Here is a 57671-nt window from a genome sequence, read left to right as displayed (position 1 = left end):
AGCCGACTATTCACTCGACAAGTCAAATGCCCGCCAGGGGCACCGGCTGCTCGACGACCAGTTTCCGCCCTTCACCTACCCCGTTCTCGGCGATGTCTTCGACACGCGCGCCGGGCTGGACGTGATCGAACAGCGCGTGGAAGCCTATGGCGGTTCGCTGGTCGCCGAATTCGACGTGAATGATCAGTGGACAATCAAGAATATCCTCGCCTACCGCGAAGACGAGAGCACCTCGCCGATCGATTTCGACTCGCTTCCCGAAGCCGATTTGGACGTTCCGGCGATTTACGAGAATGATCAGTTCTCGGAAGAACTTCAATTCCTCTATTCCGGCGACCGGCTCGAAGGCCTCATTGGCTTTTACTATCTCGACGCCAATGCATCGACCGTGTTCGACGTGCTGCTAGCCACGACGGGCGACCTGCTGAACCTGCCCGGCCTCAACGCCCAGACATTCGGTGATGTTGGGACCGAAACATGGTCGATCTTCGGCGACTTCACATACGATCTGACGGACAAGGTTTCCCTGTCTCTCGGGGGCCGCTACACTGAAGACACCCGTAAGTCTCAGGTCCTGCGGCGCACCTATATCGGTGGTTTCTCGGAATTCTTCGGTGGCGATCCGATCCTCATCGCGACGACGTCCGACTTTAATGGCGAAGCCGATTTCGACGATTTCAGCCCGCGCATTTCCGTGAGCTATCACCCCACGCCTGACATGAACCTTTATGCGACTTACTCGCAGGGTTTCAAAGGCGGCTCCTTCGACCCGCGCGGTCAGACCTCGGCTGCCCCTGACCTCGACCAGGACGGCACCGTTTCCGAACAGGAAATATTCACCTTCATGCAGTTCGACCCGGAAGAGGTCGACTCATACGAGGTCGGCTACAAGGCCAGCCAGCTTGACGGACGCGTGAACTACAGCCTGGCAGCCTTCTATTCGGACTATAAGGACGTTCAGGTTCCCGGCTCGATCGGTGTGGATACCGATGACGACGGTATCAACGACTCCTTCAGCGGCGTGACGACCAATGCCGGCGCCGCAACCATCTGGGGTGTCGAGTTCGAAGGCACCGCCACGGTTGCCGAAGACATGGCAAGGTCGGGCGACCTGCTGAACCTTGGCTGGTCGGTCGGCTATCTAGACGCCCAGTATGACGAGTTCATCGATGCTTTCGGCAACAACGTCGCCGATCAGCGCGTCATTCAGAACACGCCGGACTGGACCGCCAACGGCCGCATCTCCTACGACACACCATTTGCTGGCGGCAACTTGCTGCTCAACACGCAGCTCTCCTATCGCGGCGACTCCAGTCAGTTCGAAGTGCCCGGACCGCTCGACCAGGAAGCCTTCACGCTGTGGGATGCCAGCATCCGCTGGGAAACCGGTGATGGCCGCTGGGGCTTCAACCTGACTGGCAAGAACCTGACCGACGAGGAATACATCGTGGCGGGCTACGACTTCGTGACCATCGGCTCACCGCTTGGCCTTGAGGGCACGCTGACGGCCTTCTACGGCGATCCGCGTACAGTGACGGCAGGCGTCGATTACAAGTTCTAGGCTGCCTTTCCTCCCAAGGACATGTGCGGCATCGAAAGGTGCCGTGCATGTCCAAACCTGTGACGAATGGGCAGGACAATGAGCGACATCTTCTACAAATCGACTGATGGACTGGATCTGTATGCCAGGTCCTACGGCCCAGAGGACGCGCCGCTGACAGCCTTGTGCATGCATGGGCTGACCCGGAACCACAAGGATTTCGAGCCGATGATCGCGGCGCTGGGCGGGACTTACCGCTTCATCGCAGTCGATGTGCGCGGGCGCGGACAGTCAGATCGCACCATGGACGCAGAGACCTACACGCCCATGGTCTATGCGAGGGACATGCTGACCCTTCTCGACCATCTCAAGCTGTCGCGCGTGGCGCTCATCGGCACGTCCATGGGCGGGCTGATGGCGATGCTGATGGCCAAGTCCGCGCCGGACCGGTTCAGCGGTATCGTCCTCAACGATGTCGGTCCGGTTGTCGAGCGCGCGGGCCTTGAACGGATCGCGGCCTATGCAAGCGATCCCAAGCCGGTCGAAAGCTGGTGCGATGCGATTTCAAAGACAAAAGCGTCGCAGGGCGCCGCCTTCCCTGACTATGGCGATGAAGACTGGTCGGCCTTCGCAAAGCGGACCTGGAAAAAGCAGCCGGATGGCAGGCTCGAGCTCGACTACGATCCGGAGATCACAAATTCGCTCGCGGAGTCGAAGCCCGGCCTGCTGACGCGTGTCGTCATGTGGCGGGTCTTCTCATCCCTGAAGAAGATACCGCTACTCGTCGTGCGCGGCGGCGAGTCCGACATCCTTTCCCAAAAGATCGCCGCGCGCATGATAAGGCGCCACAAGGATGCGGAGCTGGCCGTCGTTCCTGGGCGGGGACACGCTCCGATGCTGGACGAACCGGCAGCCGTCAGCGCCATCAGCGCCTTCCTCAAACGGATAGAGACCCAGTCATGAATACAACATCGACGAAGGATCAGGGCGTCTTGGCCGGCCGGACCTGGGTGCTGATCGTCCTGACACTGGTGTACACCTTCAACCATGTTGACCGGCAAATCCTGATCACGGTGATCGAACCGATCAAGGCCGAGTTCGGGCTGTCTGACGAGCAGATCGGCTTGCTGACAGGTCTCGCCTTCGCAGCGCTCTACGCAACGCTCGGCATTCCGGTCGCAATGTGGGCCGACCGCGGCAACCGGCGCAACATCATCACGCTGGCCCTGACGATCTGGTCGGGTATGACGGCGCTGACAGGGCTGGCAAACAATTTCTGGCACCTCTTCCTCGCGCGGATGGGTGTCGGCATCGGCGAGTCCGGTGGCACGCCGCCAGCCACCAGCATGATCGCCGATCTCTATCCGCCGCAGCAGCGCGCCTTTGCCCTTGGCGTTTACACGACCGGCATCGGCTTCGGGATCATGGTCGGCTACATTCTCGGCGCCTTCGTCTACGCCCAGTTCGGCTGGCGCGCCGCCTTCTTCGCGGCTGGCATACCCGGCCTGTTGCTGGCGCTTCTCGTCCGGTTCACGGTCACCGAGCCGGTGCGCGGGTCTTCCGATGCCTACCAGTCGACCGAAGACGCGCCGGGTTTCCTCGAGACGCTGAAATTCATGCTGTCCCAGCAATCCTATATGCTGATCCTGGCCGGCTGCCTGATGATCTGTATTTCTGCCAACGCCTTCGTGGCGTTCACGTCGAGCTATCTGCAGCGAACGTTCGACGTCACCGTCTCGCAGGTCTCGCTGCCGCTTGGCCTGCTGATTGGCGGCGTGGGCGGCGCGGGCGCCATGATCCTCGGCGCGGTCTGCGACCGGCTCTCGGCGAAGGACCTGCGCTGGCGGCCGTGGATGATCGCGGTGTGCAGCGCCGCTGCCCTGCCCTTTGCCTGGATGATGCTCAGCGCGCACAGCGTCGAAATGGCCTATGTCTGGAATATCATCCCGAGCTTTGTCGGCCTGATCTACGCCTCGATCGCTTACACAGCGACGCAGGAACTCGTGAAAGTCCGCATGCGCTCGGTGGCGGCGGCCTTCACCCTGTTCAGCTTGACCCTGATCGGGATTGGCGGCGGGCCATGGATTGCCGGGCGGATCAGCGACATGTTCCTTGATGCCGGAAACGCAGCCCCGCTGGCCTCGGCGCTGAAGGTAATTCTTGCCTTCAACGCCGCGAGCATAGTTTGCCTCCTGCTCGCCGGCCGCACTTATCGCAAGGATGTCGAGCGGGCCGCCGGAACGCCTTCCCCGCGGCCGGAGCATGTCGCGGTGCACGAAACCGAGGCAGTTGGCTGAGCTGAGACCGGGCTCTCCAATACAGGCCGCGCGGTAGCCCCGCCGCACTTCACCGCGCCGCGGACAATCCCGGAGTCTATTGTGCTGGTATGAGGATCGCCACACGTCGAACGGACAGGAAATGCGGGGCGTTATGCGCCGGAAACAGTCAGATCGTGTCAGAAATACGACACCTGTAATTCGAATGGCCACAAAAAGTACAAATTTATGTTGACGCGCAGTTTTGGACGCTGAACGGTGCGTGACAGGCGTCAATCAGGGTTAATTCAACTCAATAAAACTCGGGCAGCCGTCCGGATTCCGTATCCGACGGCGATAGTTAGAGGGGTAAAACATGTTCACCAAGAAGTTTGGAGTGCGTCTGATGCACTCGTCCGCACTGTGCCTGGCCTTGGTGGCCGGATATGCAAGTGCGCAGGAAGCTGACGAGAGCGTCGTCGTGGTTCCCGCAGACGAAGAACCAGCGGCAGACGAAGCGCGCCAGGATAAAGTTGTCGTCACCGGTTCCCGCATTGCGCGCGACGAATTCTCCAGCGCTGCACCGATCGACGTCCTCACAGCCGACGAAGCAAAGATTGAAGGCATCGCCGACGTCGCCCAACTGCTTCAGTCTTCGACCGCTGCATCCGGCTCGGCCCAGATCAACGGTGCCGTTTCGAGTGCATTCGTCAGCAATGGCGGTACCGGCGCAGAAACCCTGTCTTTGCGCGGTCTTGGCGCCAACCGGACGCTCTTCCTGCTCGATGGCCGCCGCGCCGGTCCTTCGGGGACGCGCGGCTCGGTTTCCGCCTTCGACCTCAACTCCATTCCTCTGGCCGCTGTTGAGCGTGTTGAAATCCTCAAGGACGGCGCATCGGCCGTTTACGGGTCTGACGCCATCGCTGGCGTCGTGAACATCATCACGCGCAAGGATGATGGTGGTGTCATCGATGGCTACATCTCCGCCCCCGAAAAAGGCGGCGGCGAAGAGTTTCGTTTGAGCGGAAGCTACGGCAAGTCGTTCGAACGAGGTTCTGTCCGAGCCACCGTGGACTATTACGAGCGCCGCGAACTGTCGCGTGGTGACCGCGATTATCTGGATTGCGGCGAAGCGTATGCCTTCAACGAGACCGGCGGCGGTCGGGCCGACGTCATCGATCCGCGCACCGGCGAGTTCCAGTGCCGCGACCTTCTCTGGGGTCAAGTCTGGATCTACGATTATGCAGGCGACACCAATGTGCCGACGACTTTCCCCTTCCTGGCCCAGTATGATTACGACGGGTTTCTGGCGGCAAACGGCCTTCCAGGGTATCCCAACACGGGCGATCCGGAGCAACTTTCGGTTCCGCAGGGCTTTTTCCCAATCTACTATGACCAGAATGACATCGACGGCTTGCCTGCCTGGAATGGCATAACTGTTGGTGACGAAGCGCGCGGCCTGGTCGACTATGATCACCCGTTCCAAAATGCCGAGACGCTGCAGCCGAAAGTCGAACGGTTCACATTCCTGTTGTCCGGTGACTTCGAGCTGACACCCAATATCACTGCTTATGGTGAGGCGCTGTACAACCGGCGTGAAACCTTCAACGACAGCTACTCGCAATTCTGGTCCTATCACTATGGTGAGGACAGCCTCGGCCTTTTCGGTGGTACGGGCATGAACCCGGAACCATCAGCACAGGGCTGGACCGGCCTGCAGTGGTTCTCACCAACAGCAATCTCCGATCGTAACGACGAAGAAGTGGTCGTCGAATACCAGCGCTATGTCGCTGGCCTGCGCGGTGATTTCACAGGTTTTCTCGATGGCTTCAGCTGGGATCTGGCCTACCAGTATTCAGACTCTCAGGGCGATTACACCGAGGACTTCATCTACGGCGACTCGATCTACGACTATAACTTCCAGACCTCGCTTTGTAGCGACTACAATGGCGGCGTAACCTCCATCACAAACCGTCCTTGTGTGGATGTCCCGTGGTTCGATCCGGAACTGCTTCGCGGTAATTACAGCCAGGAGGTCGAAGACTTCCTGTTCACCAAGGAAACCGGCAATACCGAGTACATCCAGTCCTCGATCGAGGGCTACATAACCGGTCCCATCTTTGAGCTCCCCGCTGGCACGGTCAACGCGGCTATCGGCTTCCTCTATCAGGAAGACGAGATCACAGATACGCCATCCGATATCGTCCTTGCTGGCAACGCTTGGGGCTCCTCATCGGCCGGCATCACCACCGGCTCTCAGGAACAGACGGCCTATTACGGTGAAATCGAAGTGCCGCTGCTAGCCGATCTTCCGTTCGTGGAAAGCCTTCTTTTCACGGCTTCGGGCCGGATTACCGATATCAGTACGGTTGATGAAACCGGCGACAATTACAGGCTCGCCCTGAACTGGACGGTCACTCCAGAGATACGACTCAGGGCAACTCAAGGCACGTCATTCCGGGCACCTGGTCTCTTCGAACTGTACCTGGCTGATGAAACAAGTTTCGTCCGCCAAGGCGTGATCGACCCATGTATCAACTGGGGCGACCCTGATACTGCAGCGATTATCCAGACCAACTGTGCGGCAGCCGGCATTCCCGACGACTATGTCGGCGGGGCGATCACGGCCGACCTGTTCCGCGGGGGCGGTCTCGGTCTTCTGGAGCCGGAAACCTCCGACAACTTCAGCGCTGGTTTCGTCTACACGCCACAATGGGCCGATCTGTCGCTCGCCGTCGATTACTTCGATATCGAGATCAACGACGAGATCACGACTCTCACAGCCCAGGCCATCGTGTTCGGCTGCTATGAGTCGCAGAGCTTCCCGAATGATCCGCTGTGTAGCCGATTTGACCGAAACGCTCCGGATGCAACGGATGCCAACCGCATCACGGACGTCCGGGCGCAGTTCATCAATGTGAACTCACAGAAGAATGAAGGCATCGACTTCACGGCTCGTTATGGCCACGACACAAGATGGGGCCGCCTGACCGTCGAGGGACAAGTGACCCACCAGCTGGAATCCTTCACCAAGCTGCTTGCTGAAGACGACATTGAAGACCTCAATGGCGAGTATGGGGAGCCCCAAACCACGGGTTACCTGAACTTCAATCTCGACACTGAAACACCGTGGAGCTTCTTCTGGGGCGTGGATTACATCGGTGAGACTGACCAGACAGAGCGCAGCCAGCGGGAAGTCGGCACAACGCTGTACGGAACCCCGGTCCGCTATAAGTACTACACGGAAGAGACGATCTACCACACCTTCTCGACTCAATATGAGGCCGATACGTGGACCTTCCGCGTTGGTGTCGCGAACGTCTTCGACGAGCATCCGCCGGCTGTCTCCGACGCCGATGCGGGCAACTCGCTCATCGTGTCGCAGTACGACTATCTCGGCCGCCGGGCCTTCGTTAACATCACGAAGCGCTTCTAGGTCGCCAATAGTACCAATCAGGGGCGGCGGGCATATGTCCGCCGCCTTTCTTTTTGACGGGGCGCATCGCGGCTAATCTGCCGTGTTGACACCCGCAGGCAGGATGGGTGTCCTGCGGGAGATCACAGGGAGCCGGGGCGAATGCCGCACATCAAGGTCAAGCCAGACAATCTGAATGAGCGTAATCGTGAGTTCACTCAGACGCCGTTGAAAACGCCGGTCTTCCTCAACTCAGTCCCGAAGAGCGGCACGCATTTGATGCGCAACATCATGCGCATGTTCGTGCCAGTCGAACAGCAATATCACGACACCTTCATCCAGATTCCCGTGCTGCGTCAGCATCTTGAGGCCTTCTATCCGCACGCACCACGCTTGAGCTGGGGACATCTTCTGTTCTCTGACGATGCGGCCATCGTGTTGCGCAAGGTCAACCATGTCCTGCTGGTGCGAGATCCGTATGACTGGGTCCTGGCGCGGGCGCGCTTCTTCCTGTCGGACAATTTCGAGGCCAATCTGGAGCACCTGAAGGGCGGCAATGCTGATACGCTCGATGTCCTGAACATGATGATTTTCGGCATTCACAACAAGGTGCCCTCGATGCGCGAGATCTACACGCACAATGCCGCAAGCTGGCTTGGCTCCAGCGCCCATCTGGTGCGCTACGAAGACCTCGTCACCCATGTGAAAGCGCTCGACACCCCCGAAGCGGAAGCCTTCTTTTCCAAGCTGTTTGCCAAGTGCGGTATGGCCATGCCCGCCGACTGGCGCGAGCGCGTACGGATCGGCTCGGACCGCAAGATGAGCAGTACGGCCCGCGAAAACCTGACAACTCGCGATGAGGTGCCGGACCAGTTGCCGGAGACACAGAAACAGCTCGTCGATTACTACGTGCCCGGACTACGCGCCCTTCTGGGCTACGCATGAGCATCATTAATTATAGGCAGGTAACCGCAGAATGAGACGTGTGCTGATTGTAGGCGGAGGGTCGGCCGGCTGGATGACAGCAGCCTACCTCAATGGCGCCCTTAACGATCGCGGCAATGCGCCCACCGTAAAAATCAGCCTGATCGAATCCCCAGACATCCCGCGCATTTCTGTTGGCGAGGCGACCGTCCCCTCGATCCAGCATGTCCTGTCCGTCGCCGGCCTCGATGAGACGGAATTCATGAAGGCGGCGGATGCGACCTTCAAGCAGTCGATCCGCTATCAGAACTGGCTCCACAATGACCAGAGCTTCTACCATCACCCCTTCAGCCGCTACCGGATTCAGCCAATCGACAGGACCGGACGGGCCTGGCTGAATTCCGACCGTTCGGTTCCCTTCATGGAGACGGTTTCGGCCCAGCCTGTCATCTGTGACATGGCGCGCGCCCCGAAGATGCTTGGGCGCTGGGATATGGGCGCCCCGCTGGCTTACGCCTACCATATGAACGCCCAGAAATTCGCCGACTATCTAAGAGATTTCTCTACCGCGCGCGGCGTCTCCCACTACCTCGAGAACGTGACCGACGTTGAAATGCGCGAGAACGGACTGATCAAATCGGTCAGGACCGATCGCGGCAATGTGCACGAGGCGGACATTTTCGTCGATTGCACGGGCTTTCGCGCGCGGCTCATCGGAGAGACCCTTGGCGTCGGCTATGAGGACTATTCCCAGTGGCTGATGTGTGACCAGGCCGTGGTTGGCCGCATACCCTATGACGAGTTCTATCCGGGCCTCATCCGCCCTTACACAACGGCCACGGCGCTTTCGTCGGGCTGGGCGTGGGATATCCCGATGCAGGATCAGCGCTCCGTCGGCTATGTTCATTCCAGTCACTTCATTTCGGCAGAAGAGGCAGAACGCGAATGGCGGGCCTATGAAGGGCCTCACGCGAAGGACATCGAAACGCGGCTGATCAAGTTCCATGTCGGCCAGAGGCAGAAGGCCTGGCAGGGCAACTGCCTCGCAATCGGGCTGGCGGGCGGGTTCATCGAACCGCTGGAATCGACCGGCCTCTACCTGTCGGACCTCGGTGCCGTGATGCTGGCAGAGCATTTTCCTTATACTGATGATATGCTGGAGGCGATGGCCTTCCGGGTGAACCGGGTGATCTCCAACCGGTATTTCGAGATCCTCGATTTCATCAACATGCACTACTGCCTGTCGCGCCGGACCGACACGGCTTTCTGGCAGGAGGTGCAGAAACCAGAGCGGATCACCGACCGGCTGAAAGCCAAGTTCGAATACTGGAAACTCAAGCCGCCGAGCGCTTCGGACTTCCAGGACCAGTCCTTCCCGGGCGGAGCTGGGCAGATTGACCGGGTCGTTCCGGGCTGCGACCCGCGATCGCCCGTCGATACGGCCGGTCTCTGGAACCATGAGAGCTATGAGGCGATCATGTACGGCATGCATTTCTGTGGCGAGCCCCTGGCACCCCCGTCGCCGGACGCCCCCAAGACGCGGGTCATGCCTGCGATCATCGAGCGTCTTCGCGCCGCCCAGGTAAAACTCCCGCCGCATGACATGTGGTTGCAACGCGCGCTCGGCGCGCCGAGCTTCACCAGTGCTGGCTACGAACCTCCGGGCTGGGCGCCAGGACGGGCGCGGCCGTACTGATCAGCCAAGCCCTGCTGCGAAATCATCTATTCGCGCCTGCATTGAGGTGAGCTGCGGCAGTAGCGGCGCGATCTCCGCTTCGAAGCGTCGCCACTTGTCCGGACTTGGCTGCGACACCGTCGAACGCGACAGCGGCATTGGCCCAATATTCAGGCCAGCTGGCGCACCATCGATCCCCAACGCTTTGCAGACACCAAGGAGCGTCTTGCCCGGATCGGCCATGAAGTCCGCATAACTCAGCACGGTCAGCCGTTCGGCCGGCAGGCCTGACAGGCCGGACAGGATCGCCTCATTGCAGGCCAGCCACTGGAAGGCCGCAATTTCCGCAAGCGATCGGCCACGCATCTTTTCCCAGCCTGGCGGCAAGACAAAGCACCAGCCCGGCAGCGGCCAGTCCGGCAGGTCCCGAAAGGTTATGAACCGCCCCTTGTTGAGACCGACTGCCCAGGCCTCAATCAGGCTGGCAACATTCTGGCGCGGATCGCGATGCAGGAAAACGAAGCGGGCCCTTGGAAATACTTTCAGCAGGAAGGGAATGTTGAGTGCGTTTCGCGGCGTCTTTTCGACAAGCGTCACACGCCCTGGACGGGCCTGCGGCGGATACTCAAGGTATCGGCGGCCCCGTTCGTCTCGCATCAGCAGGACAAATAGGCGACGGAACATGTCAGCGGTCTGAGGATCGGCGTGGCGCTCGTCCAGGGCCATCGAACTCAACGCCGCATCGCTGGCTCTTAAATGCGGAAACTCCCGGAAGACCGCATGGCTCTCACCACCGATACTCCAGAAGGGCGGGATACGGCAAATCTGTTCGAACATCAGTGTACTGCCGGCACGTGGCGCGGACAGGATGATGACGGGGTCTGGCATCAGCGCATCGATCGCCGCATCTCCCAGGCCCGCCGTCTCCTGGGTGGCGATCGGTTTGAGGTCGGGCGCCCGCTGCATGCTCTAGACCGGAAGCGGCACGTCGGCTTCTTCCGGATGGCAATCGCAAGGGATCCGCAACACGACGGAGTCCGCGCAGGCCTTGGGCGTGCAGGGCTCGCCCGGATGCACCTTGTCCGCGCAGCAGCACGGCTCCCATGGGAAGACCCAGTCGAGGATCAGGTGCACGCGGTCCTCATCGCCGTGATTGGCAACATAGTGCATCCGCCGATTATTGATCTCCCAGATCTCGCCCTCCTTCATGTTCATCCGTTCCTTGCCAACATAGAACCAGCAATCGGGATTGGTCACGATCGGCAAGTGCACCCGATGGGAATGGGTCAGAGAGAAGTTCTTGTCCTGGTGGATGGAGATCTTGCCACCCGCCACGAGCTTGGCGAGGCTGATCCGGATGAAATAGCCGCGAACCGGCTTCTGGAACTTCGCGAAGGTTTCCGGGTGGGTTTCGTAAAATTCTGCGATCTGCGCGAGCAGCGACTGGATGGCCGGTCCGAACAGGTCGAGCGCTGGTCGACGCGTCGGATGCGTATGCCGGAAGTCTTCATCATAGGCGAGCCCGATAAACTGCGTATCCTTGTGCACCTCATAGCGCTTCTGGCGCGTATCGTCGGCCAGCCAGTGCTCCTGCGTCAGCCCGAGCACGAGCCGTTTCAACTCGCTGGTATCGAAGCTGCCGACGCGCTTGAAATTACCCTGGAAGTTCATGTCACCCATCCCGGAACATTCGACGTTCAGAGTAGGCAGCCCGCCCTTCCAAGGCAACCGGCACCATGCGGCGTACGGGATCGCAGGTTTCAGAAAAAGGGTTGGGTGGCAAGCCTGAGCCGCCACCCAACTACGAAGTCAGTCTTAGAAGGACGTTGGTAGCGCTACCACCAAGTTGACTGAAACTCAACGACTATTCAGGCGGGCGTGCCACACTGTCGCGCCCGATGACCTCGTAGTCGAACCGGACCGTCTCGGCCTCCCTGTCTTCCGGACGTCCGCGAACGGCACTGGCCGCGAGCTTCACGGCCAGCGCTGCCATGTCTGCAACGGGCTGGCGGACCGTGGTCAGGTTCGGCCAGACCGTCGATGCGATCGGCGAGTCGTCGAATCCGGCGACAGACAGGTCCCGCGGCACCGACAGACCATGGCGGGCAGCTGAAGCCAGTACACCCGCCGCCATATCGTCATTGGCTGCGAAGATGGCGGTTGGCGGCTCATCGAGGCCGAGCAGCTCATCGGCGGCGTCAAGGCCGGACCGATAGGTGAAATAGCCCTGCTTCACGAGCGTTTCGTCGAGGCTGAGCCCAGCTTCCCGCAAGGCGGCCTTGTAACCGTCAAACCGTCCCGCCGCCGCTGTGTGGTCGGGGTGGCCCTTGATGAAAGCTATACGCCGGTGCCCTCGCGAGATCAGCGTCGCTGTCAGGTCATGCGCCGCCGCATATTCATCGATATTGATCTCGGTTGCGAGGCCCGGTTTGATGGCACTCGAAAGGAAGACGGCCGGAAAGCGGTGCTCCTCGACCAGCCGCCAGATGCCAGGATTGTCGCTGATCGGTGCAGGCACAATCATCGCGTCCCAGTCACGGTTCATCTGCGCAGCGAGGTCGTCCAAATTCAGAGCGTCGGCCTGCGTGCGCTCCACGACGACATGCGCCCCAATTTCGCGAGCCGATTCCAGGACCCCCATCAACAGTTCACCGAGATACGCCGATGAAGGGTTCCCATAAAGCAGGCAGATGCGAAGTGACCTGGCACCGGCCAGGTTACGGGCGGAGATATTGGGCGAATAATTGAGACGCTCAATCGAGGCGCGTACGCGTTCGCGCGTTTGCTTCCTGACGTTCGTTTCGCCATTGATGACCCGCGAAACGGTCATCGGCGAAACGCCCGCATCCTTTGCCACGTCGGACAAGGTGACAGATCGTGATTTTCTCGATGGAGGCATTCACCCGTCCAGACCTGCTGATTCCTGCGCGGCGCAGCATGCTGCGCGCTCCCCAGCCCGTCAATTCGGCCTGCTGACAGAAACGCGAACTGACCGGTTAAGCCGATCAGAAGTCCACCGGCCGCCCTATCCGGCTTTCTTCATGGTCTCGGAGAGTTCAATCAGCTGCCGCAGCTGCGATTCCGTTTCCACAATGGCGCGAATGGCCTCCGGGGCCGCCTTCAGTACATTCTGCGCCGGTTCCGCCGCGCCCAGGACAAAGCCCTGGATTTCATCGCACCCCGTCTTGGCCAGCGCTGCCAGCTCGATTTCGGTTTCCACGCCTTCGGCAACGACCGTCATGTCGAGCGAGCGGCCGAGACGGATAATCGTCTCGACAATGGACAGGCTGTTGTCGTCGGTGGCGATGTTCTGGACGAAAGAGCGATCGATCTTGATTGTGTCGAATGGCAACCGGCTGAGATAGCCGAGCGAGGAATAGCCGGTTCCGAAATCGTCGAGCGCAATTTGCACACCCAGTGCCTTGAGCGCCCGGAAAACGCGCAGCGCCCGTTGGTCGTCTGAGATCAGAACATTCTCTGTGATCTCGATTTCCAGGCGGCTTGCATCAAGCCCGGACTCGGCGAGCGCGGCGCGTACAGCCTCGACAAAGGTATGGTCGCGGAATTGCAGCGGACTGGCATTGACGCTGACACGCCGCTTACCGTCCTGCCGCGCTGCCGTCATACAGGCCTGGCGCAGGACCCATTCACCGATCTTGACGATCAGCCCACAGCCTTCGGCAACAGGTATGAACTCGCTCGGGCTGACCTGTCCACGACGCGGATGATTCCAGCGAACCAGCGCTTCGTAGCTCACAATTTCACCAGTCTCGAGGTTCATGCGTGGCTGGTAATGCACCTCAAGCTCTTCGCCCTCCAGCGCATTGACGAGGTCGAGCTCCAGCAGCTGACGCAGCCGGACATGTTCGTCCATGCCAGTCTCGAAGAGCGCATAGCAGTTCCGGCCATTATTCTTGGCATGATAAAGCGCCGTATCGGCCCGCGTGACCAGCCCGACAGACTGGATACCGTCACGCGGACAGAAGGCGACGCCGACAGACGCCCCGATCCGCACACGCTGGCCATCAGACAGCTCTATCGGCCGGCTGAGCGTCTCCACGAGGCGCATGGCGAGCTCTTCAGTCTGGCTGACGAAGTCGATCCTTGGCTGCAGCACGGCAAATTCGTCACCGCCCAGCCTGGCGACCGTATCGCGGCTGCGCACGAGGTCACGGATCCGCTCGGCGGTCGCCTTGAGCACTTCGTCGCCCGCGGCATGACCATGCAGGTCATTGACATCCTTGAACTTGTCGAGGTCGATGAGCACCACCGCAGACATGGTCTGCTCGGTCATTGTCTCGTCGATCATGGCAGACAGTCGATCATTGAACAGCGCGCGGTTTGGCAGCCGGGTCAGCGGGTCATGCAAGGCCATGTGGCGGATACGCGCCTCAGCCTTCTTGCGCTCTCGCAGGTCGACAATAGCGAGCACACGCATGTCGGTTCCCCTGAACGTCACGTCGCGGCTGCGGACTTCGACCGGGATCGCCTCACCCTTGGAATCGATGACTGACAATTCCTCGATTGGCGCATCCGGCGAGCGTGACAGTTTGTCGAGTTTGTCGATGTCGGCGCTGGACAGAAGGTTGTACAGAGGCCGCCCGCGCAGGTCTTTCAGGCTGGCGCCGACAAGCTGGCTAAGCGCGGCATTGCCATCGACGATTTCGCCATTGACGACCAGGCAAAGCGCTTCAAACGTCGCATTTGCCAAGGCAGACAGGCGCTCAGCCTCCTCGAAGCTTCGCCGGTCGCTTTCGAATTCGGCGCGCTCCTCCTCCCGCGACTGCATGGTCTCCATGAGGGCGTTGAACGTGCGCGTCAGGCGCTCGGCATCGTCGCCCTGCTCTATCGGCAGGCGCAGGTTCAGATCGACCGTTCCACGTGCAAGGTCGCCCATCGCATCTTCGATATGCCCGATACCGATACGGGTCGAATGTTCATTTTCATTGAGGCCGCGCTCTTCTGCTTCGCGGGAAACGCGGATCCCCGATACGGCCCTGAGCGTGATGTAAAAGGTGAGCCCGACGCCGAATGCCCAGCCGAAATTGATTGCGCACCCGAGCAGCTGCACAAGCGCCTGCTCGAAACGGCCACCGGCGGGCAGCACGGCAACCGGCGCCAGGACTGGCAGCAGCAGCACGCCGACAGCACCGGCGAACCCGTGAACACCCACGGCCCCTACCGCATCGTCGATGCGAAAGCGCGTCTCGAGCCATTCATTGAACCACAGGGCTGCGACGGCACCGCAGGCGCCGATCAGCATGGATGTACCGGGATTGAGGATATGGCACCCGGCCGTCACAGCGACCAGGCCCGCGATCAGCCCGTTGATCACCTTTTCCGGCAGCACCGACCGGTCGCGCGCCATCGTCCAAGAATAGCCTGCCAGGCAGCCGGCTGCGCCGGCCAGGATTGTGTTGAGAACAATCGCACCGATCTCGGCCGTCGCCGCCCCGGTGGAGCCGCCATTGAAGCCGATCCAGCCGATGTAGAGCATCAGCGTCCCGGCACCGGCCAGCACCGGGCTGTGCCCGGAAAACCGGACCGGCCGGCCATCTGCCGTGAACCGACCGCTTCTGGCGCCAAGCACGATACAGGCAGCGAGCGCCAGCCAGCCCCCGAGCGCATGAACGACGGTCGACCCCGCAAAGTCGATATAGCCGAGATTGCCAAGGAAGGCGCCAGGGTTCTCCTGCAAGGCGCCGCCCCAGGTCCAGTGAACAAAGACCGGATAGATAAACGCCCCGATGACCAGCGAACCGATGACATAGGCTGAGAGGCGCATGCGCTCGGCAACTGCGCCGGACACAATGGTTGCGGCGGTACCGCAAAACATGACCTGGAAGACAAAGAAAATCTGCTCGGATGCGCTGAGCTGACCAAGCCCGACAAATGACACCTGGAAGCCTGCCGGAAGGATGGATGTGGCGCCGAACGCGATCATGAACCCGACCGCAGCAAAGGCGATGGCAGACGCCGTGAAGTCCATCACGTTCTTCATCGTCACATTGATGGAATTCTTGGACCGTACCATGCCCGCTTCCAGCAGCAGGAAGCCAATCTGCATCAACATGACGAGTCCCGCCGCAACGAGGACCCAGACGTAATCCAGAAGCTGCGCAGTATGGGCAATCGGCGAGACGTGAGAGGCGGAAGCCGAGGCCTCAGAAGGCGATGGCAGGACAGCCAGGCCGAGAAGGCAGGCGGCAATTCGACAGACGCTCATGAGACTCGCCAAGCCAGCATCTCCTGTTCAAGGAATATGAAGAGACGATGCTGTCTTTAGCGGAGCTTCGTAAAATCCACGTAAACTGTTGCAAATACTATTATTCGTGGCGGACGCGAGATCTTTTGAGTGACGCGTCGAGCCTACTCGTTGCCGATGTAACCGAGAACGGTTGCCCGCTGGATCGCACGCGCCTTGCCGGCCACTCCCAGCTTCTTCGCACTGTTGGTGATATGAAAGCGGACCGTTGGAACCGAAATGTCGATGATGGTTGCAATCTCCGAGTCTGTCTTTCCCGCAGCCGCCCATTTCAGGCACTGGATCTCACGGCGGGTCAGATAGACTGCCGGGCTTTTGGGACCGATGGCCCGGGCGTCGTAATAAGTCGCGATGAACTTAAGCGCGAGGGCGTGCAGGTGCTCGGCATGCGCATCGAACAGGGGGCGCACGTCGATCTCCTCGTCGCTCGCCCAGACCACCGCACCGATGGTTCCGCCCGGAAGGTAGACCGGCGCGACAATAGCGGACGCAATGTGTCCTTCCTTGTACTGCTTGGGATCGTGGCTGGCCTGCAGGGCCTCGTTCGCACGCCAGCTGCCAAGCTCACCCTTGCCGAAATAGAAAGGTTCCGCACAGGTACGCGTCGCGTGAACCATCGCTGAACGAAGCGCAAAGGCGCGGTCCTTCCAGTACTGGAGCTCTGGATCAATCCAGCGAAACAGCGTCTCCGCAAAGGGGCGGCCATCCGCATCGACCATCGGCTCAGGACTGCCGATGTCGGCGCTCACGGCATTATAGGGTAAACCGAGGTCCTGGCCCGTCCGGCTGACCTCATGCGCAAGTGCAACAACCTGTTTTTCAAGCATGTTCAAAGGTGCCGAGTGTGTCGTGGACGTCCAACTTCAGAACCCTATTACAACTAGCAGCTTGTCGATTGCCACCCGTCACTGCAAGTTTAACTCAAGGGCAGCTGAGCCCAAAAAAAGATAAGCAGGGAGGGCGGGTCATGAAACTCACGCTTGATCAGAAGCACGAAGATTTTCGCCGTGAAGTCAGAATGTTTCTTGAGGAAAACCTGACGCCGGAGCTGGCGCAGGCCGGCCGACTGTCCACGAGCGTTTTCAGCGAGCCGCAGCACAGCAAGCCCTGGCTGAAAATCCTGAACGAAAAGGGATGGGCCGCACCACACTGGCCGGAAAAGTATGGCGGTCCCGGCTGGGACGAGATGGAAAAGTACATTTTCGCCTCGGAATGCGCGCGCGCGGGGACGCCTTCTCTCTCTCCCATGGGCCTGCACATGGTTGGCCCATGCATCATGGGATACGGTACAGAAGAGCAGAAAGCCTATTACCTGCCCCGCATCCTTTCAGGCGAGGACTATTGGTGCCAGGGCTACTCAGAGCCGGGGGCCGGCTCCGACCTTGCAAGTCTTCAAATGCGCGCCGTCTCTGATGGTGACGACTATATCCTCAACGGCTCAAAGATCTGGACGACACAGGCCCATCATGCCAACAAGATGTTCTGTCTGGTGCGCACCTCCACCGAGGGCAAGCCACAGCAGGGTATCACATTCCTCCTTCTGGACATGAACCTTCCTGGTATTCGCGTGGAACCCATCATCACGCTGGCTGGCGAACACGAGGTCAACCAGGTCTTCTTCGACGATGTCCGCGTGCCGAAATCCGGTCGCCTCGGTGAGGAAAATGATGGCTGGACGGTCGCGAAGTATCTACTCGAATTCGAACGCGGTGGCGGCAACTCCGCTGGTCTCGAAGCGGCTCTTGAGCGCATCCGGATCATGGCCCACGCAGAACCGGCCGGCGGTGGCCGGCCACTTGCCAGCGATCCGGCTTTCCAGCGGCGTTTTACCGACACGAAGATAGCCCTGGAAGGGATCGTCATAACGGAAAAACGCGTCACGGCGGCACTTGCCGGGGGCGGCAATCCGGGGCCGGCCTCATCGATGCTGAAGACCGCCCGGACCGAAACCATGCAGCGGATTGACGAACTGGCCATCGAAGCGGCGGGCCTCTACGGCAATGTCGATCAGATGGCCGCGCGTCAGCCCGGCTCAAATATCGAACCAATCGGCCCCCAGCACAGCCTCACGGCCATGCCGCGCTATCTCAATAACCGCGCAGGGTCGATTTATGGCGGGTCGAACGAGGTGCAGCGAAATGTGATGGCGAAGCTGCTCCTCAAACTCTGAACCTGTAATAAATATCGGCCCCTGTCATTTCCGATAGCTTGTAAGACTCCCCGTCTGCGTGAACCATCGCGCCTTGATAACCGACAACCGGGAAAACCCGGACAGGGAGGAAAATATGGTTCTCAGAGTTTCACTACGCCACAGTCTTGTCACGACCACGTCGCTGGCGCTTCTGGCGGGCTTCGGTCCGGCCGCTGTCGCGCAGGATAATGACACCGGCGCGGCAGCCGCATCCGAAGAGGCCGCAGCAGAAGCCGAAGTCGACAGCGATCGCCGTCTGACCTCGATCCAGGTGACCGCCCAGCGCAAGGAAGAATCGGTGCTCGACGTTCCGATGTCTATCCAGGCGTTTGGCGAAGACCAGCTTGATGACCTGCGCGTCAACAGCGTCGATGACCTCCAATCAGTCATCCCGTCCTTCACCGTGTCGCAGTCCTATCAGGGCGTGCCGACCTACACGCTGCGCGGTATCGGCTTCAATACGATCAACGTTTCCGCGACATCGACCGTCGGCACCTATGTTGACGAGGTCGCCTATCCATTCCCGTTCATGAACTCCGGCCCGGTTTTCGACGTGAACCGTGTCGAAGTCCTGAAAGGTCCGCAGGGCACCCTCTTCGGCCGCAATACCACGGCCGGCCTGATCAACGTCGTCACCAACAAGCCTGGCGATGAATTCGAAGGCAGTCTCGGCCTCGATGTCGGCAATTACGACACCATCAATTATGAAGGCATGATCAACGTGCCGCTGGCCGACAATGTCCAGGCCCGCTTTGCCGCCCGTCACGAGAGCAGCGAAGAAGGCTGGCAGGTTTCCGACCTCACCGGCCAAGACCGCGGCACGATCGACAAGACCGGTTTCCGCGCCGCCTTCGCCTGGCAGCCAACCAGCAACATCGACGTCGACCTTTCCTGGAATGGCTGGACCAATAACTCTGACACGATCGGCGGTCAGGCCATTGGCCTTACCCCGGCCACCAACCCGCTCAGCCCGTTTGCTGGCGGCGCCGCCGCCTTCAACGCGCCAGGCGTTGTGGACTATGTGCTGAACAACAATCCGACAGATGCTGAAACCGCTGAATGGGCGCCGACCTCGGCCCGCGCCAGCACGCAGTTCGGCATTTCGGGCTTTGATGGTCCGCTTGAGGAAGACTCCAGCTTCAACGCCTACAAGCTTGGCGTCGACTGGCGGTTCGACAATGGCATGCAGCTGTCCTCGCTGACCGGCTACAACGACCTGCAGCGTGAAGCCCTGCTCGACTGGTCGGGAGCCCCGGCGGCTATCCTGCTTCAGGACATTGATGCCGAAATCGAATCCTTCAGCCAGGAATTCCGCCTTGAAGGCTCAACCGGCATCGCGGACTGGATGGTCGGCGTCTATTATTCCAAGGACGAGATCACGGACTCGAACCAGACGCTTCTGCGTGACAATGCCAACAGCAATTTCATCAGCACGATCGCAACAGGTCTGGCTTACGATACCGAGAACACGCTGAGACTGCTGAACCCGGCGCTGGTGCAGCTCGAGCAGGCGAACCCGGCAGCCTATGCGGCGGCGATTGCGCAGCAGACGGCCTTCATCAACTCGCTGAATGTCGATCCGGAGTCCGGCCTGCCCTATTCACCGGCTGAAATCCTCGGATCGTTCCAGAAGTACCGGGACATCGGCGAATTCGAGTCTACAAGCGCCAGCATCTTCGCCAATGCCAACTGGCGCCTGACGCCGGAGTGGGAGCTGATCACCGGCGTGCGCTACACGCAGGATGAACAGGACTATATCGGGTGCTCCGGCGACATTGACGGCTCAATGCAGCCGAACGTGAACATTTTCAACCGCTTCTTCTTCGTCGGTTTCTATCCTGATGTGACGGCGCCGCCGGCCCCGCTCCTGGAGAATAGCTGCAACACCTACAGCAACGTCAAAAACAGCTTCGGCCCTGTCGAATCGAATGTCGATGAAGACAATCTCTCCTGGCGGGTCGTGGCAAACTACACGCCGACCAACATGGAGAACCTGCTGCTCTTTGGCTCGGTGTCGAAAGGTTACAAATCCGCTGCGACGCCGGTCAATGCCGCCTCCAAGGCAGAGCAGAACTTCCCGGCAACGCAGGAAAGCCTGCTCGCCTATGAGCTTGGCATGAAGGCCGGCCTGCTGGATGGCCGGATGCAGGCCAACGCTTCGCTGTTCTACTATGATTATGAAGACAAGCAAGGCGCGCAATTCTTCCCGGACCCGATCTATACGGCACTGTCACAGTTGCAGAACGCACCGGAGGCCAAAGCCTACGGCCTTGACGCGGAAGTTACCTGGCTGCTGACGGACGAGCTGACGGCGATTGGCGGTCTCACGCTCCTCAATATGGAGTATGGCAGCTTCGATACGTTCGACTTTGCCGGCCAGCCGACCAATGTCGAAGGCGATCCGTTCCTCTACAGCCCGGAAACGGCTGCCAGCCTGACGCTGCTCTATGACAAGCCGATTTCGCCGACGCTCGGCCTGCAGGCCACGCTGAACGGCCGCTGGCAGAGCGACTCGACGGCCGGCGACCCAGACAACCCGCTCTATGACATCGACTCCTACGGCATTCTCAACGGTTCGATCGGGCTCTATTCGCTCGAAAGCGGCTGGGAAGTCTCACTCTGGGGCCGCAACCTGACCGATGAGTACTATTGGCAGCAGATCACTTCCAACGCGAACGTGATCATGCGGTTCGCCGGAAAGCCACGTACTTACGGCGCTTCACTGACCTACCGCTTCTAGCAGCGTACAAAAATTCCTCCCGACATAGCTGGCGCCGGTTTCAAACCGGCGCCTTTTTTTGTTTGGAATCTGCGTACTGAGCCGGTGTCCGCACCTTCTTATCCGGCCTTGGACACGCCATCAAAGCAGGCGCAGGCTCACAACACTTGACATTATTGTAAATTGTAAACATTTGAACTGGGAATGAGGATTCAGCATGCCCGACGCAAACGACATTGCCACTGACGCGCCCTCGCAACTGCCCAGCGCAAAGATCGGATCGCGTGCGCCGGACTTCGAGGCGCGCACAACGGAAGGCCTCGTCCGCCTGTCGGATTTTCATGGCCGCTGGCTCGTCTTTTTCTCGCATCCAGCAGATTTCACGCCTGTCTGCACCTCGGAGTTCATCACTTTCCAGAACCAGATCGACCGTTTCAGGGCGATGGATTGCGAACTGCTCGGCCTGTCAGTGGACAGCCTGTATGCGCATCTGGCCTGGGTGCAGGATATCGAGGCGCGTTTCGGCGTGCGGATCACCTTCCCGATTGTCGAAGACATCTCCATGTCTGTCGCCCGTGCTTATGGCATGGTCCACGACTCCTCGGATTCCACCGCCGCGGTCCGCTCCGTCTTCTTCATCGATCCGAACGGCATCATCCGGGCAATGATTCATTACCCCCTTGCGATTGGCCGCTCGGTGGAGGAAATCCTGCGCGTACTGGCCGCATTGCAGACCTCTGACCGGGAAGGCGTTTCAACCCCTGAGGGTTGGACACCCGGCGAGGCCGCCGTCCTGCCTGCACCGGCCGATATTCGCGAAGCCGACGCCCGCGCCGCGATGAATGGCGGCGCCTGGTACTATACCCACAAGGAGGCCGGACAATGAGCCTCGACATGGACAAGATGCAACCGCTGGCCGGAGAAGCCACCGCCTTGCTCAAGGCGCTCGCCCATCCGGCCCGTTTGATGATCTGCTGCCAACTGCGCGACAAAGAACTCTCCGTCAGCGAGATCGAGCAGACCCTTGGCATCCAGCAGCCGCGCCTCTCACGTGAGCTCGCCAAGCTTCGCGACGAAGGCCTTGTCGAGACCCGGCGGGATGCCAAGTCGATTTTCTATCGCTTGTCGGACAGCTCCCGCGCCGGTGCCATGGTCGATGCGCTTTGCGCGGTGATGCTCGACAAGCCAGCACCTGCTTCCAAGCCACCTGCGCCCCCCGGGTCCAGCTCACCTCAATCCAGCGGTTCAGGGCATTTCGCCCGGATCGTCAGCTAACGAAAAAGGAAACAGACCCATGACCAAACCAATGGTTCAAGGGTTCTTCGACGACGCCACCAATACGATCAGCTACGTCGTCTGGGACCCGTCCACCGACAAGGCTGCGATCGTCGACTCGCTCCTCGATTTCGATCAGGCCTCGGGGCGCACCAGCACGCAATCGGCCGATCAGCTGATCGCCTTCGTGCGAGACAAGGGCCTGACGGTCGAGTGGATCATCGATACGCACGTCCACGCCGACCATCTCACTGCTGCGCCTTACATCAAGAGCCAGCTCGGCGGACGCACAGGCATCGGCGAACACATTTCGACGGTTCAAAAAGTCTTCGCCAGGATCTTCAACGAAGGTCAGAGCTTCCACACCGATGGCAGCCAGTTCGATCACCTCTTCAAGGATGGCGAAACCTACCGGATCGGCACGATAGAGGCCAAGGCGATCCATACGCCCGGCCACACGCCTGCCTGCATGAGCCACCTGATCGGCGATGCGCTCTTCGTCGGCGACACAATCTTCATGCCGGATTTCGGAACCGCGCGCTGCGACTTTCCCGGCGGCGATGCCGGCACGCTCTTCGACTCCATCCAGAAGCTGTTTTCACTGCCCGATGAGACGCGCGTCTTCCTGTGCCACGACTACAAGGCGCCGGGCCGCGACGAATTCGTATGGGAAACCACGATCGGCGAAGAGAAGGCGCACAATATCCATGTGAAGACCGGCACGACACGCGAGGCATTCATCAAGATGCGCACCGAACGCGATGCGACACTGGCCATGCCGAAGTTGATCCTGCCTTCAGTCCAGATCAACATGCGCGCGGGCAACCTGCCCGAGCCTGAGGACAATGGACAGCGCTACATGAAACTGCCGATCAACGCGCTGTAAACGAGGGGGCAAACCAGCATGCCATTCCGGCTGTCGAGATACTTCCCCATCCTGGAATGGGGGCGCGAGTACCGCCGAGAAACGCTGGTCAACGACCTGATCGCGGCGGTCATCGTGACCATCATGCTGATCCCGCAGTCACTCGCCTATGCGATGCTGGCAGGCCTGCCGCCGCAGATCGGGCTATACGCGTCGATCCTGCCGCTGATTGCCTACGCCATCTTCGGCACCAGTCGGACGCTTGCGGTCGGCCCTGTCGCCATTCTGTCGTTGATGACGGCCGCGGCCGCCGGAAAGATCGCAGCGCCTGGCTCTGATGCCTATGTGCAGGCCGCGCTGATCCTGGCATTCATGTCGGGCGCAATCCTTTTCGCGCTCGGCCTGCTGCGAATGGGGTTTCTCGCCAACTTCCTGAGCCATCCAGTCGTTTCGGGCTTCATCACAGCCTCGGGCATCATTATCGCCGCCTCGCAGCTGAAGCATATACTCGGCGTCGAGGCAGGCGGCCACAACCTGTTCGAGATCGTCCTCGCGCTCGCCCGCAGCCTGCCTGAAACGAGCCTGCCAACGCTGATCATTGGCGGCGCTTCGCTGGTTTTCCTGTTCGGATCGCGGAAGTTTCTCAAGCCATTGTTGCTGAAGGCCGGCCTGTCGGAGAAAGCGGCGACCATCGCCACTCGCACCGGTCCGGTCTTTGCTGTGATTGTCAGTATTCTCGCCGTCGCACTCCTGAGGCTCGATGAGGATGGCGTACGCATCCTTGGTGACGTGCCTCGCAACCTGCCGGACATCGGCCTGCCCGCCTTTGACAGGGACACCTGGATGCAGCTGGCCGGCTCTGCCGCCCTGATCAGCCTGATCGGCTTTGTCGAATCGGTTTCCGTTGCCCAGACCCTGGCGGCGAAGCGGCGCCAGCGGGTCAGCCCGAACCAGGAGCTGATCGGCCTCGGCGCCGCCAGCATGGCGGCCGGTGTGTCCAGCGGCTATCCTGTGACAGGCGGGCTTGCCCGGTCTGCGGTGAACTTCGACGCGGGCGCCGAGACGCCAGCGGCCGGCGCCTTCACGGCCATCGGCATCGCGCTCGCGACGCTCTACCTGACGCCTTACCTCTTTTACCTGCCCCAAGCCGTGCTGGCCGCAACCATCATCGTTGCGGTGCTATCGCTTGTCGACCTGAAGACGATCTGGCGGGTCTGGTCCTATTCCAAGGCCGACTTTGCAGCCATGGCGGCCACGATCCTTATCACCCTGCTTTCCGGGGTAGAGCTCGGTGTGACGACGGGCGTTGCCTTGTCGCTCTTCCTGCACCTCTACAACACAAGCCGGCCGCACTTTGCCCTAGTCGGCCAGGTACCGGGCACGCACCATTTCCGGAATGTGAACCGCCATGCCGTGGTGATTTCTGACAAGGCGCTGATCATCCGCATCGATGAGAGCCTCTACTTCGCCAACGCGCGCTTCCTGGAAGACACCGTCTATTGCGTGGTCAGCAACCGGCCGGACCTCAAACACCTCGTCCTGATGTGCCCGGCGGTCAATCATATCGACGCCAGCGGTTTGGAGAGCCTTGAAGCGATCAATCATCGCCTGAAAGATGCCGGCGTCACGCTGCACCTGACCGAAGTCAAAGGTCCGGTCATGGACCGGCTGAAGCGGTCCCACTTCCTCGAGGAGCTGACCGGCAAGGTCTACCTCGACACTTATGACGCGATGGTCGACCTCGATCTCGACTGCGTGCAGTCAGCCTTCAGCAAGGATGTGAAGACGACGACGCCCGATGCCATTCCCTGCCCTTCGCTCGCACTGGCAGGTCTGGAACGCATCTGAGATATCAGGCGGGCTGGTCGGCGAACTGGAGTTCGCCTTCGCGCGGTGGCGAGAAGAGGGGTGCCAGCCTGTTCGAGGTGACCCTCGAAAAGCTCGGTGGGTCCCATTCGGGCGCCGTGTTCGGATCGAGCAGCACAGACCGCATTCCTTCCCGAAAGTTGCGCGTGCAGACCAGCCGCGAGAGAACACGATACTCCAGCCGCAGGGCTTCTCGGTGATCTGACAGGATCGCGCCAGTCTGAAGCTGGCGAAGCGCAACACCGGCAGAGAGCGGGCAGGTCTTCGCAATCCGCTTGCCCTGCTCTTTCGCCCAGTCCGATCCAGCCGACAGGGCCGCAATGATCCCGTCGACCGTTTCATGGCTAAAGCAGTGCTCGATTTCCTCACTCGCCGATTCCAGGAATCCGGACTTGACCTCGTGCGGGGGCCCGAGGCTCCCGGGTCCGTCATTGCAGACGTTCTCCTTCAGCGTCTCCAGCTGCTCGGCATCGGCGATGTGCGTGGCAAGGCCGGACCAGACAAGATCGCTGCCCGTCAGCTCCGTACCCGTAAGCACCAGCCAAACGCCAATCCGGTGACGCAAGCGCGAGAGATACCAGGCGCTGCCGGAATCCGGGGCGAGCCCCACGCGGGTTTCCGGAAACTGGAAGCCTGTCTGCGGGGTCACCACCCTGTGGCCGGCCGCCATGGCAAGCCCGATGGCGCCGCCGAGCAGGCGTCCATCAAGGAACGCTACTACCGGCTTGTCATAGCGCCGGATCATGTCGATGAGGCGGTACTGCGCCGCAAAGAAGGATACCGCCTGACGGAAATCCCAGCTCGCACACTTGGCCAGGAAGCGCAGGTCGGTTCCCGAGTAAGTCAGACCGCCGGGATGCGCGAAATCCAGAATGACGTGGTCGACCTCTCTGGCCTCGCGCCATTCACGCAGCGCTTCTGTCATGGCAACAACGACATGCTCGTCGATGGCGTTGGCCGTTTCCGGTCGGGTGAACGACAAGACGCCTGCATGACCGCGGATGGTCCGCACCACATCTCCATCCGGACGCGAGGACCGTTCCGATGACGGAGCGTGACGGTATTTCGACGATGGCAGATCGGACGAACTCATGTCGCGGGGTCTAGGTCCAAATTCTTAAAACTACAATGACGGAAACACTTCAGCTGATGTGGCGCCACTTCGTGTGTAGGTCTGGTGGTCTGCTGGAACAGCATCGATTTCGAATGTCGCACGATTCCGTCCTCCTGAGGGCAAGTGACTCAGCACCTTACGCAAGGGAAGGATGGATAGCAGAATCAGGCCTTGCCGTCACGCATGCTTTGAGCGCTCGCTGCAGTCCACTTGGCCTGGGCCGGCGCCGTCGCGTTCCCCTCGAGCTGCCGGCGCCGCGCAACGACTGAGGAAAACCTGAAACTCATGGCCTGCATGTCGCCATTCGAATTCAGAAGCGCCATACGCTCGGCGGGGCTCAGCAAAGCCGAGAGTTCATAGACGGAGCTTGCCCGCTCCCCCCGGGCGCGCGCCATGGCAAGCGGGGGATGAACATCGTTGGGATCGAGAGGCCAGAACGGGTCGATCAGGGATGCGCGCTCCCTCTGCCGGTCGCGATCGAGCAACAGCGTCTGCAAGCGATCCGGCTCCAGGCTGGCGAAAACGGGCTTGAGTGACCGAGCATCTAAGTAACAGTCCGGCTCATCCAGGCTCGCTGGCGTCACGAGACCGCCATGACGGCCAGCGAAGTCGCCAGCTTCCGGCTTCGAGGTGAAATAAATGATGGGTGCACTGAAGATCAGACCGACCGTGGCCGGCGCAAGCCAGGCGGCATACACGGGTGAAATCGCGATGGCTGCCCCGGTCAGGAAGACACCGAGAAAGGTCGGGAAAATACATTGGGTGAAGGTTGTGGCGAAGGAATACCGCCCATCACTGCGGGCCTGCGGCGACCATCCGGAATCTCGCCCGCTGAACACACTGATCACCGCGCCCGTCTGGGTCGCCATCAGGATTGGCGCCATCAGCACGGAAACGACAAGCTCGCTCGCCACGCCCACGGCGGTCCGCGCCGCGCCGACTTTCCTGCGCCATGTCCGGCTGATCCAGCCATAAAGAAGGCCGTATATCTTCGGTGCAAACAGGATCGCCATGGTCACGACGAAGAGGCTCAGCGCACGTTCTGAGTCGATGACTGGCCAGGTCGGGAAAAGCGACGCCCCATCGCCGAAATAGTCCGGCACCATGAAGCTGTTCTGCAGCGAGAGCAGCATGCCAAGCGTAATGAAGATCAGCCATAAGGGCGATGCGAGATAGGAGAAGATACCGTTCACGAGATGGAACCGGCTGGTCCAGGTGAGCTGACGCGCCCTTGCCAGAACGGCCATGTGCTGCATGTTGCCCTGGCACCAGCGCCGGTCGCGAACGACATGATCAATGATTGTCGGCGGGCCTTCCTCATAGGAACCGCCAAGGTCTGGCCGTATCTCGACATTCCATCCGGCTCGCCTGAGCAGCGCGGCCTCGACGAAGTCATGACTGAGGATCGACCCGCCAAGCGGCGCCTTGCCTGGTATTGAGGGGAGCCCTGCACTCTCGGCCAGCGCGCTAACGCGAATGATCGCATTGTGCCCCCAGAAATTACCTTCCTTCTGCGCCCACCAGGCGATGCCATGGCCGAGCACGGGCCCGTAGAGTGCAGATGCGAATTGCTGGGCGCGGGCAAACAGGGTGCGCGCACCAACGAGTTGAGGGATGGTCTGCACCAGGCCGGTACGGGGTTGGGCGTGAATGGCTTCCACCAGGGCCAGGATCGTCTCTCGCGACATGTGGCTGTCAGCGTCATAGACAATCATGAAATCGTAGCGCCCACCCCAGCGGGTCACGAAATCCCTGATGTTGCCCGCCTTGCGGTGATGATTGATCGTCCGGCGCCTGTACCGGATGGCGACATCAGCGGGTGCCTTCTTCTGCAACTGTCTGACGCCGGCTTCTTCGAGCAGCGCAATGTCAGGATCGGTTGTGTCACTAAGAATGAAACACTCATATCGGCCCGGTGCGCCAGCCATCTGTCTGGCGGTTGCCAGCACGGCCGGAAAGACCTGATCAACAGGCTCATTGTAAACCGGGAAAGCGATGACGGTGCGCGCTGTCGAAATACTGACTGGCACGGCCGATGACGTGACCGCAGACCGCTCGGCCCGAACCGCACAAATGAAGCCGATCGTTGCATTCACGAAGGCAAAGCAGATCCAGCTGATGTTCAGTGCAAATACGGCCAGCAGCATCCATTCGAGGATGGTGAGACTGGAGACAGCGAGCACCTGATACATTTCATGGGTCGCCCAGCCCGTCAGCGCGAGCGACGCGGCCAGGACGAAAAGCTTGCGCCAAAGGCGGGAGCGTGGCCGATGGCGGAACTCCGCCCGGCGTGACCGGAACGCCTGGTCCGGCATATCTACCGGGAACTCGGTCGGCCGCGAACGATAAACCGTCACGACGCCCTCCAGCGATAGACCCATGTCTCGGTGACAGCCTTCCCGCCGCGCGTCAGCAGGGCTCGCAGCTCCACAACTTGCGCACTTCCGGGGTCGAGCTCGAAGCTGAGCCGGGTCAGGCCGGTCTCATGCTGATGCTTGATCGTGACATTGGACACCTCGCCCGCTGACGCCGACACGTTTGCCTCAGCAGCCTCAAGAAGCTCGGCATTTGTCGGTTCAAAGTCGATGACAAAAAGGCGATTGCCGCTGTTGGGCACCTGACCGGAGCGCGTTTGGGAGACGGCGGCAACAGACGGGATTGCCGGCGGGTTCAGTGCCCAGTGCAGTGTATAGGAGAAGTGGTGCTCCGCACCCTTTTCCCACGCCTTACCCGGCTTCCAGAACACAACGATATTATCGTTGTATTCGTTTGATGTTGGGATTTCGACCAGGGTCAGCTCGCCCTTCTCCCAACCCTGACCTGGCTCAACCCAGACGCTGGGGCGCAGATGGTATCCGGCTTCGATATCCGAATAGGCATCGAAATCCCGCTGGCGCTGCATCAGGCCGAACCCCAGCGGAACATCATTCGCCAGGATCGACATCTGCAATTGCTGGGGATTGCTCAGTGGGCGCCATACCCACTCACCATTGCGTAGGCGGAAGGACAGCCCCTGCGAGTCATGGACAGCCGGTCGAAAATCATCCCGCTGCTTCACCGCATCATGCGGCGAAAAATAGTACATGCTGGTCAGCGGAACGATGCCGAAATTTTCTAGTTGGCGACGCGGAATGATGCTCGCCTGGACATGAACCTGTGTATCCGGCCCCGGCTCCACGCGAAACGCGAAAGCCCCGGTGACGCTCTTGCCATCGAGAAGCGCATAGAGCGTGATACCATCGTCTCCCGCCTGAGGTTTCTCGAGCCAGAACTCCCGGAACACCGGAAACTCCTCGCCCTCCGATGAGGCGGTTCCGATGGAAATACCACGGGCTGAGGCGCCATAAAGCGTGCCGGCGCCGAGAGCGCGGAAAAAGCTGGCGCCCCGAAAGCTGATGACTTCGTCGAATTTGCCCGCGCGGTTGAACGCGCTAAGGACGCGAAACCCGGAGTAACCGAGCGCCTGTTTCGCCTCCTCATCGAGCGGAAGGTCGAAAAAGTCGAACTGGCCCGGCGCGTAGGATTTTTCGGTGACCTCACCGTTTTCAACTATGTTCAGCTTGATGCGGTGGCTGAAGAGATAACCGCTGGGATCAAGATGAACGCGATAGCCGGCCAGGTCACCCTCCCAGAGGATCGAACCGTCGAGGTTCTGAATGCGGCGGAACTGGTCATAGTCGAGCTGGGAGGCGGCTTTGGGTGTTGCGGGTGGCGGCTCATAGGGTTTGCTGGCGAGCGATCTTGCGGCAGCTTCGACGCGCGCCATTCCCGTCAGCGAGCTTTCGTCGTCCTGTGGCAATGACATATCGCGCGCAGCATCGGTCGGGTCGACGGCATCCGCCTCGCTGTCCTGTGGGGGGCTCTCTGTGAGGGGTGGCCCGTTTCCGATATCGGGCTCGTGATCCGTAACGATGCCGGGAAAGACGATGCCCGCGGTCTCATCGTGGCCGAATGGCGGCGGCACGGGCTGGTCGCTGGACTCCGGCTCGACAACCGCATTTTCCGGACCCATGTCGCCCTTGGCCGGGCGGTCTTCGCCTCCACAGCCAACGAGACCGAAGACTGCGATTGCAGTGAACAGCTTTCCTGTCCCTGTTACCCCAATCGGCTTCACAGCTCACCTCGATCCTGTCAGCACCCGGCAGGCTCGGCCCGGAAATGCTGCACTGCAACCACCTTTGAGAAGGATCGAATGAATTGTCGCTGAATTGGTTGCGAATTGGGCTGCTTCAGGAACAAAGTTTAATGTTCCGGCGTCGAAATCAGCCAGTGTACAGACCTGGGAAAAGGTTGGAAGTCTAGAGCGTTTCGGAAACGTGGTTGGGCAGACTTGCAGGATTCACCGTGGCGCGCTGCGCCCGATAAGCCGAGAGATGGGCATCGATGAGCGGCGCCCCGGCCGGCGTGGCCGCGCCCTTCAGGATCAGCGCATAACCGATGCCGACCGACGGCGTCAGCTCCTTTGTCGGCAGGCTGCCCATCGCCCAGGACAAAAGTGCTCCGCCAGTCGTGTGCGCCATGGCCTGCAAGACAATGTGCGATGGGATATCCCGTCCCAGAAAGCCGTCATCGCAGGCGGCACGGACCATGCCCAGCCAGATGGCGCGTGTCTGGTCGATCCTTTCCGGAGAGGAGAGGCCCGTCTCGTCTGGCCCTGTCGTATTAAGGAGCGCGCGCCAAAGCGTGCGGTAGAAGTCCGGGTCGCTGGTATAATAGCCGAAGGCCAGGTCGTGGGCGGCGAAGATCCGGTCGATGCTGTTGGACACGGCAAGACGCGGGAAGCGTTTGGCAAAATCACGTACATCCTCAAGCACAGCCAGCACAACCGCGCGCTTCGACCCGAACAGATTGTATGGCGTCGACAGGCTGACTTCAGCCCGCTGGGCGAGCGTGCGCATGGAGAGCTCTGTGTCGCCTGTCTCCCGGATCAGGTCGCGTGCCGCGCGGACGATGCGCAAGCGGCGCTCCGCCTTTGCCTTTTCACGCTTGCCAAGATCGTCAGCCACACCCTCTCCCGTGATCGTGCTACGCGGCTACCGCCGCGTGATCTGCTAGACGCGAGATATCTGCCTGCTCGTCGATTGCAAGACTCCGCAGCATTTCATCGCGGGCCGGGCCGGGATTGGGCGGATAGGCCGCGGCGTTCCGCTTCTTCCCGCGTGACCAGTAGTAGAGCACTTTCATGAGATTGCCCGGCTTTCCGAGCCATTTGTCCGGATGCTCCAGCATGTGAAACCCGCGCATCGCCTGACGGAGAAGCCCCACATCGGAACGTATCGCAATCCGCACGCCATCCTCAAAGAAACTCTCCATCATCCGGGCTTTCCAGCCGGCCCGGTAACCGGGTGTCAGCGCATTCCTGGCGCGCTTTATGGCCGACCGGTCCTGGCGGCGCTGATTGGTGTAGTAGGGCCGCAATTCTTCCTGCAGGGCCGCATGGTAAGCGATCTGCTGTTCGTCCGGATCTGTAGACCCAGCCAGCGACGCTCTCAGTGCTTCGGCGCTAACCGCGGCAAAAGAGCAGCCACGCCCGTATAGCGGATTTGTCCGGACCAGCGTGTCGCCCAGCGGGAAGTAGTTTCGCGTCGCTGGCTTGCTATCGTTGACCATGTAGCGCCAGCGGCTGTGGAGGTCCCCCATGCCATAGACCTTGCCTCTCGGCTTGGACCGGCGGTCATTGGTCCATGGCTCAAGCCCCGGAAGTTCTAGCGTGATTGCATGGAACGTGTCCGGATTGAGGATCGCCTTGCGAAGCTCGATCTCGACTTCCGGCACAGCGATGGTGATCGAAAAACAGCCATTGTCCCCAGGGAACACGCCGAACTTCAGGTAACCAAGATCACCGCTGCCAGGCGGGTTTTCGGTCCGCGACGGCTCCTCCATACCGGGAAGCAGGCGATAGTGGCGGGTGAAATAAAGAATACCGGCCGTCTCGCTCTCTTCGGTAATCGGGGCGCCTTCATCCATCAGCTGCTGGATGGTAAACCCCGACTTGCCGCTCGCATCGACAACGATCTCGGCTGCGAGTTCGCACATCACACCGCCCTCTTCGCCGCGCACTCCCAGAACTTCAACAACGCCGTCTTCGGCCTTTCGGATCATCAGATCACGCACAAAGAAGCCCGGCCTGATGGTCACGTTCTCAAGGCTTTCGACATACCGCCGCATGGTCAGTTCGAGTGTCGTCCGCCGGCTGGTAATAATGGTCAGTTCCGCATCTTCGGGCGCTGGCTCGTAAGTCTCCTGCTGCAGTTCGGTCAGCATCATGTCGAACGTCAGTTCGCGCGCGCCCATGGACAACAACTCGTCCAGCAGACGCGGATGCGATTGCTTGATGATACTCCTGAGACGCGCGAGGAAGGCGTGGCTCTGGCGGACATGCCCGGCGCCCTGGCGGTGCCAATCCAGAAAAGTTACATCTGGATCGTCGCTAGGCGGCGGCTGGTCCCGCTCCAGCAATGTGATCTGCCGGCCGGTCGGCGCGAGTGAAAGCGCTGCGCACAGACCGCCAATCCCCGCACCGATGACCAGGACGTCTTCTCTCATCCATCAATCTCCTTGAGGAAGCGGAGGATGACCTTGTTCGTCTCTTCCGGTGCTTCCTGCTGTGTCCAGTGGCCGATCCCCGGGATCAGCTCATTGATGCGCAGGTCGCGAACATAGGTCGGCATGGCCTGATAGGCTTCGGCCGCCATCATGATGACGCCATCCTTGAGGCCAGCAAGAAAGAAGGCTGGCTGGTCGATATGCTCCGGCGCGCCCTCTGTGAGCTTCCAGGCAAGATCGTGATTGCGATAGTAGTTGAGCGGGCCACGCATGCCGGATCGCTCAAACTCCGCAGTGTAGAAATCGAGATCGTCCTCGCTGAGCCAGGGCGGCAGCGTCTTGGGCTCAGGAAGTCCGGAAAACATGTCGTCATCGGGACCCTTCGCCGGAAGACTGGTAAGATCGGTTTCACCACCGGCCATCACCAGAAATTTCTTCAGGGCGGTTCGGATATCGGCCTCGAATTCAGCCTCGGCGACGCCCGGCTCGAAGAAGTAGAGCTGATAGAAGAATTGCCCCTTGAACATCTCACGCATGGCAGGCATCGGCTGAACGGGCGAGCGCGGCATGAAGGGCACCGACAGGGCCCCAACCGCGCGCACCTTGTCCGGATGGTGCAACGCACAAGCCCAGGCCGTCGGCGCGCCCCAGTCATGGCCGATCACAACAGCTTCGTCATAACCGAGCGTATCGATGAGACCGATGATATCCTTGCGGACTTCGACCTGGTTGTAAGCTTCGATCTCGTGCGGCTTGTCACTCTTGCCATAGCCGCGCATGTCCGGCGCGACGACGTGATAGCCAGCGTCTGCGAGCGGTTTGAACTGATGCCGCCACGAATACCAGGATTCAGGAAAGCCATGCAGAAGCAGGACAAGTGGTCCTTGTCCGGCTTCTGCAATGTTGAGCTCGATCCCGTTTGTCGCGACGCGGCGCTCGCTTACACCCGGCCAGCTCATTCGGCGGCTACCAGTTCAGGCTGGTCATCGCGAGCCCCGGGCAGAATTGCGCCGCGCGCTTCCTGATAGCCATCGCTGGCCGACCAGGCGACGCCGCCACCGACGATGACAGTATCAACGCCGTGGGAGTCGCGAATATAGCGGCTGCCATCGCCCGGGACGTCCTGGACGAATCTCTCGACACCGCGATCAACGGTTTCGGGATCGAAAATGGCAATGTCCGCGATATAGCCCGGCTGCAGCAGCCCACGTTCAGGAATACCCCAGATAGAGGCCGTGTCGGAGGTGATCTTCTTCACCGCATCCTCAAGCCGCATCGTCTTCAGGTCGCGCACGAAGTGGCCGAACAGATAGCCGGTGTCGCCATAGGTCGAGAAGGAGAGAATGTGCGCGCCGCCATCACTCGCGCCGATGTGGACACGCGGATGCTTGAGCAGGCTGACAACCTTGTCGTCGTTGTTGTGCCCCATGTCAGCAGCCAGGAAATGCGCGTCGAGGTCTTCTTCAACGGAAAGATCGATCATCGCCTCGACCGGCGTGACGCCCCGCTCCTTGGCGATCTCGGCCAGCGTCTTGCCGACATATTTCTGGTTCGCGTCGGTCTTCACCTGGCGCAGCACCAGCTTTGGCCAGAGGTCCTTGTATTCAGCAACCTCTTCAGCCCGCGCCTTGCGGTTCTCAGGATCGGCAAAGTGCGCCCTGATCTCTTCCGGGCTGCCGAAGCGCATCACGCGGTACCAGCCGGGGAAGCGAATGAAGAGCAGGCTCGGTACTGCAAAGGAGAAGGAAATGTCGATCGGGCGCGTCTGCACTTGAGGCCAGACACGGGCGCCGCGCGCAAATTGCTCATCGACCCGCTTCATCACCTTGTCGACGGCGTCGACATTGTCCGAATTCACGAACAGCGGCGAAAAGGTCGTCGGTATCTGGTACTTGATGGACAGCTCGGCGAGCTGATCGAGCCGGGCAATTGTCAGGTCCGGATCGTAGAATTCCGGCACGATCTGCAGCATGCGGCCGTATTCGCCGAGGACCGAGGCCAGCGCATCCACTTCGCGAGCGTCGGCATAGCGGCTGGGGACCGGCTGAAGCGTCTCGTCCATGTCGACATAGCTGGTCGACAGGCCCGCCGCTCCGGCATCGAGGCACTCGCGCAGCACATCCTGCATTTCCGCGATTTCCTCATCCGTAGCGGTGCGCTCTGTGGCGGCGTCGTTCATGACCCAGAGGCGGATGACGCTGTGGCCCACAAGCGGCGCAACGTTGATCGCGAGACCTTTACGAATGCGGGTGATGTATTCGGAGAAGGTTTCCCAGTCCCAGACGACACCCTCCCGGAACGCCTTGTAGGGCATCTCCTCGATCTGATTGAACATGCCGACGAGGCGCATGCGGTGATCAGCCTTGAGCGGGGCGAGAGACAGCGAGCAATTGCCCGGAACGATCGTGGTTACGCCATGCGAAAGGGCAGGCTTCGCCGCTCCATCCCAGAGTAGCTGGGCATCGAAGTGCGTATGCGGATCAATGAAGCCGGGCGCGACGACTTTACCCGAAGCGTCGACTTCTTTTCCGGCGGTTTCGGCGATCTTGCCGATCCTGGCGATGCGATTGCCTTTGACGGCGACATCAGCCTGATAGCCAGGCAGGCCGGATCCGTCGACGACGGTGCCGTTGCGGATGATGAGATCATACATGAGGGGTTTCCCTTTGGTCTTGTGTCTGGTCGTTGAGGTAGCGGGCGGAGGAAACAGCCAGCGCATCGCGCACATGCTCCCAGCCCGCACCGGCCAGGTCTTCCGGCTGGTCGGCGCCGGTCAGTTCCATCAGTTTGCGTGTGGCGAATTCATCAAGCGTGACGAGCGAACGCCCCCCATTCTCGAAGGCGAGCGTCACAATCAGCTCGGCGACCCCGTCATGGGCGGCCGCCACCCTGACATGCTGGATGACAGCGCCGCTCATGCAGCGGCGAGTGGCGGTTCGATAAAGATCACATCGCTCGGCAGGATCGGGTTGCCGGCACGCGGGCTTCCCTCAGGCGCAGGCGCGCGCATGAAGACGTGCAGGTTCCAGCTCTGAAGCCCGGATACCGCATCAGCCTCCGCCATGTCCGGCAGCTCACGGGCGGCAATGCTTGCCCAGGTGTCACCGGCTTGCGGCAGCACGGACTTCCTGACTGTTGAAAGTGTTGTCGCCGTCATGTTTCTCCCCTGCGCTCGTTTTTGTTTTTAGAACATGTTCTGATTTTTTGCGCAAGACGGAATTGGGGGGACGCCAGACCTCATTGATAAAGGCCGGACGGCAGCAAGAAAGGCGAACCCACCGGTTCGCCTTTGCCGTTTTGTCGATTGAGATGGGATCAGGCGGCCGCAAGCGCCTTGCTGCGGCGTCCAAGAAGGATCAAGGCTATCATGGCAATGACGGCGCCGCTGGCCATGTAAATCGAGACCGTTTGCAGCCCCTGTCCGGATTCGAACAGATAGCCTGCAATGATCGGCCCGAGGGCTGCACCGCCCCGGCCTATTCCAATCACGAATCCAGTTCCGCCCGCCCTGACATCGGCCGGGAAGTATTTGGCGATCAGCGCATACAGCCCCACCACGCCGGCATTGGTGAAGAAACCCACCATCGCCGACACAACCGACAATGCCCGCAGCGTGTCATGCCCTGCGCCAAAATAGGTGACGAAAACGAACGCCAGCGCGAGGACACTGATTGTCAGCCAGCGAATATCCAGCTTTCGGGAAAGCAGGCCGAGCACAATGCCGCCAGTCGCGCCACCGACATTGGCCCAGACAAGCACGTTGCCTGCCTCGGAGGGGACATAGCCCATGTCGACCACTAGCTTCGGAATCCATTTCAGGATGTAGTAGAAGGTCATGATGTGGGCGAAGTAGGCCAGCGTCAGCAGGAGCGTGACCGCAATCAGCGCAGGCCCCAGCAGGCGACGAAGGCCTCCACCACCGCTCGCCGCAGCACTTTCCTTCAGGTCCGGCAACCGCTCCAGCGCAGAATGGCCGAGGCGTTTCAGCGTCCTGTTGATCTTCTCGAGCGCCCCTGCCGGGCGCCGCGCCGCCAGCGACGACACCGATTCCGGCATGGCAACCAGCACCGCCGGCAGCATGAGAGCAGTCATGACACCGCCGAAGATAAAGACGGCACGCCAGTCGAAATGGGCCAGCAATTGCGAGGCGATCACCCCGCCAATGATTGCACCCAGTGGATAGCCGGTGGCCATGATCGTCACGTTGAGGCTGCGATAGCGATCGTTGGAATATTCGGCGACCATCGCGTTCGTACAGGCAAGCATGCCTCCAATTCCGAGACCCGTGAAAAGGCGATAGCCTGACATGACTGGAACGCTATTCGCCGTCGCTGCGAGGAACATCCCCAAAGTCATGACACACAGGCTCGTAATGATGATTGGACGCCTGCCGATCCTGTCAGCCGCCTGGCCGAGAATGATTGAGCCGACCGACATGCCGATCAGCTCCATGGACAGGACGAGGCCGAGCGCGCCACGGCTGATCCCCCACTCTTCCGCTATACCAGGCGCAGCAAAGCTGATGGAAAGGACATCGAACCCGTCGAGGCCATTGAGCAGTACACACAGAACGATGACGACAATCTGGGCACGCCCCATCCGTTCGCGTGCGAGTATTTCCACGGGCTGATCCGACATTTTTCCTCCCTGTCCATTCTGTTTCTTTCACAAGCTCGCAGCTCGTGGATGGACTTTTTTGACGTGACTTCTGGTCTCCGAATATCCGGGTTGAAGTGTTCCCTCTTCATGCACCCAGCAGGATAAGTGCATCGAGTATATCGAGGCCTTTCCCGGCACCGCGCACCACCACTGGATTAAGATCGACTTCAAGGATTCTCGGCTGCGACATCATCAACGCTCCAAGCTCACTGACCATCTCGCATAGCGCATCAAGATCGACTGGCGCACTGCCGCGAAACCCCGTTAGCAGCTTGGCAGATTTCAGCGTCAGCAATTCATCATGAATTTCAGCGGGCGAAAGATCCGGAGGCAGGAGCCGAAAATCCTTCAGCACTTCGGCCTGAACACCACCGAAGCCGACAAGGGTCACCGGGCCCCAGGCAGCATCGCGCCTTGCCCCGACAATCATTTCGCCCCCCTTGGCGCTCATCTTTTCGACGAGCACGCCATCGAGCGTCAGGCCGGGTGAGTAATTGCCGACATCGGCGTACATCTTGTTGAAGGCCCGGCGCAGGTCCGCTTCAGACTCAAGGCCCAACGCCACACCGCCCGCATCGCTCTTGTGTGACAGTTGAGCGGACTGGGCCTTGAGCACGACGGGATAGCCGATGGCATCGGCAGCCGCAGCAGCCGCGTCTTCGCTCTCAGCGAATTTGCCGTCCGGGAAGGCCAGACCAGCCTCACGCAGGATGGTCTTGCTGAGATATTCCGGCACAACACCCGCACCACTGGGCAGAGTTACGTCAATTTTTCGGGAGGATGGCCGCACAGGCGCCTTGCCCCCTGGGGCCCGGCTTAGCGTTGCGATGGCGCGAATGGCACGCTCGGCGGTCGGGTAGCAGGCTACGCCGAGGGTGCGAAGCTTGCTTATTAACTCGGGCGGCACCTCGGCCCCCTCATCAAGACCGGCATAGATGACTGGCTTTTCCGGCTTCAGCGTCTCGATCGCAGCGATGATGGAGGGCAGCTTCTTTTCTGCTGTGGCAGGGTCGGTCTGGATGATGCCAAGCAGGATCGACCCGACCCGGTCATCACCGACGAGCGCAGCGATGGCGCGCTGATACAGTTCCAGATCGACGAGGGCCTGCGCGGTCAGGTCGACAGGGTTCGAAACAGGCACGAAATCGGGCAGCGCCGCGCGCATGGCAGGCGAATCCGCGTCATGCATCTCCGGCAGGTCGAGGCCGACCTCCTCCGCAAGGTCCAGCGACAGCGCCTTGAAAGCCCCTGACTCTGTGAGGATGGCTGCGCCGCTTTCCCCGGAGAACCGGTTAGATCGCATGGCAAGCTCGGTGAGGTCACCCAGATGCTCCAGTGTCTCGGCCATGAGGACACCATGATGCTCGACCAGGCTGCGCATCAGCGCATAGTCGCCCGCCATCGCACCTGTATGGGTCGCCGCGGACTGCCGCGCCGCCTCGCTCTTGCCCGGGTGCAAAAGGATGATCGGTTTGCCCTTCTCGCGGGCCTTGTCAGCCAGGTCGAGAAAGCGAGCCGGATCACGAAACTGTTCGACGATCATGGAGATCACGCGCGTACGCGGATCGTCGATGAGATACTCGACATAGTCCTGGACACCGGTGGCCGCTTCATTGCCCGTCGAAACAGAAAGCGTTACGCCGAGATCCTTGCTGGCGAGGGTGACCTGCAGGACAGCCGCCATCGCGCCGCTTTGCGAGACGATGGCGACACCGTCTCCGTCGCCGAGATTGGCGGCCGGTGTTTCGACGAAGGTCAGGGCAACACCGTCCTTGTTGTTTACAAAGCCAAGGCAGTTCGGCCCTTCGACCGCCATGCCGCCTTCGCGGGCAATCCGGCCAATCGTTTCCTGCTCGGCCATGCCCTCTTCGCCGCCTTCGGCAAACCCGGCCGAGAAGATCACGGCCCCGCCGGTCTTTTTCTTCGCCAGCTCGCGGAGCGCGCCAATAACACCGGCGCGCGGAATAGCCAGAACGGCAGCGTCAATGCCGTCCGGAAGCTGGTCGATGGAATGGACGCAGGGCCGCCCCGATATGATGTCACGCTGCGGATTGACGAGATGGATCTCGCCCTTGAAGCCGCCGCGTTCCAGGTTGCCAAGCACCGAAGCGCCAAGAGCGCCAGGCGTTGGCGAGGCGCCGACAATGACAACCGAGCGCGGATTGAGAAGGCGTTCGAGATCGATCGTCGCTGCTTCAGCGCCAAGGCTATCCAACGGCGCAGGCATCAGGCCTTGGCCTTCTTCGTCGTTTTCTGCTTCGACTTATCATAGGCGCCGAGGCCCGGCTTGTAGGATTTCTCGTCGATAAACTGCTTGATGCCTTCCTTGCGGCCATCATTGTCGAAGGAGTTGGCAGCTTCCTGAGCGCGCACAAGGTAATCCTCGGCATTGTCATAGGTCATCTCACCGACACGGCGGATCGCATCCTTCGTCGCCTTCAACGCGACCGGGTTCTTCTCAAGCAGCACGCTCGCCACTTCCGTGACACGTGCTTTCAGCTTGTCCGCCGGCAGGCTCTCATTCACCAGACCCCATTGAGCGGCCGTCTTGCCGTCGACATTCTCACCCATCATGGCGTGGTACATCGCATTGCGGAAATTCAGCAGTTCAACTGCGATCTTCGTGGCACCGCCGCCTGGCAGGATGCCCCAATTAATCTCCGACAGGCCGAACTGCGCCTCATCGGCGCAGAAAGCGAGATCGCAAGAGAAAAGCGGACCGTACCCGCCACCGAAACACCAGCCATTGACCATGGCAATGGTTGGCTTCTGATACCAGCGCAAGCGCCGCCACCAGCCATAGGACTCACGTTGCGAGCGGCGCACGGCACCCAGGCCTTCGGCTTCGGTCTCCCGGAAATACTCCTTGAGGTCCATGCCGGCGGTCCAGGCCGTTCCTTCGCCCGTCAGGACCAGGACGCCCACGTCATCGCGAAATTCGAGTTCATCGAGCACACGCATCATCTGGCGGTTGAGCTTCGGGCTCATGCAGTTGCGTTTTTCAGGGCGGTTAAATTTCACCCATGCAATTCGGTTTTCGATTTCATAGGCGACGGTGTCGGCCTCGGCGCGGTCTTTGGTCATACTGGTACCCTTGTAAGTTGGTGCCGGGATGGCTCCCGGATTCTTTGAAAAGCGCTGATCGGTCGATCAGATCGGATAGTGGCCGGGCTGGGTTTCCATGGTGATCCAGCGCAACTCGGTAAAGGCATCGATGCCGGCTCTGCCGCCGAACCGGCCATAGCCGGACGCGCCGACACCGCCGAATGGCATTTGCGGCTCATCGTGAACGGTCGGTCCGTTGACGTGGCAGATTCCGGACTTGATTTGCCGCGCAACCGAAAGGCCGCGGGCCGCATCTTGTGTGAAGACCGACGCCGAAAGGCCGTACTCGCTGTCATTGGCAAGCCGGATCGCCTCGGCTTCGTCTTTCGCACGGATCATGGCGACAACCGGCCCGAAGCTTTCAACGCGATAGAGATTCATGTCGGCGGTCACCTTGTCGACGACCGTGGCAGCCATGATCACGGAGTCCGCGACACCGCCCGAGAGTATGTCGGCGCCTTTGTTCTCCGCATCTTCGATGAGGCTGTTCACGTGAGCCACCGCTTTCCGGTCCACGACAGCGCCGAGCGGTGTATTCCCCTCGCGCGGATCGCCGGCAGGCATGGACTTCGCCTTGGCCGCGAATTTTTCAGCGAATGCCTCGGCCACCGCCTCGACAACGATGATCCGCTCCGTCGACATGCAGATCTGGCCCTGATTCATGAACGCACCGAAGGCAGCGGCCTTGACCGCTTCATCGAGGTCTGCGTCTTCAAGAATGATCATCGGAGCCTTGCCGCCAAGCTCGAGCAGGCAAGGCTTGAGGTGTTCGGCAGCGCGCTTGGCGATGATCCGCCCAACAGCCGTCGAGCCGGTGAAATTGATCCGCTTCACGGCCGGATGATCGATGAGAGCGCCAACCACGTCTGCGGCATCTTCGGGCGCATTGGTCACGACATTGACAACCCCTTCCGGGAATCCTGCTTCCGCGAAGGCTTCAATGATTAGCGCATGAGTGCGGGGACAGACTTCAGACGCCTTCAGGATCACCGAATTCCCACAGGCCAGCGGCACCGCAATCGCACGCACACCGAGAATGATGGGAGCGTTCCACGGGGCGATACCCAGAATGACCCCAACCGGCTCGCGCAGCGCCATGGACAGGCAGCCAGGCTTGTCGGACGGAATCACCTCACCATTGATCTGGGTGGTGATGGACGCGGCTTCGCGAACCATGCCCGCCGCCAGCATCAGGTTGAACATTGCCCATCCGGCGGTCGCGCCAACCTCATTCATCATGGCTGCGACGAAGTCATCTTTGCGCGCCTCAAGCGCGTCAGCAGCTTTCATCAGGACCGCCCGGCGCGCATTTGGGCCCATTGCCGCCCAGTCCGCATGACCGCGGGCCGCTGTCTCGGCGATTGCCGATGCCTGATCAACTGTCATGGCCTCAGCTCTGCTGGCGACGTCCCCCGTAATCGCGTTAACGCGTTCGAATTGCATGGAAACACTCCCTGTCATGCCAATAGGCTTATCAGTTTATTGTTATGACCTATAGCATTACAGACCGCTATATCCAATAGCCTTGTTGAGTTCTGAAGGTCGCACCTTCCACCGGCATACGGTTGGTCATCAATGAGGAGACACCGGGACCTGTGCTCAGGCGCGGACGGGAGAAAGATCGACCAGTGACCGAAAGCCCGCCTCGATCGGCTCCGGCAGGGATTTCGCTCCCTCTTCATTCCGGAAAATGAGTCCGATACTGCGTTCGAGCGTGAAGCCTTCCAGGGGCCGTAGCGCAACACCAGGCGCGTCGTAACTGGCCGGCATGACGGTAATCCCCAGCCCGGATGCCACCATGGCCAGCACACGCTCATCATTGGACGAGCGGAATGAGAAGAACGGACGCACACCCTGCTCGGTAAAGAAACGGCTGGTTTCGGAAAGGGCCTCACAATGGCGCCTGACCATCATGATACTGCCCGCGAGGTCCTCCACCGTCACGGCAATTTGCGACGCGCAAGGGTGATCGGCCATCATCGCGACATGGTAGGGTTCGGTGTAAAGCCGCTCCTCGACGTTCCTCTCGCCGCCGCGCCCGACAATGGTTAGCGCCGTATCCACCCTTCGGCGGGCGAGCGCATTGGTCAGCTCCTTCTCAGAGCCCTCCACGATCTCGACACGCATTTCAGGGTGCGCCGAGAGAACCTCGCCAAAGGCCTGACCAACGAGGCCCGCCGGAATGGTCGACAGGATACCAAGCCGGAAGACTTCAGGTGTCCCCTCCGAGCGAACAGAAACAGCGGCCTGGTTGAACTCGCTTTCGATGCGGCGGGCATGCGGCAGGAAACGGGCCCCGGCGCTGGTCAGGCTGATCCGGCGGGTTGATCTTTCAAACAGGGTTTCACCGAGCAGGGACTCAAGCTTGGCAATCCCGACAGACAGCGTCGGCTGGGCGACATTGGTCTCACGCGCGGCGCGGGAGAACGTGCCCTGGTCAACAACAGCGAGGAAATAGCGAACGAGGTACCGGTCTATCATCTTTAAGCCCGCAGACTTTTCGCGCCTTACAGGTGGCGGTTGATTTATTTATGCTATCTATAACAACGTTCATATTCTTTCAATTTCATCTATTCAACGGTGTCTGGTAAAAGGAGCGCAGACACGCAAGGGAGCCGGACAAGATGAGTGGACTTGAGTTTTCTCTGGGCGAAACAGCCGACATGATCCGCGAGACGACGGCGCGGTTCGCCCGTGACCGCCTCGCCCCCATCGCTGCGGAAATCGACGAGACCGATGAGTGCCCGCGCTGGGTCTGGACGGAGATGGGCGAACTCGGCCTGCACGGTATCACGGTCGGTGAAGAGGATGGCGGGCTCGGCCTTGGCTACCTCCACCATGTGGTCGCGATGGAGGAAATCTCCCGCGCCTCGGCCTCGATCGGCCTATCGTATGGCGCACACTCAAATCTCTGCGTCAACCAGATCCGCCGCTGGGGAACGCCTGACCAGAAGGCGCGCTACCTGCCCAAGCTGATCTCCGGCGAACACGTCGGCGCGCTGGCCATGTCTGAAGCCGGTTCCGGGTCTGACGTGATGAGCATGTCGCTGCGCGCGAGGAAAGTCGACGGCGGATACGAGCTGAATGGTACCAAGTTCTGGATCACCAACGGCCCGATTGCGGACACGCTGGTCATCTATGCCAAGACCGACCCAGAGGCGGGCTCGAAAAGCGTGACGACCTTCCTGGTTGAAAAGGGCTTCAAGGGTTTCTCCTGCTCGCGCAAACTCGACAAGATGGGCATGCGAGGCTCCTACACCGGTGAGCTGGTCTTCCAGGACTGCTTCGTCCCGGACGAGAATGTCATGGGCGTGGAAGGCCAGGGGGCAGCGATCCTGATGAGCGGCCTCGACTATGAGCGCACGGTCCTCTCCGGCGGGCCGCTCGGCATCATGCAGGCCTGCCTCGACACGGTCCTGCCCTATGTCCGCGAGCGCAAGCAGTTCGGCCGCCCGATCGGCGACTTCCAGCTGATGCAGGCCAAGCTCGCCGACATGTATGTCGCGCTGAATTCGTCGCGGGCGTATGTCTACGCCGTTGCCCGTGCATGTGATGACGACCGCACGACCCGGTTCGACGCGGCGGGAGCGATCCTGATGTCGAGCGAAAACGCCGTAAAGATATCGATGGAAGCTGTCCAGGCGCTCGGCGGCGCGGGCTATACCAAGGAATGGCCGGTCGAACGCTTCGTGCGTGATGCCAAGCTCTATGATATCGGCGCAGGGACGAATGAAATCCGGCGTTTCCTGATCGGACGGGAGTTGATGAAGGGATGAGCGGGCCAGTCCTGACAAGCCATGTGAACGCTGGCGATCCGGCCTTCGAGGCCAATCTTGAGCACAACCGGAAGCTCTGCGGCTCGCTGCGCGAGCATATCCAGACCGCCGCGCTCGGCGGTGGCGAAAAGTCGCGCGAACGCCACCTCTCACGCGGCAAGCTGCTTCCTCGCGACCGCGTGCGTCACCTGCTTGATCCGGGCTCACCCTTCCTGGAAATCGCCCAGCTCGCCGCGAATGGCATGTATGGCGAGGATATCCCCGGCGCCGGCATGATTGCGGGCATCGGACAGGTTTCGGGCCGGCAGGTCATGATCGTCGCCAATGACGCGACCGTTAAAGGCGGCACCTACTACCCAATGACGGTGAAGAAGCACCTTCGCGCTCAGGAAATCGCGCTGGAGAACCACCTGCCTTGCATCTACCTGGTCGATTCCGGCGGCGCCAACCTGCCCCACCAGGATGAAGTCTTCCCGGACAGGGAACATTTCGGCCGCATCTTCTACAATCAGGCTAACCTGTCGGCGAAGGGTATCCCGCAGATTGCCTGCGTCATGGGCAGCTGTACCGCGGGCGGAGCCTATGTGCCGGCCATGTCGGACGAGACGATCATCGTTCGCGAGCAGGGAACGATCTTCCTCGCCGGCCCGCCGCTTGTCAAAGCTGCAACCGGGGAAGTCATCTCCGCCGAAGACCTTGGCGGCGGGGACGTGCACAGCCGCCAGTCCGGCGTCACCGACCACCTCGCCGAAAATGATGAGCATGCCCTCACCATCGTCCGTGACATCGTCTCCACGCTGCAGCCAAGCCGCAGCCGCGAGCTGAACTACCAGGACGTCAAAGCCCCTCTATACCCGTCCGAAGACATTTACGGCATCCTGCCGCCGGACCTGCGCACGCCTTTCGACGTCAAGGAGATCATTGCGAGGCTGGTTGATGGATCGGAGTTCCATGAGTTCAAGGCGCTCTATGGCACCACGCTGGTCTGCGGCTTCGCGCATATCTGGGGCATGCCTGTCGCAATCCTCGCCAATAATGGCGTGCTCTATTCCGAGAGCGCCCAGAAAGGCGCACACTTCATCGAGCTGGCCTGCCAGCGGCGCATCCCGCTGCTCTTCCTGCAGAACATTTCGGGCTTCATGGTCGGCGGAAAGTATGAGGCCGAAGGTATCGCCAAGCATGGCGCGAAACTGGTGACAGCGGTCGCCACTGCGCAGGTGCCGAAGATCACCGTGCTGATCGGCGGCAGCTTCGGCGCTGGCAATTACGGCATGTGCGGACGCGCCTACCAGCCGCGCTTCCTGTTCACCTGGCCGAACAGCCGCATCTCCGTCATGGGCGGCGAACAGGCTGCGAGCGTCCTGGCCACCGTCCACCGCGACGCCGACAAGTGGTCGAACGAAGAATCCGAAGCCTTCAAGGCCCCGATCCGCGAAAAATATGAGCGCGAGGGTAATCCCTGGTATGCCACCGCCCGACTCTGGGACGATGGCATCATCGATCCGGCCCAGACCCGCGACGTGCTCGGCCTTGCCTTTGCCGCTACGCTGAATGCCCCGATCCCCGAACGTGCCCAGTTCGGCATCTTCCGGATGTGATGTCATGGATCGCGAGAGAAAACGCCAACTAAAACAAGCGGTTCGAAATCAGGAACGACAACGGTTCCTGGATTCGGCTCCACTTGCGCCTCATCAATTAGACGATCTTCTCAACGAACTTGACGCCCGGATGTCGGAAAGAGCCTGCGATCAGTCTTTGGAACAAACGAAGCGTGTTCTGACTGATCTCGGAATTTCATCTGAAGCAGTGACTCCCTGGCTGAGAGAGAATGGTGGCTACTGTGACTGCGAAGTTCTGGCCAATATCGACGACCCGCTTGAAGACGCAAAGAAGCTGATCGAATGATTAAGTCCCTCCTCATTGCCAATCGCGGCGAGATTGCCTGCCGCGTCATCCGCACCGCGCGGCGCCTCGGTGTGCGCACCGTCGCTGTCTATTCCGATGCCGATGCGAGCGCGCTTCATGTGCGCCTTGCTGACGAGGCCGTGCATATCGGCCCGGCGCAGGCCGCCGAGAGCTATCTCGTTGGCAAGAAGATCATCGAGGCCGCCAAGGCCTCCGGCGCCGAAGCGATCCACCCCGGTTATGGCTTCCTGTCAGAGAATGCCGGCTTCGCCGATGCCGTAAAGAAAGCCGGCCTCATCTGGGTCGGCCCGAACGCGGACAGCATTCGCGCGATGGGCCTGAAGGACGCCGCCAAATCCCTCATGCAGGAAGCCGGCGTTCCGACCACGCCCGGCTATCTGGGTGAGGATCAGTCGCCAAAGCGCCTCAAGGAAGAGGCGGACAAGATCGGCTACCCTGTCCTCATCAAGGCGGTCGCCGGCGGTGGCGGCAAGGGCATGCGCAAAGTCGAGACGGCGAAGGATTTTGCCGACGCGCTCGCCTCCTGCCAACGCGAAGCGAAAGCCTCCTTCGGCGACAACCGGGTGTTGCTGGAAAAGTGGATCACCGATCCGCGCCATATCGAGGTTCAGATCTTCGGCGACAGCCATGGCAATACTGTCCACCTCTTCGAGCGCGACTGCACGCTGCAGCGCCGCCACCAGAAAGTGATCGAGGAGGCCCCCGCTCCCGGCATGGATGAGGAGACACGCGAGGCCGTTTGCGCCGCTGCTGTTCGCGCGGCCGAGGCTGTCGACTATGTCGGTGCCGGCACAGTGGAGTTTATCGCTGACGGCTCAGAAGGCCTGCGCGCCGACAGGATCTGGTTCATGGAAATGAACACCCGCCTGCAGGTGGAGCACCCTGTTACCGAGATGATCACCGGGCAGGACCTCGTTGAATGGCAGCTGAGAGTCGCCTCGGGCGAGCCGCTCCCAAAAGAGCAAGACGAGCTGTCGATCAATGGCTGGGCGATGGAAGCCCGGCTCTATGCTGAAAACCCCGCTACCGGCTTCCTGCCCTCCACCGGCAAACTGGATGTGCTGGCCCTTCCAGATACGATCCGGCTCGAAACCGGCGTTTCGACGGGCGACAGCGTCACGCCCTTCTACGACCCGATGATTGCGAAGCTTGTCGCCTTTGGGGCCAATCGCGATGCGGCTCGTATTTCGCTTGCTCAAGCGTGCGACGGCGTTGCGACCTGGCCCGTGCATAACAATGCGGGCTTCCTGTCGCGGCTCCTGCGCCATGAAAACTTTGCTGATTTCAACGTCACAACCGGCTTCATAGATGCCAATCTCGACGCGCTGGTCACGCCGCCAGAGGCGTGCAAAGCCACGCTGTCCTATGCCGCACTCGAATTGGTTGAGTTGGCCAAGCCGGCCAGTATTTCCCCCTGGACAGAGCTGACAGGTTTCCGGGCTGGCAGTGCGCCCGATCTGGATACGCAACTGCTTCTCGACGGCGAGATCGTTTCCACCAGCCTCACGAAGCAGAAAGTATCCGACGGCACCTATGTCTACCCGCTCGGCAACGGCGCAATTCTCGTCCAGCAGGGCTGGCCATTCCACGTTCAGCCGAGGCGGCACGACGTGCTGGGCGACGCCGCCCTCGCCACCGGTGCGATTACATCTCCAATGCCGGGCCGGGTCGTTTCGGTCAGCGTTTCGGAAGGTGAAAAGGTCGAAAAAGGTCAGACGCTCGTCACGCTGGAAGCCATGAAGATGGAGCACACGCTGACCGCACCCTTTGACGGCACCGTTGAAGGGCTCAACGCGGAAGCTGACAAATCTGTCGCGGAAGGCGTCCTGCTGATGCAGATCGTTGCGGACGAGGCAGAGGACTGAACGATTGAGCGTACGTATCAGCGCTGGCTTGACCGCTAGCGCCGGACCTTACTCACCTTGGGCGCGCCTTTCGACGCGCACGCCCTCCACCAGAGTATCGCTGGGATAAAGGATCACCTCGGTCCCTTCGCCCGGACCATTGGCCAATGCTGCTAGCTGGCCGTTGTTGCGGGCCACGTCGACCGGCACGATCCGGGCGCGCCCCTCCTCCACGATAAAGACAGACCACTCACCGGCTTGCCGGAACAGCGCTGCTGACGGAACGGTCAGCGCATCATCATCTTCCCAGGTGACAATACGAACCTCGACGCGATAGCCATGCCCGAGGGCGCTTCGGTCGGACAGAGGATCGGAGAACCGGATGATGGTGTTGACCCGCTGCTCTTCGACACCGAGCGCCGAGAACTTGGTGAACCCCCATGGCTCGACGCGGTCGACGACACCGCTGAGCGGCTCACCACCGCCCCAATTGTCGATGATGACCTCGTCACCCGGCTCGACCTGGACGGCATCGGACGACAGAAGCTCGGCAAGTACTTCGAGATCATTCGAGACATCACCGATTTCGAGGATGGGCTGGCCGGCAGCGAGCGTGGTCTCGCTTTCCTGCATGACCCTGAGCACCCGCCCGCTGATCGGCGCCGTGATCGGGATGGTCACACCGTCGCGAGAAGAAGACGCGTCGTCACCTGCACCGGCACCTTTCTCAGACTGGAATTCAATCAGTTGGGCACGCGCATTGGCCAGTTCCGCCTCACGCATCGCAATGACAGCCCTTGCCGTGTCGACGGCAGCATCGGCGGCGCGTTTCACACGGCGGGCCTGATCGAGACGCGCCTGCGATTCCGCGCCGCTTTCACTGAGATTAGATACTCGCGCAAATTCGGTTTCGGCAAGATCCTGATCGGCGATGGCGCTGCTCAGGCTGGAACGTGCAACTCGCAGGGCCGCTTCGGCGGCGCTAACACCGGCACGGGCCTGTTCTCGCGTGCGAACATCCAGAGCTGGTGGTGCGGCGGCCAGCATCCGCGCAATCACGCTATCGCCACCTGCAACGGCATCACCGGGCTCAACATCGACACGCAGCAACTGCCCGCCGACAGGCGCGGACACGACATAGGCATCGCGAACGCGGGTACGCGCTTCCTCATCGATCGTCACCTGCATCGGCATGCGCTCGACGACGCCAAGGTCGACCGCCACCGGGCGCGGCCAGAAGGCCCAAGCGAACAGGACCAGCAGCAACAGCACAATGCTGGCAAGAATGATCGGGCGGGATCGCAAATTCCGGGCAGCCATTTCCTACTCTCTCGACTTCAACGCGGAAACAAGTTCAAGCCGGTCAACATCGCGCTTCACCAGCCAGCCAGCGATCAGCGCCGCAATCAGCACTGCAAGGGCTCCGCTCCCGACATTGCTGAACCCTACTTGTGCCGGGATCGTGTAAAGATCGGTTGAAAATCCCGCGGCAATCGCACCAGCAAGCCCCGTGCCGATAAACGCACCCATGGGCAAAGCGGCCAGCGTAATCAGCCCCAGCTCACCAAGCAGGACATAGGACGCTTCGGATTTTGTGAATCCAAGGACCCGCAAGCTGGCCAGGTCATGCGCACGCTCGGCAAAGGCGATACGGGCGGAATTGTAGACAATGCCGAAGGTGATGATGGCCGCGATGATCGCCATGTAATAGCGCGTCGCGCCGGCGCCCTCATCCATCATGCGCTGCAAGGCGTCGCGTGCTTCATCCTTCAAGGAGACGCCTGCGACGGCCGGCATGTTCTTGAGCGCTTCATACACATCCTGCTGCTTTGCCGGGTCGATCCTCAGCCAGGCACCGGACACGCGCCCCGGCTCTTCGAGGCTTTCATTCAGGGCGGACAGCTCAAAATAGGCAGGCGCACCCAGCAGGCTCTGCGAGACCGCCACGACAGGAAGGGTGAGAACCGGCCGGCGCCCTTCGCGCACATCGACCGTGACAAGCTCACCCGGCCCGATATCAAGTTTTGCCGCCAGCGGTTTCGACAGGACGATCCCATCCTTGCGGGCATAGACCTGATGGGTCTCGTCGCGCATCGCCCGGTTGAGCTCGGCGTCCTCAGTCAAGCCGTCGAGTGCGCCACGATGTGATTTGACGCCGTTGCGCAGGACGACAGGTACGCTTCGAAACGGTTCGACCTCGATAATTCCATCAAGGCGCTTCAGCTCGTAGATGGTCTTTTCGCCCAGCGGCTCCACGAAGGATACATTTGCATCGCTGCGGTCGATGACGTTGAAGTTCAGCTCGACGGCCTTGTCGAACCCGCCCAGTACACCGAGCATCGCAACCGACAGGCCCATGCCCACGGCTATGCCGATGGAGGCCGCAAAGGACCGCATGGGCTGGCGCGCAATCCGCCGGACGATCATCCGGCTTGGCTGGTCGAGGAAACGGCGCAACGCCGCGACGAGTCGGGCGGAACTTGAGAAGTCCGCCGGGGCTGGCGGACGCATCGCGGCTGCCGGGGCGAGCGCAAATATCCGCCGAAGCACAATGAAGCCGCCGGCCGAAGCCGAGGCAACGCTAACGACGATCGCCGTGATGAAAGCCGATGGATCGACCCGGAAGATCAGGAAAGGAAACTTGTAATACTGCTGGTAAAGCCCAGACAGCGCATGTCCAGACATCACCCCGAGGCCGCAGCCAAGCAGCACGCCGCCCACAGAGATCACCAGGATGAATTTCAGATAGTGCGCGCCGATCTCAGCGCTCGTATAGCCGAACGCCTTGAGCAAGCCGATCTGGGTACGCTCGGACTCGATCATCCGGGAGATGACGATGTAAAGCAGGAAGGCCGCCACCCCCATGAAAACGGGGGGCACGGAGCGCGAAGAGGCGCGCAGGCCGCTGATTTCCTCATGGATGAACCGGTTCGAGATCTGGTCTTCCAGACCGTAGGCCCCGGTAACGCCATAAGGGTCGAGGAGCCGGTCCAGTGCATCAATGACCGCCGGCTCGCTTGCGCCCCTGTCCAGCGAGACGAGCGCTTCGTTGAACGCGCCATCAAGGTCAAAGGCGGCGGCGAGCGCTTCCTCATTCATCCATAGAACGGCGAAGCGGGAGTCATCCGGCGCGAGTTCACCAGGCGCAGTCGAATACAGGAACTCGGGGGCCTGCGCGAGACCGGCGATACGAAAGGTGTGTCGCGCACCATTCATTGTCGCCGTCAGGCTGTCGCCGGGCTCCAGTCCGTGTGCATCAGCAAATCCCTGCAGCAGGAGGATCTCGTCCAGCCGCCGAGGGTCGAGCCGGCGGCCTTCTGCGAGATAGACTGCATTGAGGCGGGGCTCACGAAATTCCGGCAGGGACACGGCCCTTGCCCGCACCTGCACGGTCTGGCCCTCGACATCGACCAGGGCCCCGCCAACCACCCTGCCCTCTACAGCCGAGACGCCGGGAATGGCGGCAATGCGGTCGAGCAGATGATCGGGTGCCCGCTTCACCGGGGCGAACACCTCTGCCAGCCGGTAGCGGTCATAATAGGCATCGCGCGTCTGGGCGAGCGAATTGACCAGGCCATCCATCATAACAAGCAGCAGCACCCCGACGGCAATCACAAGCGCGATCGCGAAGGATTGCAGTTTCATCCGCCAAAGGTCGCGGAGCAGCTTGCGGTCGAGCGGGCTCACCACTCGATCTCCTCGGCCGACAAGCGCGTCTCGTTCTCGATGACTTCCCGGACAGCGCCGTCAGCCATGTGGATGACCCGGTGCGCCATCGCTGCCGTGGCCGCGGCATGGGTTACGATCATGACCGTGGTCCCGAGATTGGCATTCACATCCTGGATCACCCTCAGAACCTGGCGGCCTGTTGTTGAATCCAGCGCGCCGGTGGGCTCGTCGCAGAAAAGGACGGTGGGGCGCTTGGCGATCGCCCGCGCAATCGCGACACGCTGCTGTTCGCCGCCTGACATCTCGGCGGGGAAATGGTCCTGGCGGTGAGACAGGCCAACCAGATCAAGCGCCTCATCGGCGGGCATGGGATTGTCGGAAATCTCGGTGACGAGGTCGACATTCTCGTGAGCTGTGAGGCTCGGCATCAGATTATAGAACTGGAAGACGAAGCCGACATGGTGTCGCCGGTAGCGCGTCAGCTGCGCATCCGACATCGCCGTCAGATCCTTGTCGAAGAAGTGGGCCTGGCCATCAGTCGCGCGGTCGAGCCCGCCAAGGATGTTGAGCAAGGTGGACTTGCCCGAACCGGACGCCCCGAGCAAGACGACCAGATCACCCTTTGGAATTTGCAGATCGACGCCGCGCAACGCGTGCACGGCTGCCGGACCCTCGCCATAGACGCGGGTCAGCTGCTTCACGTCGAACGTCGTACCGCTCGTCTTGGGATCGTCGCTTGTTTTCATTCCTCCGTCCCGGCCGGAATTCAATCGACATGAGGCTGCAAGAAACATGCAGCCGCAAGCGTCAACAAAGCACGCCTTCATGACAACACCACAATAGGGAGAATGCCGGATGTGAAGCAGATGCAGCGCATTGGGCCATGCCAGCAAGCTCCAAGGAAAGAGACGCACCGGCCGTGATAAATTTTGCGAATGCGATTGACTCGCAAGTTCAAAGCCCTTAGGCGCGGCTCATCTGCAATTCATTCTCATGTACATTTAGGAATACGGGGCCTCCATGACCGTCAGCCGGCTGATCGCAACACTCATGATTTCCGCAAGCGCAACGACAATCGCAGCAGCGCAGGACTCTGGCGCCTCGCCTGAGACGGAAAGCCGGCAGGAAACGGTCGTCGTCACCGGCATCACGTCCTTCGGCGCGACAAAGAGCGACACGCCCATTGTCGAGACAGCGCGCTCCCTATCGGTCGAGACCGCGGAGATGTTTATCGACAAGGGCGCGCTGAGCCTTTCGCAGGTGCTGACCTACGTGTCGGGCGTGACAGCCGAGCCGTACGGCTTCTCGACGCGCGGCGACTTTCCGCAATCCCGCGGACTTGAACTGCCTCGCTACCGCGATTCCATCCAGGAACTGTTCGGCAGCTACAATTCAACACGTGCCGACACCTACACGATCGAACAGGTCGAAGTGCTGAAGGGACCCGCCTCTGTGCTTTATGGGCAAGGCTCGCCTGGCGGTATCGTGAACTATGTCTCGAAAACACCGCGCGAAACCTTTGGCGGCGAGCTGCAGGCCGAGATCGGCAATTTTGACCGTTACCAGGTCGCCGGCGACGTGACTGGTCCCGTCGCCGGGACGGACGGAAAGCTGCTCTTCCGGATGGTCGGCCTGTATCGCGATACAGGTACGCAGGTTGATCCAGTCGATGAGACAACAACCGTGCTCATGCCGTCGCTCTCATGGCTGCCGACACCGGACACCAGGTTCACGCTGATCGGCCTGGTGCAGGACACAGAAAGCGATGCGGCGGCCCAGTTCATACCGGTCGAAGGAACGCTCTTTCCGCTCAATGACGGGTCCAATCTGGACTACGAAGTGTACGCTGGCGAGCCTGGCTTTAACCGCTATGACACCGAGTCCCAGCAGCTGACACTGCTCGGCGAACACCGGATCAATGACACTCTCACGATCGAAGGCACCGCGCTGTGGCGCTCTGGTGAGGCTGACTATCACCAGGCCTGGCCAACCTTTACCGGCGCCGGACAGAGCCGGTACCTCAATGACATTCTTGCGGCCAATCCGGCGCTGCAGGCCGCAGCCGACGCGCAGGGCCTGACCTTCACTGACACGACCGTACCGCGTACCTTCTATCAAGGCGACAACACCTTCGACCAGCTCGCCGGCGACATCCGCCTGCGCGGCAGCTTCACCACAGGGGTTCTTGAGCACGATATCCTTGCCGGAATTCAGTACCAGGATGTGGAGACCGACAGCGACACGGCCCGCATCTATGGCGGCGGTGCGCTGGCTGGCGATTTCCGCTATGTGCTGGACCTGAAAAATCCGGTCTATGGCAACTATCCTGACCAGAGCGTGTTCGACGCCCTCCTGAACGATACGCCGGCGGAAAAGGTGCAGGACACGGGCATCTACGTCTCCGATCAGATCTCTGTCGGCAAATGGCGTTTCACGGCTGGCGTGCGCGCGGACCGGGTCGAGAATGACAATGGCGCATCCACCCAGGACGACGATGCAATTTCCACCAGTGTCGGGGCGCTCTATCGCTTCGACAACGGCCTCGCCCCTTATGTGAGCTACTCGGAATCCTTCGAGACTGTGGTCGGCACGGATAATCAGGGCAACCAGTTCGATCCACAGGAAGCCCGACAGTATGAAGTCGGCTTCAAATACGAACCGCGCGGTATCCCCGGCCTGATCACGGCGGCGTATTACGACATCGAGATTTCGAACCTTCCCAACCCGAACGGCCTGCCCGGCAACGCCTCGCAGCAACAAGGCATCTCCACCCTTAAAGGTTTCGAGGTCGAAGGCCGCCTGCAGTTAGACGAGATATTCGTCCAGGCCGCAGCTTCAACGATTGATGCCGAAGATCCGAACGGCTTCAAGCTGGCCGCTATTCCGGAAACCCAGGCCTCCTTCTGGACGACCTGGCGACCAGATGGTCCGCTGGAAGGTTTCAAGGCTGGCGCGGGCATCCGCTATGTCGGCGAAACCGTCTCGGAAAACGGCACCGTCCGATATGTCACGCCGGACTACACGCTTGGTGACCTGATGGTCGGCTATGAATGGGATCAGTGGGATCTCGCTGTCAACGCGCGCAACGTCACCGATGAGGAATACCTCACTGGCTGCCTGACGCGCGGCGACTGCTTCCCCGGCTTGCGCCGGACCGTGGTCGCCAACCTCCGTTACAAGTTCTAATCCGGGCGGGGGCGACATGACGACAGCGGACTGGTCCATGATGACGGGCGCGGGAATGGCGAGTCTCGCCGGTCTCGCCTTGCTCTTTTTTGCCTGGAAACGGCCCGGTCGCCCTTGGGTGATAGGTGCTGGATGGGCGCTGCTTTCCGGCGGCTTGGTAATGGCCTGTCTTGCCAATGGCGACCGCGGTGCCGCTCAGGTCATCGTCATCGCGATGGCCGGGGTGACTATATTCCTCACCGCACCCCTACTAGGCGGAATCGCACCACCAATGGGCGTTCGACGGCGCCGCCCAGCCGGGGAAGCCGGGCCCATTCGGCGCCCCGTACGTGCCAGCCTGTCGGGGATATGGACGTTTATCCTTACAGGACCGGTCGCTGGTGCGATCGCTCTTTTTGGATCGTCTGTCCTGTTCCGCATCATCCGTCCCGAAAATGGCAGCCCGGCAACCGCAGGCGTGATAGCGATCCTGGCTGCGGTCCTGCTCTGGGCTGTCTTGTCGGTTTCGCTGCTCATCGAGCCACGCACCGGGCGCCGATCAGCCTATGCCGGCCTCGCCCTCATCGCGACTGCGACCTTCGCCTTCATCTGAGGAATAAACGCCATGGCTTCTTCCATCTGGCCAAAAGCCAACAAACGGCTTGTGGATCGCTCTCTCTCTGCTCACTCGGTCATGGGACTTTTGGTCAGCGCCGTGATGTTCATCGTCTGCCTGAGCGGAACGGTTGCAGTGTTCGAGGATGAGATTGGCTGGTGGGAGCGCCCGACCGCGCCCGTGCTGGCAGTAACACCCGAAGCAGCACAAGCCAGCGCCGAACGGGTCATCGCCACACAGCCGGACACGTCGCACATTTACCTCTACCTACCGCGCGACAACTGGCCCCGCTTCGTGGCGGGAGGGGATGATGGCCTCGCAACGGCGAATACGGAAGGCGCCCTGACCGGCAACTACGAGACACCGTGGAACGACTTCCTGATACACCTTCACTATTACCTGAACTTGCCCACAAGCTTCGGCATGATCGTCGTAGCCATTCTTGGCGTAATGCTGGTCGCGATGGCCATTTCCGGCTTCCTCGCTCATCCCCGCATCTTCCGAGATGCGTTTCGGCTGCGCCGCAAGGGGCAGGCCAGAATTGTCCAGGCAGACCTGCATAACCGGCTCAGCGTCTGGACATCCCCTTTTACCATCGGCGTGGCCGCGACAGGCGCGATGATTGGCCTGTTCAGTGTCATCGTCCTGGTGCTTGCGCAGACGAATTTCGACGGCAACACCCGGCCACTCGTAGAAGCCATCTTTGGCGAAGAACCGCCCCCCGATGCATCCCCGGCCGGCCTGGCCGATATCGGCGCCGCGCTGGCCGCCATGCCCGAAGTTGCGCCTGATGCCGACCCGTTCCTGGTTGTCCTGCACGACCCCGGCACGGCAGGCCAGCACGTCTCCATCTACGGCGAACACCATGACCGGCTGATCTATGGCGAAACCTACAATTTCGACGCCAGTGGCAATCTCATGGGGCATGAGGGCGCGTCCGACGGTGAGGCGGGCCAGCAAATCGCCTCTTCCGTCTATCGCCTACACTTCGGTGATTTTGGCGGCCTCGCAGTGAAGCTCGCCTACGCCCTGTTCGGCACTGCGCTCTGCATTATCATTGCAGCGGGAATGAATATCTACTTCCTGAAGTGGGCCGAACGCGGCGCCGCCATGCCGCGGTTATTCTCCGCCTGGTCGGCGCTCGTCTGGGGCACGCCTGCCCTCTTCACCCTTACGCTGATGGCCAGTCTGATGGGGATCAGCGGCACCTGGCTGCCGGTGCTGTTCTGGGGCGGAGGCCTTGTCCTGGCAGTAGGCGGTGGGCTGCTTGCCGACCACATTCGTGTCGGTCAAATCCTGCGTATGCTGCTTTGGATCGCGCTTCTTGCGAATGTCGCCCTTCATGCTGCCATTCATGCTGAAAATTACGGCAACCCCTATACTTGGATAACCTCGACAATTTTCGTCCTTTTCGCCATCGGACTCTTCGCCAGATCCCTCACACCGGGTTCCGGCAAAACCCGCCTCGAAGCCAGTGCTGCCGAATAAGAACGCAACCAATTGGGCTAACGCTCGCCCCACCTCATACAAAATAAAAGAACCCAACCACAACCGACATTGCGCGAAAACGTGCTTGGAATTTCCAAAAAACTGGATAAGCTATTCGCATGAGTGAAGAGCTTTCGATTTTCGACATCAAGATTCTGGAACAGCTCCAGAAAGACTGTTCCATATCAACCGTGGAGCTGGCCGAAATTGTCGGCCTGTCACAATCGCCCTGCTGGCGCCGCCTGCAACGGTTGAAGGATGAGGGCTATATCAAAGCGCAGGTAGCCATTCTTGACCGCGAGAAACTCGGCTATGGCCTGCATATCTTCGCCTATGTGAAGGTCGCTAAACTGTCCGAAAAGGACCGCGAGACCTTCAGCCGCAAAATCCAGAACACGCCCGAAATTCTCGAATGCTACTCGATCTTCGGTGAGATGGACCTGCTGATGAAAATCCAGGCCAAGTCGATGAAGTGGTACCAGGAATTCCTGATGGATTTCCTGCTTAACCTGCCGGGCGTCGAGAACGTGAATTCGACAGCGACACTGGGTGAGATCAAGTCCACGACGGCAATCCCCGTGCGCGGCAGCATGGCGCTTTAGGCGCGCTGGCGGCCAATCACGAAACCGAGCGCACCCGCCAGCAGTAAGACAAGCCCACCCAGCAGCCAGACCAGCCAGCCACCGCCACTTTTCGGCGCTGTCAGCGCAGAAGACGCAACCTGGGGCGCATAAGCCATGCACTCGACCTCTATTGGCGCGCCGAGCGCCAGT

43 protein-coding genes (2 of these 43 cut by a window edge) are annotated in these 57671 nt (G+C 60.7%); 20 read left to right on the top strand and 23 right to left on the bottom strand.

Annotated features, from left to right (window positions below; genetic code table 11):
- From D1227_RS17105 to D1227_RS17080, 6 genes are all read left to right on the top strand, one after another.
- Nucleotides 1-1561, top strand: partial view of a TonB-dependent receptor gene (locus tag D1227_RS17105; protein WP_119405557.1) — the 3' portion only. 767 nt of this gene lie to the left of the window's left edge; only the last 1561 of its 2328 coding nucleotides appear in the window; its start codon lies beyond the left edge, outside the window; it ends in the stop codon at nt 1559-1561.
- Nucleotides 1562-1639: 78 nt separating this feature from the next.
- Nucleotides 1640-2503 carry an alpha/beta fold hydrolase gene (locus D1227_RS17100; protein WP_119405556.1) on the top strand — a complete coding sequence of 288 codons (864 nt, stop codon included), beginning with the start codon at nt 1640-1642 and terminating at the stop codon, nt 2501-2503.
- The gene (locus D1227_RS17095) at nt 2500-3837 is read left to right on the top strand and encodes a spinster family MFS transporter (protein WP_119405555.1); all 1338 of its coding nucleotides are present in this window, start codon (nt 2500-2502) and stop codon (nt 3835-3837) included. The genes D1227_RS17100 and D1227_RS17095 overlap by 4 nt, the downstream gene beginning before the upstream one ends.
- Nucleotides 3838-4171: 334 nt before the next feature.
- Nucleotides 4172-7231: a TonB-dependent receptor plug domain-containing protein gene (locus D1227_RS17090; RefSeq protein ID WP_119405554.1), complete on the top strand. Its 3060-nt coding sequence runs from the start codon at nt 4172-4174 to the stop codon at nt 7229-7231.
- Between the two features lie 141 nt (nt 7232-7372).
- Nucleotides 7373-8155 carry a hypothetical protein gene (locus tag D1227_RS17085; protein ID WP_119405553.1) on the top strand — a complete coding sequence of 261 codons (783 nt, stop codon included), beginning with the start codon at nt 7373-7375 and terminating at the stop codon, nt 8153-8155.
- A 31-nt stretch (nt 8156-8186) separates the two neighbouring features.
- Complete coding sequence (locus tag D1227_RS17080; protein WP_119405552.1) at nt 8187-9830, top strand: tryptophan halogenase family protein; 1644 nt, start codon at nt 8187-8189, stop codon at nt 9828-9830.
- Here D1227_RS17080 and D1227_RS17075 read toward each other — a convergent pair whose 3' ends face one another.
- The 5 genes from D1227_RS17075 to D1227_RS17055 all read right to left on the bottom strand — a co-directional run bounded on the left by D1227_RS17075 (nt 9831) and on the right by D1227_RS17055 (nt 16901).
- On the bottom strand, nt 9831-10775 hold the full coding sequence (locus D1227_RS17075; RefSeq protein WP_119405551.1) for a sulfotransferase family protein: 945 nt from the start codon (nt 10773-10775) through the stop codon (nt 9831-9833).
- 3 nt (nt 10776-10778) lie between these two features.
- The gene (locus tag D1227_RS17070) at nt 10779-11480 is read right to left on the bottom strand and encodes an aspartyl/asparaginyl beta-hydroxylase domain-containing protein (RefSeq protein ID WP_158586709.1); all 702 of its coding nucleotides are present in this window, start codon (nt 11478-11480) and stop codon (nt 10779-10781) included.
- 193 nt (nt 11481-11673) lie between these two features.
- A complete protein-coding gene (locus D1227_RS17065) occupies nt 11674-12666 on the bottom strand; it encodes a LacI family DNA-binding transcriptional regulator (RefSeq protein ID WP_233352898.1) in 993 nt (330 codons plus the stop codon).
- A 168-nt stretch (nt 12667-12834) separates the two neighbouring features.
- The gene (gene amt / locus D1227_RS17060) at nt 12835-16035 is read right to left on the bottom strand and encodes an ammonium transporter (protein WP_119405549.1); all 3201 of its coding nucleotides are present in this window, start codon (nt 16033-16035) and stop codon (nt 12835-12837) included.
- Nucleotides 16036-16178: 143 nt separating this feature from the next.
- Entirely contained in the window at nt 16179-16901 is a 723-nt protein-coding gene (locus tag D1227_RS17055) for a helix-turn-helix transcriptional regulator (protein ID WP_119405548.1), read from the bottom strand.
- Between the two features lie 140 nt (nt 16902-17041).
- Here D1227_RS17055 and D1227_RS17050 point away from each other — a divergent pair, with 140 nt between their 5' ends.
- The 6 genes from D1227_RS17050 (at nt 17042) to D1227_RS17025 (ending at nt 24972) form a co-directional block, all read left to right on the top strand.
- Nucleotides 17042-18244, top strand: a complete 1203-nt coding sequence (locus D1227_RS17050) for an acyl-CoA dehydrogenase family protein (protein ID WP_119405547.1) — start codon at nt 17042-17044, stop codon at nt 18242-18244.
- A gap of 115 nt (nt 18245-18359) precedes the next feature.
- On the top strand, nt 18360-21005 hold the full coding sequence (locus tag D1227_RS17045; RefSeq protein WP_119405546.1) for a TonB-dependent receptor: 2646 nt from the start codon (nt 18360-18362) through the stop codon (nt 21003-21005).
- A gap of 196 nt (nt 21006-21201) precedes the next feature.
- Nucleotides 21202-21870, top strand: a complete 669-nt coding sequence (locus D1227_RS17040) for a peroxiredoxin (RefSeq protein WP_119405545.1) — start codon at nt 21202-21204, stop codon at nt 21868-21870.
- The gene (locus D1227_RS17035) at nt 21867-22259 is read left to right on the top strand and encodes an ArsR/SmtB family transcription factor (protein ID WP_119405544.1); all 393 of its coding nucleotides are present in this window, start codon (nt 21867-21869) and stop codon (nt 22257-22259) included. Before D1227_RS17040 ends, D1227_RS17035 begins: the two co-directional genes overlap by 4 nt.
- Before the next feature lie 19 nt (nt 22260-22278).
- Nucleotides 22279-23145 (top strand): MBL fold metallo-hydrolase, encoded by an 867-nt coding sequence (locus D1227_RS17030; protein WP_119375128.1) that lies wholly within the window; start codon nt 22279-22281, stop codon nt 23143-23145.
- A gap of 18 nt (nt 23146-23163) precedes the next feature.
- Complete coding sequence (locus D1227_RS17025; protein WP_119405543.1) at nt 23164-24972, top strand: SulP family inorganic anion transporter; 1809 nt, start codon at nt 23164-23166, stop codon at nt 24970-24972.
- A gap of 4 nt (nt 24973-24976) precedes the next feature.
- Here the strand turns inward: D1227_RS17025 and D1227_RS17020 are convergent, their stop codons facing one another.
- From D1227_RS17020 to D1227_RS16955, 14 genes are all read right to left on the bottom strand, one after another.
- Nucleotides 24977-26083, bottom strand: coding sequence for an enoyl-CoA hydratase/isomerase family protein (locus D1227_RS17020; RefSeq protein ID WP_119375126.1), 1107 nt, complete (start codon nt 26081-26083; stop codon nt 24977-24979).
- A 185-nt stretch (nt 26084-26268) separates the two neighbouring features.
- Complete coding sequence (gene mdoH, locus D1227_RS17015) at nt 26269-28461, bottom strand: glucans biosynthesis glucosyltransferase MdoH (protein ID WP_119405567.1); 2193 nt, start codon at nt 28459-28461, stop codon at nt 26269-26271.
- Nucleotides 28458-30218 (bottom strand): OpgD/OpgG family glucan biosynthesis protein, encoded by a 1761-nt coding sequence (locus D1227_RS17010; protein WP_119405542.1) that lies wholly within the window; start codon nt 30216-30218, stop codon nt 28458-28460. Before D1227_RS17010 ends, mdoH begins: the two co-directional genes overlap by 4 nt.
- Before the next feature lie 184 nt (nt 30219-30402).
- Nucleotides 30403-31110, bottom strand: a complete 708-nt coding sequence (locus D1227_RS17005; RefSeq protein ID WP_119375124.1) for a TetR/AcrR family transcriptional regulator — start codon at nt 31108-31110, stop codon at nt 30403-30405.
- Nucleotides 31111-31129: 19 nt separating this feature from the next.
- On the bottom strand, nt 31130-32650 hold the full coding sequence (locus tag D1227_RS17000; protein ID WP_119405541.1) for an NAD(P)/FAD-dependent oxidoreductase: 1521 nt from the start codon (nt 32648-32650) through the stop codon (nt 31130-31132).
- On the bottom strand, nt 32647-33609 hold the full coding sequence (locus D1227_RS16995; RefSeq protein WP_119405540.1) for an alpha/beta fold hydrolase: 963 nt from the start codon (nt 33607-33609) through the stop codon (nt 32647-32649). Before D1227_RS16995 ends, D1227_RS17000 begins: the two co-directional genes overlap by 4 nt.
- Nucleotides 33606-35303, bottom strand: coding sequence for an N-acyl-D-amino-acid deacylase family protein (locus tag D1227_RS16990; protein WP_119405539.1), 1698 nt, complete (start codon nt 35301-35303; stop codon nt 33606-33608). The genes D1227_RS16995 and D1227_RS16990 overlap by 4 nt, the downstream gene beginning before the upstream one ends.
- Nucleotides 35296-35568 (bottom strand): hypothetical protein, encoded by a 273-nt coding sequence (locus D1227_RS16985; RefSeq protein WP_119375120.1) that lies wholly within the window; start codon nt 35566-35568, stop codon nt 35296-35298. The genes D1227_RS16990 and D1227_RS16985 overlap by 8 nt, the downstream gene beginning before the upstream one ends.
- Nucleotides 35565-35807: a hypothetical protein gene (locus D1227_RS16980; protein ID WP_119375119.1), complete on the bottom strand. Its 243-nt coding sequence runs from the start codon at nt 35805-35807 to the stop codon at nt 35565-35567. Before D1227_RS16980 ends, D1227_RS16985 begins: the two co-directional genes overlap by 4 nt.
- Nucleotides 35808-35965: 158 nt before the next feature.
- Nucleotides 35966-37288, bottom strand: a complete 1323-nt coding sequence (locus D1227_RS16975; RefSeq protein ID WP_119405538.1) for an MFS transporter — start codon at nt 37286-37288, stop codon at nt 35966-35968.
- Between the two features lie 106 nt (nt 37289-37394).
- A complete protein-coding gene (locus tag D1227_RS16970) occupies nt 37395-39536 on the bottom strand; it encodes an acetate--CoA ligase family protein (protein ID WP_119405537.1) in 2142 nt (713 codons plus the stop codon).
- Nucleotides 39536-40393 carry a p-hydroxycinnamoyl CoA hydratase/lyase gene (locus tag D1227_RS16965; protein ID WP_119405536.1) on the bottom strand — a complete coding sequence of 286 codons (858 nt, stop codon included), beginning with the start codon at nt 40391-40393 and terminating at the stop codon, nt 39536-39538. Before D1227_RS16965 ends, D1227_RS16970 begins: the two co-directional genes overlap by 1 nt.
- A 66-nt stretch (nt 40394-40459) precedes the next feature.
- Entirely contained in the window at nt 40460-41857 is a 1398-nt protein-coding gene (locus D1227_RS16960) for an aldehyde dehydrogenase (RefSeq protein WP_119405535.1), read from the bottom strand.
- Between the two features lie 156 nt (nt 41858-42013).
- Entirely contained in the window at nt 42014-42895 is an 882-nt protein-coding gene (locus D1227_RS16955) for a LysR family transcriptional regulator (protein ID WP_119405534.1), read from the bottom strand.
- Nucleotides 42896-43038: 143 nt separating this feature from the next.
- On the opposite strand from D1227_RS16955, the gene D1227_RS16950 reads away from it, so the two are divergent.
- Genes D1227_RS16950 through D1227_RS16935 form a run of 4 tightly spaced genes read left to right on the top strand, consistent with a single transcriptional unit; the run spans nt 43039 to nt 47981 of the window.
- Complete coding sequence (locus D1227_RS16950) at nt 43039-44190, top strand: acyl-CoA dehydrogenase family protein (RefSeq protein ID WP_119405533.1); 1152 nt, start codon at nt 43039-43041, stop codon at nt 44188-44190.
- Nucleotides 44187-45788 (top strand): carboxyl transferase domain-containing protein, encoded by a 1602-nt coding sequence (locus D1227_RS16945; RefSeq protein WP_119405532.1) that lies wholly within the window; start codon nt 44187-44189, stop codon nt 45786-45788. The genes D1227_RS16950 and D1227_RS16945 overlap by 4 nt, the downstream gene beginning before the upstream one ends.
- A gap of 4 nt (nt 45789-45792) precedes the next feature.
- Nucleotides 45793-46095, top strand: coding sequence for a DUF2695 domain-containing protein (locus D1227_RS16940; protein WP_158586707.1), 303 nt, complete (start codon nt 45793-45795; stop codon nt 46093-46095).
- Nucleotides 46092-47981, top strand: a complete 1890-nt coding sequence (locus D1227_RS16935) for an acetyl-CoA carboxylase biotin carboxylase subunit (protein ID WP_119405530.1) — start codon at nt 46092-46094, stop codon at nt 47979-47981. Before D1227_RS16940 ends, D1227_RS16935 begins: the two co-directional genes overlap by 4 nt.
- Nucleotides 47982-48029: 48 nt before the next feature.
- Here D1227_RS16935 and D1227_RS16930 read toward each other — a convergent pair whose 3' ends face one another.
- From D1227_RS16930 to D1227_RS16920, 3 genes are read right to left on the bottom strand one after another with little or no spacing between them, the layout of a single operon-like run.
- On the bottom strand, nt 48030-49280 hold the full coding sequence (locus D1227_RS16930; protein ID WP_119405529.1) for an efflux RND transporter periplasmic adaptor subunit: 1251 nt from the start codon (nt 49278-49280) through the stop codon (nt 48030-48032).
- Nucleotides 49281-49283: 3 nt separating this feature from the next.
- On the bottom strand, nt 49284-51647 hold the full coding sequence (locus tag D1227_RS16925) for an ABC transporter permease (RefSeq protein WP_233349681.1): 2364 nt from the start codon (nt 51645-51647) through the stop codon (nt 49284-49286).
- Nucleotides 51644-52375: an ABC transporter ATP-binding protein gene (locus tag D1227_RS16920; RefSeq protein WP_119375108.1), complete on the bottom strand. Its 732-nt coding sequence runs from the start codon at nt 52373-52375 to the stop codon at nt 51644-51646. The genes D1227_RS16925 and D1227_RS16920 overlap by 4 nt, the downstream gene beginning before the upstream one ends.
- Before the next feature lie 274 nt (nt 52376-52649).
- Here D1227_RS16920 and D1227_RS16915 point away from each other — a divergent pair, with 274 nt between their 5' ends.
- The 4 genes from D1227_RS16915 to D1227_RS16900 all read left to right on the top strand — a co-directional run bounded on the left by D1227_RS16915 (nt 52650) and on the right by D1227_RS16900 (nt 57500).
- Nucleotides 52650-54815, top strand: coding sequence for a TonB-dependent siderophore receptor (locus D1227_RS16915; RefSeq protein ID WP_119405527.1), 2166 nt, complete (start codon nt 52650-52652; stop codon nt 54813-54815).
- 16 nt (nt 54816-54831) lie between these two features.
- A complete protein-coding gene (locus tag D1227_RS16910; RefSeq protein WP_119405526.1) occupies nt 54832-55407 on the top strand; it encodes a hypothetical protein in 576 nt (191 codons plus the stop codon).
- A gap of 12 nt (nt 55408-55419) precedes the next feature.
- Nucleotides 55420-56898: a PepSY-associated TM helix domain-containing protein gene (locus D1227_RS16905; protein WP_119405525.1), complete on the top strand. Its 1479-nt coding sequence runs from the start codon at nt 55420-55422 to the stop codon at nt 56896-56898.
- A 119-nt stretch (nt 56899-57017) separates the two neighbouring features.
- On the top strand, nt 57018-57500 hold the full coding sequence (locus tag D1227_RS16900) for an Lrp/AsnC family transcriptional regulator (RefSeq protein WP_119375104.1): 483 nt from the start codon (nt 57018-57020) through the stop codon (nt 57498-57500).
- Here D1227_RS16900 and D1227_RS16895 read toward each other — a convergent pair.
- Nucleotides 57497-57671, bottom strand: the end of a protein-coding gene (locus D1227_RS16895; protein ID WP_233349682.1) for a Rid family hydrolase. It continues 2399 nt past the right edge of the window; 175 of the gene's 2574 nt are visible here — the last part of the coding sequence; its start codon lies beyond the right edge, outside the window; its stop codon occupies nt 57497-57499. The two genes, D1227_RS16900 and D1227_RS16895, sit on opposite strands and share 4 nt — an antisense overlap.

The organism is Henriciella mobilis (assembly GCF_003576315.1).
In the GTDB taxonomy this organism is placed as follows: domain Bacteria; phylum Pseudomonadota; class Alphaproteobacteria; order Caulobacterales; family Hyphomonadaceae; genus Henriciella; species Henriciella mobilis.
Note: the sequence above shows the minus strand (reverse complement) of the source record. Positions and strands in the feature narration are given on the sequence as shown.

Bases quoted from the DNA above. Each gene is read 5' to 3' on its own strand.
- D1227_RS17100 (WP_119405556.1), top strand. From the start codon at position 1,640: ATGAGCGACATCTTCTACAAATCGACTGATGGACTGGATCTGTATGCC.
- D1227_RS17095 (WP_119405555.1), top strand. From the start codon at position 2,500: ATGAATACAACATCGACGAAGGATCAGGGCGTCTTGGCCGGCCGGACC.
- D1227_RS17090 (WP_119405554.1), top strand. From the start codon at position 4,172: ATGTTCACCAAGAAGTTTGGAGTGCGTCTGATGCACTCGTCCGCACTG.
- D1227_RS17085 (WP_119405553.1), top strand. From the start codon at position 7,373: ATGCCGCACATCAAGGTCAAGCCAGACAATCTGAATGAGCGTAATCGT.
- D1227_RS17080 (WP_119405552.1), top strand. From the start codon at position 8,187: ATGAGACGTGTGCTGATTGTAGGCGGAGGGTCGGCCGGCTGGATGACA.
- D1227_RS17075 (WP_119405551.1), bottom strand. From the start codon at position 10,775: ATGCAGCGGGCGCCCGACCTCAAACCGATCGCCACCCAGGAGACGGCG.
- D1227_RS17070 (WP_158586709.1), bottom strand. From the start codon at position 11,480: ATGAACTTCCAGGGTAATTTCAAGCGCGTCGGCAGCTTCGATACCAGC.
- amt (WP_119405549.1), bottom strand. From the start codon at position 16,035: ATGAGCGTCTGTCGAATTGCCGCCTGCCTTCTCGGCCTGGCTGTCCTG.
- D1227_RS17055 (WP_119405548.1), bottom strand. From the start codon at position 16,901: ATGCTTGAAAAACAGGTTGTTGCACTTGCGCATGAGGTCAGCCGGACG.
- D1227_RS17050 (WP_119405547.1), top strand. From the start codon at position 17,042: ATGAAACTCACGCTTGATCAGAAGCACGAAGATTTTCGCCGTGAAGTC.
- D1227_RS17045 (WP_119405546.1), top strand. From the start codon at position 18,360: ATGGTTCTCAGAGTTTCACTACGCCACAGTCTTGTCACGACCACGTCG.
- D1227_RS17040 (WP_119405545.1), top strand. From the start codon at position 21,202: ATGCCCGACGCAAACGACATTGCCACTGACGCGCCCTCGCAACTGCCC.
- D1227_RS17035 (WP_119405544.1), top strand. From the start codon at position 21,867: ATGAGCCTCGACATGGACAAGATGCAACCGCTGGCCGGAGAAGCCACC.
- D1227_RS17030 (WP_119375128.1), top strand. From the start codon at position 22,279: ATGACCAAACCAATGGTTCAAGGGTTCTTCGACGACGCCACCAATACG.
- D1227_RS17025 (WP_119405543.1), top strand. From the start codon at position 23,164: ATGCCATTCCGGCTGTCGAGATACTTCCCCATCCTGGAATGGGGGCGC.
- D1227_RS17020 (WP_119375126.1), bottom strand. From the start codon at position 26,083: ATGAGTTCGTCCGATCTGCCATCGTCGAAATACCGTCACGCTCCGTCA.
- D1227_RS17000 (WP_119405541.1), bottom strand. From the start codon at position 32,650: ATGAGAGAAGACGTCCTGGTCATCGGTGCGGGGATTGGCGGTCTGTGC.
- D1227_RS16995 (WP_119405540.1), bottom strand. From the start codon at position 33,609: ATGAGCTGGCCGGGTGTAAGCGAGCGCCGCGTCGCGACAAACGGGATC.
- D1227_RS16990 (WP_119405539.1), bottom strand. From the start codon at position 35,303: ATGTATGATCTCATCATCCGCAACGGCACCGTCGTCGACGGATCCGGC.
- D1227_RS16985 (WP_119375120.1), bottom strand. From the start codon at position 35,568: ATGAGCGGCGCTGTCATCCAGCATGTCAGGGTGGCGGCCGCCCATGAC.
- D1227_RS16980 (WP_119375119.1), bottom strand. From the start codon at position 35,807: ATGACGGCGACAACACTTTCAACAGTCAGGAAGTCCGTGCTGCCGCAA.
- D1227_RS16975 (WP_119405538.1), bottom strand. From the start codon at position 37,288: ATGTCGGATCAGCCCGTGGAAATACTCGCACGCGAACGGATGGGGCGT.
- D1227_RS16970 (WP_119405537.1), bottom strand. From the start codon at position 39,536: ATGCCTGCGCCGTTGGATAGCCTTGGCGCTGAAGCAGCGACGATCGAT.
- D1227_RS16965 (WP_119405536.1), bottom strand. From the start codon at position 40,393: ATGACCAAAGACCGCGCCGAGGCCGACACCGTCGCCTATGAAATCGAA.
- D1227_RS16960 (WP_119405535.1), bottom strand. From the start codon at position 41,857: ATGCAATTCGAACGCGTTAACGCGATTACGGGGGACGTCGCCAGCAGA.
- D1227_RS16955 (WP_119405534.1), bottom strand. From the start codon at position 42,895: ATGATAGACCGGTACCTCGTTCGCTATTTCCTCGCTGTTGTTGACCAG.
- D1227_RS16950 (WP_119405533.1), top strand. From the start codon at position 43,039: ATGAGTGGACTTGAGTTTTCTCTGGGCGAAACAGCCGACATGATCCGC.
- D1227_RS16945 (WP_119405532.1), top strand. From the start codon at position 44,187: ATGAGCGGGCCAGTCCTGACAAGCCATGTGAACGCTGGCGATCCGGCC.
- D1227_RS16940 (WP_158586707.1), top strand. From the start codon at position 45,793: ATGGATCGCGAGAGAAAACGCCAACTAAAACAAGCGGTTCGAAATCAG.
- D1227_RS16935 (WP_119405530.1), top strand. From the start codon at position 46,092: ATGATTAAGTCCCTCCTCATTGCCAATCGCGGCGAGATTGCCTGCCGC.
- D1227_RS16930 (WP_119405529.1), bottom strand. From the start codon at position 49,280: ATGGCTGCCCGGAATTTGCGATCCCGCCCGATCATTCTTGCCAGCATT.
- D1227_RS16920 (WP_119375108.1), bottom strand. From the start codon at position 52,375: ATGAAAACAAGCGACGATCCCAAGACGAGCGGTACGACGTTCGACGTG.
- D1227_RS16915 (WP_119405527.1), top strand. From the start codon at position 52,650: ATGACCGTCAGCCGGCTGATCGCAACACTCATGATTTCCGCAAGCGCA.
- D1227_RS16910 (WP_119405526.1), top strand. From the start codon at position 54,832: ATGACGACAGCGGACTGGTCCATGATGACGGGCGCGGGAATGGCGAGT.
- D1227_RS16905 (WP_119405525.1), top strand. From the start codon at position 55,420: ATGGCTTCTTCCATCTGGCCAAAAGCCAACAAACGGCTTGTGGATCGC.
- D1227_RS16900 (WP_119375104.1), top strand. From the start codon at position 57,018: ATGAGTGAAGAGCTTTCGATTTTCGACATCAAGATTCTGGAACAGCTC.